53 protein-coding genes (2 of these 53 only partly in view) are annotated in these 57,671 nt (G+C 39.9%); 30 read left to right on the top strand and 23 right to left on the bottom strand.

Translation table 11 applies throughout. From position 1 onward, the window contains the following. Positions 1-2,870, top strand: partial view of a molybdopterin-dependent oxidoreductase gene (locus tag CH377_RS02270; RefSeq protein WP_423789902.1) — the 3' portion only. It extends 583 nt beyond the left edge of the window; 2,870 of the gene's 3,453 nt are visible here — the last part of the coding sequence; its start codon lies beyond the left edge, outside the window; its stop codon occupies positions 2,868-2,870. Positions 2,871-2,900: 30 nt separating this feature from the next. On the opposite strand, the gene CH377_RS19635 is transcribed toward CH377_RS02270, so the two are convergent. The 6 genes from CH377_RS19635 to CH377_RS02240 all read right to left on the bottom strand — a co-directional run bounded on the left by CH377_RS19635 (position 2,901) and on the right by CH377_RS02240 (position 8,314). Continuing rightward, on the bottom strand, positions 2,901-3,077 hold the full coding sequence (locus CH377_RS19635) for a hypothetical protein (protein WP_165780444.1): 177 nt from the start codon (positions 3,075-3,077) through the stop codon (positions 2,901-2,903). 242 nt (positions 3,078-3,319) lie between these two features. Then, complete coding sequence (locus CH377_RS02260; protein WP_008593886.1) at positions 3,320-3,733, bottom strand: nucleoside-diphosphate kinase; 414 nt, start codon at positions 3,731-3,733, stop codon at positions 3,320-3,322. 13 nt (positions 3,734-3,746) lie between these two features. Next, positions 3,747-4,232 (bottom strand): pantetheine-phosphate adenylyltransferase, encoded by a 486-nt coding sequence (gene coaD / locus CH377_RS02255; RefSeq protein ID WP_100722203.1) that lies wholly within the window; start codon positions 4,230-4,232, stop codon positions 3,747-3,749. Next, complete coding sequence (locus CH377_RS02250) at positions 4,229-5,440, bottom strand: argininosuccinate synthase (RefSeq protein ID WP_100722202.1); 1,212 nt, start codon at positions 5,438-5,440, stop codon at positions 4,229-4,231. Before CH377_RS02250 ends, coaD begins: the two co-directional genes overlap by 4 nt. An 87-nt stretch (positions 5,441-5,527) precedes the next feature. Continuing rightward, a complete protein-coding gene (locus tag CH377_RS02245; protein ID WP_100722201.1) occupies positions 5,528-7,108 on the bottom strand; it encodes a DUF2779 domain-containing protein in 1,581 nt (526 codons plus the stop codon). Positions 7,109-7,156: 48 nt separating this feature from the next. After that, positions 7,157-8,314 carry an ACP S-malonyltransferase gene (locus tag CH377_RS02240; RefSeq protein ID WP_100722200.1) on the bottom strand — a complete coding sequence of 386 codons (1,158 nt, stop codon included), beginning with the start codon at positions 8,312-8,314 and terminating at the stop codon, positions 7,157-7,159. A 275-nt stretch (positions 8,315-8,589) separates the two neighbouring features. Between CH377_RS02240 and CH377_RS02235 the strand changes: the two genes are divergently transcribed. Genes CH377_RS02235 through CH377_RS02200 form a run of 8 tightly spaced genes read left to right on the top strand, consistent with a single transcriptional unit; the run spans position 8,590 to position 16,765 of the window. Further along, on the top strand, positions 8,590-9,522 hold the full coding sequence (locus tag CH377_RS02235; protein WP_100722199.1) for an ABC transporter ATP-binding protein: 933 nt from the start codon (positions 8,590-8,592) through the stop codon (positions 9,520-9,522). 3 nt (positions 9,523-9,525) lie between these two features. Continuing rightward, positions 9,526-10,254, top strand: coding sequence for an ABC transporter permease (locus CH377_RS02230; RefSeq protein ID WP_100722198.1), 729 nt, complete (start codon positions 9,526-9,528; stop codon positions 10,252-10,254). Beyond that, positions 10,251-12,188, top strand: coding sequence for a motility-associated ABC transporter substrate-binding family protein (locus CH377_RS02225; RefSeq protein ID WP_100722197.1), 1,938 nt, complete (start codon positions 10,251-10,253; stop codon positions 12,186-12,188). Before CH377_RS02230 ends, CH377_RS02225 begins: the two co-directional genes overlap by 4 nt. Continuing rightward, entirely contained in the window at positions 12,178-13,290 is a 1,113-nt protein-coding gene (locus tag CH377_RS02220; RefSeq protein ID WP_100722196.1) for a DUF4340 domain-containing protein, read from the top strand. The genes CH377_RS02225 and CH377_RS02220 overlap by 11 nt, the downstream gene beginning before the upstream one ends. Further along, positions 13,290-13,919 (top strand): hypothetical protein, encoded by a 630-nt coding sequence (locus tag CH377_RS02215; protein ID WP_100722195.1) that lies wholly within the window; start codon positions 13,290-13,292, stop codon positions 13,917-13,919. Before CH377_RS02220 ends, CH377_RS02215 begins: the two co-directional genes overlap by 1 nt. After that, complete coding sequence (locus CH377_RS02210) at positions 13,916-15,316, top strand: UDP-N-acetylmuramate--L-alanine ligase (protein WP_100722194.1); 1,401 nt, start codon at positions 13,916-13,918, stop codon at positions 15,314-15,316. Before CH377_RS02215 ends, CH377_RS02210 begins: the two co-directional genes overlap by 4 nt. Then, positions 15,313-16,338 (top strand): phenylalanine--tRNA ligase subunit alpha, encoded by a 1,026-nt coding sequence (gene pheS / locus CH377_RS02205; RefSeq protein WP_100722193.1) that lies wholly within the window; start codon positions 15,313-15,315, stop codon positions 16,336-16,338. Before CH377_RS02210 ends, pheS begins: the two co-directional genes overlap by 4 nt. Before the next feature lies 1 nt (position 16,339). Further along, positions 16,340-16,765, top strand: coding sequence for an acyl-CoA thioesterase (locus CH377_RS02200; RefSeq protein ID WP_100722192.1), 426 nt, complete (start codon positions 16,340-16,342; stop codon positions 16,763-16,765). A 37-nt stretch (positions 16,766-16,802) separates the two neighbouring features. Here CH377_RS02200 and CH377_RS02195 read toward each other — a convergent pair whose 3' ends face one another. Further along, positions 16,803-17,264, bottom strand: coding sequence for an SRPBCC domain-containing protein (locus CH377_RS02195; protein ID WP_243401934.1), 462 nt, complete (start codon positions 17,262-17,264; stop codon positions 16,803-16,805). Positions 17,265-17,399: 135 nt separating this feature from the next. Here CH377_RS02195 and CH377_RS02190 point away from each other — a divergent pair, with 135 nt between their 5' ends. Beyond that, positions 17,400-18,197 (top strand): helix-turn-helix domain-containing protein, encoded by a 798-nt coding sequence (locus tag CH377_RS02190; RefSeq protein ID WP_100722191.1) that lies wholly within the window; start codon positions 17,400-17,402, stop codon positions 18,195-18,197. Positions 18,198-18,300: 103 nt separating this feature from the next. Continuing rightward, positions 18,301-19,650, top strand: a complete 1,350-nt coding sequence (locus CH377_RS02185) for a hypothetical protein (RefSeq protein ID WP_100722190.1) — start codon at positions 18,301-18,303, stop codon at positions 19,648-19,650. Positions 19,651-19,688: 38 nt separating this feature from the next. Here the strand turns inward: CH377_RS02185 and CH377_RS02180 are convergent, their stop codons facing one another. From CH377_RS02180 to CH377_RS02155, 6 genes are all read right to left on the bottom strand, one after another. After that, positions 19,689-20,627 carry a fumarylacetoacetate hydrolase family protein gene (locus CH377_RS02180; RefSeq protein ID WP_100722189.1) on the bottom strand — a complete coding sequence of 313 codons (939 nt, stop codon included), beginning with the start codon at positions 20,625-20,627 and terminating at the stop codon, positions 19,689-19,691. Between the two features lie 3 nt (positions 20,628-20,630). Beyond that, the gene (locus CH377_RS02175) at positions 20,631-22,973 is read right to left on the bottom strand and encodes an ankyrin repeat domain-containing protein (RefSeq protein ID WP_243401933.1); all 2,343 of its coding nucleotides are present in this window, start codon (positions 22,971-22,973) and stop codon (positions 20,631-20,633) included. A gap of 4 nt (positions 22,974-22,977) precedes the next feature. Continuing rightward, positions 22,978-23,490, bottom strand: a complete 513-nt coding sequence (locus CH377_RS02170) for a TlpA family protein disulfide reductase (RefSeq protein WP_100722188.1) — start codon at positions 23,488-23,490, stop codon at positions 22,978-22,980. Between the two features lie 116 nt (positions 23,491-23,606). Next, a complete protein-coding gene (locus tag CH377_RS02165) occupies positions 23,607-24,041 on the bottom strand; it encodes a hypothetical protein (protein WP_207797578.1) in 435 nt (144 codons plus the stop codon). Positions 24,042-24,096: 55 nt separating this feature from the next. Continuing rightward, entirely contained in the window at positions 24,097-25,362 is a 1,266-nt protein-coding gene (locus CH377_RS02160) for an acetyl-CoA acetyltransferase (protein ID WP_100722186.1), read from the bottom strand. A gap of 18 nt (positions 25,363-25,380) precedes the next feature. Then, positions 25,381-26,691 (bottom strand): 3-hydroxyacyl-CoA dehydrogenase family protein, encoded by a 1,311-nt coding sequence (locus CH377_RS02155; RefSeq protein ID WP_100722185.1) that lies wholly within the window; start codon positions 26,689-26,691, stop codon positions 25,381-25,383. Positions 26,692-27,094: 403 nt separating this feature from the next. On the opposite strand from CH377_RS02155, the gene amt reads away from it, so the two are divergent. The 5 genes from amt to CH377_RS19950 all read left to right on the top strand — a co-directional run bounded on the left by amt (position 27,095) and on the right by CH377_RS19950 (position 34,042). Beyond that, the gene (gene amt / locus CH377_RS02150; RefSeq protein WP_100722184.1) at positions 27,095-29,194 is read left to right on the top strand and encodes an ammonium transporter; all 2,100 of its coding nucleotides are present in this window, start codon (positions 27,095-27,097) and stop codon (positions 29,192-29,194) included. Between the two features lie 147 nt (positions 29,195-29,341). After that, positions 29,342-29,608 (top strand): hypothetical protein, encoded by a 267-nt coding sequence (locus CH377_RS19780; protein ID WP_010513955.1) that lies wholly within the window; start codon positions 29,342-29,344, stop codon positions 29,606-29,608. After that, positions 29,609-30,772 carry an RlpA-like double-psi beta-barrel domain-containing protein gene (locus CH377_RS02140; protein WP_100722182.1) on the top strand — a complete coding sequence of 388 codons (1,164 nt, stop codon included), beginning with the start codon at positions 29,609-29,611 and terminating at the stop codon, positions 30,770-30,772. Positions 30,773-30,886: 114 nt separating this feature from the next. Continuing rightward, positions 30,887-32,644, top strand: coding sequence for a hypothetical protein (locus CH377_RS02135; RefSeq protein ID WP_100722181.1), 1,758 nt, complete (start codon positions 30,887-30,889; stop codon positions 32,642-32,644). 6 nt (positions 32,645-32,650) lie between these two features. Then, entirely contained in the window at positions 32,651-34,042 is a 1,392-nt protein-coding gene (locus CH377_RS19950) for a cytochrome-c peroxidase (RefSeq protein ID WP_100722180.1), read from the top strand. 1 nt (position 34,043) lies between these two features. Here CH377_RS19950 and CH377_RS02125 read toward each other — a convergent pair whose 3' ends face one another. Next, a complete protein-coding gene (locus CH377_RS02125; RefSeq protein WP_165780443.1) occupies positions 34,044-35,153 on the bottom strand; it encodes a molybdopterin-binding protein in 1,110 nt (369 codons plus the stop codon). Positions 35,154-35,438: 285 nt separating this feature from the next. Between CH377_RS02125 and CH377_RS02120 the strand changes: the two genes are divergently transcribed. Together CH377_RS02120 and CH377_RS02115 are read left to right on the top strand one after the other, a co-directional pair. Then, complete coding sequence (locus tag CH377_RS02120; protein ID WP_100722178.1) at positions 35,439-36,236, top strand: TOBE domain-containing protein; 798 nt, start codon at positions 35,439-35,441, stop codon at positions 36,234-36,236. 11 nt (positions 36,237-36,247) lie between these two features. Beyond that, the gene (locus CH377_RS02115) at positions 36,248-36,796 is read left to right on the top strand and encodes a metal-dependent hydrolase (protein WP_100722177.1); all 549 of its coding nucleotides are present in this window, start codon (positions 36,248-36,250) and stop codon (positions 36,794-36,796) included. On the opposite strand, the gene CH377_RS02110 is transcribed toward CH377_RS02115, so the two are convergent. From CH377_RS02110 to CH377_RS02100, 3 genes are all read right to left on the bottom strand, one after another. Beyond that, positions 36,782-38,788, bottom strand: a complete 2,007-nt coding sequence (locus CH377_RS02110; protein ID WP_100722176.1) for a M48 family metallopeptidase — start codon at positions 38,786-38,788, stop codon at positions 36,782-36,784. The two genes, CH377_RS02115 and CH377_RS02110, sit on opposite strands and share 15 nt — an antisense overlap. Positions 38,789-38,904: 116 nt before the next feature. After that, positions 38,905-39,774 carry a heme o synthase gene (gene cyoE / locus CH377_RS02105; RefSeq protein WP_100722175.1) on the bottom strand — a complete coding sequence of 290 codons (870 nt, stop codon included), beginning with the start codon at positions 39,772-39,774 and terminating at the stop codon, positions 38,905-38,907. Positions 39,775-39,779: 5 nt separating this feature from the next. Next, on the bottom strand, positions 39,780-40,718 hold the full coding sequence (locus CH377_RS02100; protein ID WP_100722174.1) for a COX15/CtaA family protein: 939 nt from the start codon (positions 40,716-40,718) through the stop codon (positions 39,780-39,782). A 322-nt stretch (positions 40,719-41,040) separates the two neighbouring features. On the opposite strand from CH377_RS02100, the gene CH377_RS19630 reads away from it, so the two are divergent. The 10 genes from CH377_RS19630 to CH377_RS02055 all read left to right on the top strand — a co-directional run bounded on the left by CH377_RS19630 (position 41,041) and on the right by CH377_RS02055 (position 50,393). Continuing rightward, entirely contained in the window at positions 41,041-41,199 is a 159-nt protein-coding gene (locus CH377_RS19630; protein ID WP_165780220.1) for a hypothetical protein, read from the top strand. A gap of 22 nt (positions 41,200-41,221) precedes the next feature. Beyond that, positions 41,222-42,067, top strand: coding sequence for an SCO family protein (locus tag CH377_RS02095; protein ID WP_100722173.1), 846 nt, complete (start codon positions 41,222-41,224; stop codon positions 42,065-42,067). Between the two features lie 26 nt (positions 42,068-42,093). Next, the gene (coxB, locus tag CH377_RS02090; protein WP_207797570.1) at positions 42,094-43,116 is read left to right on the top strand and encodes a cytochrome c oxidase subunit II; all 1,023 of its coding nucleotides are present in this window, start codon (positions 42,094-42,096) and stop codon (positions 43,114-43,116) included. Positions 43,117-43,127: 11 nt separating this feature from the next. Then, positions 43,128-44,711, top strand: a complete 1,584-nt coding sequence (ctaD, locus tag CH377_RS02085) for a cytochrome c oxidase subunit I (protein ID WP_100722172.1) — start codon at positions 43,128-43,130, stop codon at positions 44,709-44,711. After that, positions 44,698-45,477 (top strand): cytochrome c oxidase subunit 3 family protein, encoded by a 780-nt coding sequence (locus CH377_RS02080; RefSeq protein WP_100722171.1) that lies wholly within the window; start codon positions 44,698-44,700, stop codon positions 45,475-45,477. The genes ctaD and CH377_RS02080 overlap by 14 nt, the downstream gene beginning before the upstream one ends. Positions 45,478-45,640: 163 nt before the next feature. Then, positions 45,641-46,282 carry a hypothetical protein gene (locus CH377_RS02075; protein WP_100722170.1) on the top strand — a complete coding sequence of 214 codons (642 nt, stop codon included), beginning with the start codon at positions 45,641-45,643 and terminating at the stop codon, positions 46,280-46,282. A 112-nt stretch (positions 46,283-46,394) separates the two neighbouring features. Further along, positions 46,395-46,958, top strand: coding sequence for a CarD family transcriptional regulator (locus CH377_RS02070; RefSeq protein ID WP_100722169.1), 564 nt, complete (start codon positions 46,395-46,397; stop codon positions 46,956-46,958). 41 nt (positions 46,959-46,999) lie between these two features. Further along, positions 47,000-48,262 carry a PIN/TRAM domain-containing protein gene (locus CH377_RS02065; RefSeq protein ID WP_100722168.1) on the top strand — a complete coding sequence of 421 codons (1,263 nt, stop codon included), beginning with the start codon at positions 47,000-47,002 and terminating at the stop codon, positions 48,260-48,262. A gap of 123 nt (positions 48,263-48,385) precedes the next feature. After that, entirely contained in the window at positions 48,386-49,981 is a 1,596-nt protein-coding gene (gene pckA / locus CH377_RS02060; protein WP_100722167.1) for a phosphoenolpyruvate carboxykinase (ATP), read from the top strand. Positions 49,982-50,126: 145 nt separating this feature from the next. After that, complete coding sequence (locus tag CH377_RS02055) at positions 50,127-50,393, top strand: phasin-related domain-containing protein (RefSeq protein ID WP_008595105.1); 267 nt, start codon at positions 50,127-50,129, stop codon at positions 50,391-50,393. Between the two features lie 59 nt (positions 50,394-50,452). Here CH377_RS02055 and CH377_RS02050 read toward each other — a convergent pair whose 3' ends face one another. The 4 genes from CH377_RS02050 to CH377_RS02035 form a co-directional block, all read right to left on the bottom strand. Then, positions 50,453-51,169 (bottom strand): hypothetical protein, encoded by a 717-nt coding sequence (locus tag CH377_RS02050; protein ID WP_100722166.1) that lies wholly within the window; start codon positions 51,167-51,169, stop codon positions 50,453-50,455. Continuing rightward, complete coding sequence (locus CH377_RS02045; RefSeq protein WP_100722165.1) at positions 51,170-53,008, bottom strand: CHAT domain-containing protein; 1,839 nt, start codon at positions 53,006-53,008, stop codon at positions 51,170-51,172. It lies immediately after the preceding gene. Between the two features lie 75 nt (positions 53,009-53,083). Then, positions 53,084-53,824: a hypothetical protein gene (locus tag CH377_RS02040; RefSeq protein WP_100722164.1), complete on the bottom strand. Its 741-nt coding sequence runs from the start codon at positions 53,822-53,824 to the stop codon at positions 53,084-53,086. 39 nt (positions 53,825-53,863) lie between these two features. After that, positions 53,864-54,769 carry a sigma-70 family RNA polymerase sigma factor gene (locus CH377_RS02035; RefSeq protein WP_100722163.1) on the bottom strand — a complete coding sequence of 302 codons (906 nt, stop codon included), beginning with the start codon at positions 54,767-54,769 and terminating at the stop codon, positions 53,864-53,866. Between the two features lie 34 nt (positions 54,770-54,803). On the opposite strand from CH377_RS02035, the gene CH377_RS02030 reads away from it, so the two are divergent. Together CH377_RS02030 and CH377_RS02025 are read left to right on the top strand one after the other, a co-directional pair. Continuing rightward, positions 54,804-55,712, top strand: coding sequence for a M23 family metallopeptidase (locus tag CH377_RS02030; protein WP_165780442.1), 909 nt, complete (start codon positions 54,804-54,806; stop codon positions 55,710-55,712). A gap of 68 nt (positions 55,713-55,780) precedes the next feature. Next, positions 55,781-56,845, top strand: a complete 1,065-nt coding sequence (locus CH377_RS02025) for a histidine kinase dimerization/phosphoacceptor domain -containing protein (protein ID WP_100722161.1) — start codon at positions 55,781-55,783, stop codon at positions 56,843-56,845. Positions 56,846-56,848: 3 nt separating this feature from the next. Here CH377_RS02025 and CH377_RS02020 read toward each other — a convergent pair whose 3' ends face one another. Then, positions 56,849-57,391: a GNAT family N-acetyltransferase gene (locus CH377_RS02020; protein ID WP_100722160.1), complete on the bottom strand. Its 543-nt coding sequence runs from the start codon at positions 57,389-57,391 to the stop codon at positions 56,849-56,851. 37 nt (positions 57,392-57,428) lie between these two features. After that, positions 57,429-57,671 carry the end of a DNA polymerase III subunit alpha gene (gene dnaE / locus CH377_RS02015; protein WP_208859766.1) on the bottom strand. Its footprint extends 3,279 nt past the window's final position, so only the last 243 of its 3,522 coding nucleotides appear in the window; its start codon lies off the right edge, out of view — the gene reads right to left on this strand; it ends in the stop codon at positions 57,429-57,431.

The following is a 57,671-nucleotide window of genomic DNA, read 5'->3' as shown; positions in this document are numbered from 1 at the left end:
ACTTACATCTTCAGATCATACCCGGAACCGATATATTATTATTCAATGCAATTGCAAGAAGTCTGATAGAGACAAACTCCTTAGATCCCGATTTTATCAAATCACATACAGAAGGTTTCGAAGAATTAAAAGAAAAAGTATTTTCGATCAGCATGAAAGAATACGCGGACTCTTGTGGAGTTTCAGAGGAGTCGATTCGAGAAGCGGCAAGTTTAATCTCTAATTCAAAAGGATTTTTAACTCTTTGGGCAATGGGCCTTAACCAAAGTGTGGTGGGCGTAAATAAAAATTTAGCATTAATCAATTTGAATTTGATCACAGGTAAGATAGGCAAACCTGGTTCAGGTCCATTCTCCTTAACAGGACAACCTAATGCAATGGGAGGAAGAGAAGTAGGTGGTCTATGTAACCTTCTTCCTGCTCATAGAAATCTTGCAGATGAAAATCATAGAAAGGAAGTAGCAGATTTTTGGGGAGTGGAATCCATTCGGGACAAGCCGGGTTACTCTGCCACTGAGATGTTTGAAAATCTCAAAAACGGAAAGATGAAAGCCATCTGGATTATTTGTACAAATCCAACAGTAAGTCTTCCGGATGCAAGGACCGTGGAGGCTGGACTTAGGAATGCTGAGTTAGTAGTTGTCCAAGATATTTCAAATCGCCATGAGTCGATTCCATTTGCTCATTATGTTCTTCCTGCTGCAGGTTGGACAGAAAAGCAAGGCACCATGACAAACTCAGATAGAAGGATAACATATCTACCTAAAATTTTCAATCCTCCAGGAGACGCAAAGGCAGATACTTGGATACTAACAGAGTTTGCGGAGAAGATGGGATTTGGTCCTTCTTTCAATTATAAAAATGAAGAAGAAGTTTTTTTAGAACATTGTCTTCTTACTAAAGGTACAAATCTAGATATCGGAGGCTTGGATTATTCTATCTTACAAGATAGAAGATCGGTGCAGTGGCCTTTCCCTTCGAGGGATCATGAGGGAACTCCAAGATTATTTTCTGACGGAAGGTTTTATCGTCCTGGTGGAAAAGCAAAAATACATTCAGTGGAGCCGGAAGATAACTCTGAAAAGACAAATGAGAACTTTCCTTTAATTCTTACCACAGGCAGGATCAGAGATCAATGGCATACAATGACTCGGACAGGAAAGGTAAGAAAACTCAAAGAGCATAAGAGAGAACCTTATCTTGAGATCCATCCGATTGATGCGGAAGAAAGAGATATTATAGAATCCCAGATCGTAGAAGTCAAAAACGAAAGAGGAAGTGTTAGAGTCAGAGCAACGATCACAGAAAGTATCCGACAGGGCACCGTATTCTTACCTATGCATTGGGGAAGAAAGAACGGAAACGATGAAGCAAGAGCGAATAATCTTACAAGTTCGAAGTTTGACCCGTTTTCCAAGCAGCCTGGTTTTAAAATTTCAGCAGTAGAAGTTCTTCCTTATAAAAAACCTAAGGAAAAAATACTGATCATAGGCGGAGGCAATGGAACTCTTGCTTTCCTTAGGAAGTTCAGAGCGATCTCTCCCGAGGATGAGATCACTGTATTATGTAAAGAAGAACATCCATTTTATAACCGTATCCTATTGCCGGATCTGATCAGCGGAGAAAAACAGTTCTCCCAATTGTCCGCTGTCAGCAAAGAAGAGATAGAATCCTGGAATATAGAAGTAAAATCATCCATTTCCGTTTCAGAGATACTTCCGGAAGGGAAGAAGGTCCGAGATTCCCAAGGCAATTTATATTCTTATAATAAACTGATTATTGCAACTGGGAGTAGGCCTTCTATCCCCAAATATATTCCAGAGAAGATGTTGGGTGTTTTTAGCCTCCGTTCCAAAAACGATGCAGATCGGATCAAGGGATTTTTTGTTCCGAATACTCATGCGCTGATAGTAGGAGGAGGTTTGCTTGGTTTGGAACTTGCTGCTGCATTAAGATCTTTGCATGTAAATGTAACTGTTCTTGTGAGAACGGATCGATTGATGTCTAAACAGTTGGATGAGATCTCAGGAGAAATTTTAAGAAAAGAAGTAGAAGCCAGAGGAATCCAGATCCTATTCGATACTGAAATCTCAAAAGTATATGGAACTGAAAGACTGGAAAGTATTAAGTTCAGAGATGGCTCTAGCATTCGCCCGGATGGGATTGTATTTGCTGTAGGAACGGTTCCGAATTTGGAATTGGCAAAAGAAGCTGGGATCAATTGTAAGTCTGGAATTTTAGTGAATGACTTCTTGCAATCAAGTGATCCGGATATTTACGCAATTGGAGAAGTAGCCGAACATTCAACTGGAATGTATGGAACGGTTGCCGCTACAGAAGAGCAGGCTGAGTTTGCAGCTTGGCATTTGTATGGATATAAGATCGGTTCTTACTCAGGATCAATGCATTCAAATCTTCTTAAAATTCCAGGTTTAGAATTGGTGTCTTTAAGATTGCCTGATGTTCCGATGGACGAGGCAGGTTCAGAATACGAAGAAATTGTATTCTTTGATAAAAGAAAGGGTCGCTATAAAAAATGTATCATCAAGGGAGATCGTTTAGTAGGAGCGATCTTGGTCGGAGACAAGTCTGAGTTTTCAGAATTTAAGGCGATGATCTCTTCCGGTATCGAGTTAGGAGATAAGAGAGATAGGCTTTTGACCGGATCTTCTCCACTTAAGCCTCCGATAGGTGCACTGGTCTGTTCCTGTAATGGAGTAGGAAAAGGTAATATAGAAGAAGAGATACGAAATGGGGTTTGTGATCTTAAAACTATTTCGGAAAAAACAGGAGCGGGAACAGGTTGTGGAAGTTGTAAACCTGAGATAATGAAAATTTTAAGAGAGTCCGGAGCGGTTGCTCCGGCCTAATAACTTTCAAATGATAGGTGAAGGATTAGATTACTCTATATCCAAATCTATATCGGGTTTTTCCGCTATAAAATCGTCTTGGGAGTAGATCACTTCCAAAACATCGTCCATCCAATCCGGGGAGCCGTCGAACAAAGTATCCTTTGCTCTGTATTTTTCTATGATACGGCTATGCTTGATGATCTGCTCTTTGGTCACTGCGTTCATGTTATTAGCTTCGGTCGAAACGGTGGTTTTATTTCGCCTACGTAGGAAAAATAGAGAAAGATATTTCCAAAAAGTACAAGAAAAATTCGTTATAATCCGGATTTTTTTCTCCGACAAGAACATCGATCAAGAAGGCCTTTATATAGAACGAATGTTAGGTTGTTGTATATTAGAAGATGATAATAAAAAACCCGGTGGTCTTTTCAGGGACACCGGGTCTATAAAAGGAAAGATCCGCTAGCTTAGAACAGTTCGTTTCCTTTGAAGAAGAAGCTGATCTCTAATGCAGCGTTATCATCCGAGTCAGAACCGTGCACCGCGTTTGCTTCTTTGCTTTCTGCAAATAAGGCTCTGATAGTTCCTGCAGCAGCTTCTTTTGGATCGGTTGCTCCGATCACATCTCTCCAATGTTGAACTGCATTGTCTCTTTCTAAAGCAGCTGCAACGATCGGTCCGGAAGACATATAGCTGCAAAGGTCATTATAAAAAGGACGAGCAGAATGCACTTTATAGAATTGTTTTGCATCTTCCAGGGAAAGTTTAAGATATTTAAGTCCTAAAATTTTGAATCCTTCTTTTTCGATTCTTTGTAGGATATCGCCGACATGTTTGTTTTTCACTCCGTCGGGTTTGATCATGATAAATGTTCTAGCCATTTTTATTCCTTAGTTACTTGTGGTATAATTTTTTAAGTAATGCTTTGCTAACGTGATCCGGCACTTGAGCGGATACATCCCTTCCATGTCTTGCCACTTCTTTTACGATTGTGGATGAAACGAAAGAGTAGTCGTTAGAGGACATTAAGAAGATTGTCTCCACATCCGGAGCAAGTTTTCTGTTCATTAGAGAAATCGCATATTCGTAATCAAAATCAGTGACTGCTCTTAGTCCTCTGATGATACTTTTTGCTCCTCTCTTTTTGCAATAGTCCACCGTCAGTCCTTCGAAAGTGTCTATTTCCAGATTGTCCCAACCTTTGGTTGCTTCTCTGATGAATTCTATTCTTTCTTCGATGGAAAAAAGTAGACTCTTATTGGAGTTTACCGCGACACCTATGATCACTTTATCGAATAGACCTACGGACCTATGGAGAATGTCCAAATGCCCTCTAGTTAAAGGATCGAAGGAGCCAGGATAAACAGCAATTCTTGTCATTTTTTTCTCAGCCTTGCAGCTTCTTTTGCAGGTAATCCGTATAGGTTGATAAAACCTTCTGCATCTTTTTGGTTGTATAACTCTTCTTTTTCGAAAGTTGCCATTTCCGGATTATAAAGTGAAACTGAGGATTTTCTTCCTACGATGATGCAGTTTCCTTTATATAGTTTCACTTTTACCGTTCCGGTTACGAATCTTTGAGTTTCAGAAATGAATGCTCTAACTGCAGCCATTCTGGAAGAGAACCAATGTCCATTATAGATCAACTCTGCAAATTCTGCGGATAATTTATCTTTATGATGCTGTGTGTCTCTGTCTATGGTGATGGATTCCAAGTCTCTATGTGCATGGAATAGGATTGTTCCGCCTGGAGTTTCATATACTCCTCTGGATTTGATCCCTACTAGCCTGTTTTCTACTATATCCACCCTTCCGATCCCGTGTTTTCCACCGATCGTATTTAGAGTGTCTACTACTTCGTAAGGATCCATTTTTTTGCCGTTCACCGCAACGCAATTTCCCTCAACAAAGTCGAGTTCTACGTATTCGGGAGAATCCGGCGCCTTCTCCGGAGAAACGGTAAGAAGGAACATATCCTCGTTCGGTTCTCTATAAGGATCTTCTAATATTCCACCTTCATAGGAAATATGCATTAGGTTCCTATCCATGGAATACGGTTTGGAAGCCGTTACAGGTACCGGGATACCTTTTGATTTTGCGTATTCTATTAGGTCTGCTCTTCCTCCGAAGGACCAGGTCCTCCAAGGAGCTATAATTTCTTTTTCCGGGGCTAATGATTTGAATGCCAACTCGAAACGAACTTGGTCGTTTCCTTTTCCTGTCGCACCGTGAGCAAATGCATCCGCTCCTTCTTTTTTGCCAACCTCTGCCATTGCTTTTGCGATCAATGGTCTTGCTAAAGAAGTTCCGAGTAAGTATCTCATTTCGTAGATCGCGTTTCCCTGGATGGCAGGATAGATAAAGTCCCTTGCGAATTCTAAACGAAGATCTTCTATATAAACTTTGGAGGCTCCGGTTTTGATCCCTTTTTCTTCCAAGCCTGTGAGCTCTTCTTTTTGGCCCACGTCAGCGGTAAATGCTACCACTTCACAACCGTAGGTTTCCTTAAGCCAGGTAAGAATTACAGACGTGTCCAATCCGCCGGAATATGCTAATACGATTTTCTTTATGTTCTTTTGAGCCGCCATTCTAAGGATAGGGAAATCGCTGGACCCCTCCCGACAAGTCCGATTTTGGTTGGAATTCCTACGGAAGATTCGATCCGGAAGGATTTATTATAATTTTCCGGTCCAGTTTAACTTCTCCGCTAAAGCCCTAAGTATTAGGATCAAAGCATAGGTATCCATTTTACAATAAGCGATCAGATCGGCCTCAACTCTTCTTCTTTCCTGATCCGAAACGTTCTCAGTTTTGATCCTTAAAAATTCGGAGTTAGCGATATGACCCGCGTTGATTGTAAGTTCTTTGTAATTCGCACCGGTAAGAACAGGAAGAACAACCTTTAAAGAAGTGGTTCCTTCTTGGGCGGGATGATAATAATCGTAATCCCAAAACGGTTTTGCTAGATCCGAGAAATCAGGTTCTATGGATTGGAACCATTCCTTATATTTTGGATAGGCTTGGACTGATTCTTTCAAACAACGTTTTTCGAAACTATCATTGAATGCTAGGATAGTCCCTCCCGGTTTGATCTGGGAAGAAAGTGATTCTAAGATCCCAAGTCTAGGGTCCTTATCGTGGTCGTCTATGTAAGTATATTCTTCCGGTTTTTCTGTCAGATCTTTTCGGATCACATGCAAAGAATATAAAAAAGGCACATGTTGGAATGGATGTGTGTCTTTATAAACAGGAACAGGAGGATTGATCGTTTCAAAATCCAAACAATATAAAGGAAATTTTAACTTATTAAGAAAAGCCAAAAGTGATTCTTTATCTATATATTCCTTTCCGGTTTTTACAGCTTCTACTTGTATTTTTTGCCGATGAGTAAATTCAGAATCAGGTTCTACTTCGGATAGATTTCGGATTCCTTGGTTCCAAAGAGTTAGAGTAAGTTCTTTTCCTTCTCTTAGAGTAAATAGATCTCCCGGGGGTGAATCCGAATAACAGGATTCCGGATGGATACAATTTCTGGGATGATCACAATGTTTGGAAGAGGTGATAGAAGGGATTTTATCTTTTTCTAATACTTCTAGAAGATTATATGCTTTTTCTTTGGTATCTTCCAAGTTTGCCAAAGTCTCCTTGCTACAATCCTTTTTGTGAAATAGTCGATTCGGATCTATTTCGGTTCCGGTATAAGAATATTCCGAATTTACGGTCCATACTTGGGTAGAACTTACCTTATATCCCGCTTCTTCCAAAACCATTCTGATAAAAGAAAGTTCGGAGATATGAGTTCTTTTAGCGGAGGAAGATGCCTTGATAATAATTACCTGCCAACCTTCTTCATTCGGAATTAAAAAGTCCGCTCTTGTATCAAAAAATTTTGTTCTAACGCAAGCACCTTTGACAGGTTGGTTTGAATCTAGATAAGATCTAGTTTTAGAATCTTTGTATCCTGCATGTTTTGCATCCGGGAAAAGATTACCTGCAATATCTTTGAGTAAGGATTTTTGCTTGGGAGAAATGAACTGATTGGAAATATCGAATTCATAATTCGGTTCTTTTAGAAATTTCCAAAATTGTAATTCACAATACTGGCCTGTTTGGAATGCGGATCTTCCTAAAAGAGGAAGTTCTTTTTCTCTATAGGGAGCAAGAACATCGAATAGAAGTTTTCGTCTGAGTGTTTCCGGAAAGAGAAAAGACAACCGCCGAATCGAGGTTCTTAGTAATTTAGGAACCGAATCCATGGCGGAGTCTTTTCTTGTCCGAAGGGAGAATTCCCTAGATCGGAAAGTTTAAGCCAAAAGTACCTTAATGTCTTTCGGGCTGGATGCGCTGTAAATTTTGTTCTCAGAAGTTCCCAAGTTTGCTTGGGTCAGTTTTTGAGAAACAACGCTCGGTCCAAAATCGATACCGACTAACTTAGGAGTTTTAACAAAGCTAGTGATCGCTTTGTCCCAGTAAAGAGCTTTGATCAGAACTTCTTTGAATAGAGGTAAGCTGATATCTGCTTCGTTTTGGTAATTTCTTCCGTCAAAGATAGAATATACCGGGATCTTTAGATCGGAACCTTTATAGCTGAATCCGATTCTTTCCATATCTTTTGGAACGGTCTTTTCAGATTCATCCATAATAGGACAATGGAAAGGTGCAGTAGTTCTTAAGTAGACGAATTTTACTTTTTTCTCATCCATCTCCGCTTTGAACTTTTTGCGGAAAGCAAGAAGAGCTTCCGGATTCCCTGAAACGATATTTGAATCAGGAGTATTAAATAGAGAAACATAAATTGCTTTAGTTCCGCTGAGTCCGAGTTCTGCATTTGTCTTCTGAACTCTTTCGGAAAGTTCAGCAGCGCTATAACCGATGACTGCAACCATTGGAGCAGGTTGTTTGTCGCCGATCTCTTCGTTACCTTTTAAAACTTCTTCAGAAGGATTGAAAATTCCATAAAGTTCCTGAGCTCTATATCCAAGATACAGAACGAATTTCAAAAATTTAGTATATTCTTTGTAGAAGTCAGCGCCTTCTTTTCCTAATGCAATTAATACCGCAGGAATAATCCCTTGGCTATGACCAGTTGCTCCGGAAGCGTTTGCGATAAGTTCGGAAGTGGTGAAACCTTTATTAACTAAAGAGACGTAATTTGCTGTTTGAGTGAGGAAGATACCTACGATAGAAACCGTGGCACTGCAGAGATAGTTTTCATCCGGAGCAGATTCTGGGTTTTTGATCCAGGATTCGAAATCATATCCTTGAGAGATGATATCTTTTCTTAAACTCGGAACTTCTTCTGCGAGAGCCTTGAAAGCTGTATCAAACAATTCTTTTAAAGAAGGATCTGTTTCGTAAAGTTTAGAAAGTTCCTTCAACCAAGGAGAACCCTGGCCCCCAAATTGCAAAAATAGTTTATTGCCTTGAGCTTTTGCTTCGTTCAAAAAGTTTGCTACTGCCATACAATGCCTTGTTATAAGTCGTTAGAAGATGCTTTTCTTTCCAGCCTTGGGTTCGCAATTCTTTTTTAAAGAGCTTTTTCGTCCGTTAGCGTTCGTAAAGAACGACCGTTCCATTAAACAGTCGTTTATTCCCTTGAAATCTCTCAAAACCTTATGGTTCGGTCTTTATCCGGGAAAATGATTGACCTAGTCGGGTCCGCATGAGGTTATTCTTTCCAAAACCCTTCTAATTAGAAATATCTTCTAATCTCCGGTAGGACCGGACAGAAAACAATATGATTAAAGTAAGGAACCTTTCCAAATTTTACGGAGAGAAATTAGCCATTGATCGCCTGAATTTCGAACTCAAAGAGGGAGAAATTGTAGGCTTACTTGGCCTTAATGGTGCAGGAAAAACAACTACGATCCGGATACTCACCGGTTACCTAATGGCAACCGATGGATTATGCGAGTTCAACGGACTTAACACATTCGAACATCCCATCGATGTAAAGAAGAAGATCGGTTATCTTCCGGAAACTCCTCCTCTTTATCCTGAATTGACTGTAAGTGAGTATCTTACTTTCGCTGCTAGGATCAAACAGATCTCTGAAGAAGATATTTCTTCCGAACTGAATCGAGTTCTAGGTCTTACGGATCTTACTCAAGTAAAGGAGAAGGTGATCGAAACTCTTTCTTTAGGATTTAGAAAAAGAGTAGGGATCGCCCAGGCTATTTTAGGAAATCCTGAAATTATCATCATGGACGAACCTATCTCAGGCTTGGACCCGAAACAAATAGTAGAAATTCGTAATCTAATTCACGGTTTGAAAGAAAAACATACCATTCTTCTTTCCAGCCATATCCTTCCTGAAGTTTACAAGACATGTAATCGATTCCTTTTCTTACATAAAGGAAGATTGGTGTACCAATGTAACCGCCAGGAATTAGAAAGAGAGATGGAAAATCTTTCCGGTCTTGAAGTAACCTTATCAGGAAAATCTAGATCTGAAACTGAGATCTATCTGAATGGGATCGCGAGCAAGTCCGGCGCAACATTCAAATTCGTGGGAGAAGATTCAGTAGGTTCTACTTTTCTGATCAATACTTCCTCCGAAAGGAAGTTTAAAGAAGAATTATATTCTGGAATTTCTTCTTCCGGTATCCTGCCTGAATTTATTCGCAAGCAGGATGTGACCTTAGAACAAATCTTTATGAACAAGGTTTAATTCATGTTTCGAAATATTAAATGGATCTTCTGGAAAGAAGTCAGGGTATTTTTTGGTACCTATTTGGCCCCTCTGGTTTTAGGCGGAACTGCGTTCTTAAATTCATTATTCGTATTGATCCTGAATTTTAACTCGGGAACGAATTACACTGAAACCACAATTATTACTTTTATCTCCTTCATGAGCACAATGTTGATCGCGATGTTGATCGTTGCGATGGGTTCGATCACGGAAGAAAAAAATAGAGGAACGTTGGAGTTCCTATTTACTGCTCCTATTTCGGATATGGAAATAGTAGTAGGTAAGTTTTTATTCGGAACATTTGTATGTGCGATTATCTCTATCGCAGTAGATGGGCTCTTTCCTTTGTTCCTTTATTTCTTTTGGAAGGCTCCTTTATACATAGTTGCTTCCGGAACTATCGGAGTATTCTTACTCGGGCTATTCACTTTTGCGGTAGGATTGTTCGGATCCAGTTTGGGAAAAAACCAAATGATCTCTCTTTTGATTTCGATCGCGGTCTTGTTGACTCTTTGGGTGATCGGATACTTCTCCCATTTATTCGATGCTGCAACAAGAAGTGTCTTGTTCCACTTACATATATTCACTCACTTTATCAGTTTTTCGAAAGGAGTGCTCCCTTTGAGCAGTACCGTTTTCTTTATCAGCGGAACGATCTTCTTTTTGTATCTCACCGTAAAAGTTTTGGAATCTAGGAGATGGAGAGGATGAAATCAAATCTAATTTCCAGAATTCTTTCCTGGGCATCGATCGTATTATTATTACTCTTCTTCCCGATTTATGAATCTTTTTCAAGTGCGGGACTAAGATGGGCGACCTCGATCATCGTGTTATCTGTCATTGCTGGATCAGGATTTTTATCTTATATAGGTTCCAAAAAAGAAGATAAAGAGATCAACTTGCTCATCTCTTCCGGACTTGGGATTATTTCTTTAGGGATTTATTTCCTAAGAGTTTATTTAGAAGATCTTTCTTTGCAAAAAGGAGGAACTGCTCCTGTTTGGATCGCAAACTTGCGAGAATTCCTTTTGGTCTTCTTGGTGCTCTTCGTATTAGGAAGCGTATTCTTAGGAATATTAAGAGAATGGGAAAGAAGTTCTTTTGAGAACCAATCTAGTCTCAAAGGAAGAAAACAAAGCCTGGTTAGGGACTTTTTCCTGGGGACAGGTATACTTCTTCTTATCTTGATATTGGCAAATTATATTTCCGTAATGAGAAATCATAATTTCGATCTAAGCTCGAAAGGAGTTCATTCTTTCTCTATCGAAGCCAAAAAGATCTTAAAAGAAATTCCGGAAGGGGCAGAAGTGGACGTAATCGCTTTTTATCCTCGCCCTCTGGATAGTACTGCCAGAAATGCGGACGGAAGTTCTTCTCTGGCTCTAAAAAGAATTCGCCCTGATCTGGAAATTTTACTTAGCCAATTGGTTTCTGTTCATCCTGGATTCAAAGTAAAGTTTATCAACGCTGATGTTGAATTGGATGAGATCGCTGAATTCGGACAAGTTTCTAATGGGAATGTTTTGATACGCTATCGTAAAGCTGGCGCAACAGCAGGGCCGTATCCTGAACAAAAGGTCGGAGTTAAAGATAAGTCTGAACTAGAGGATTTGGAAAGAAGATTGGTCCAGGCATTCATGAATGTTACCACTAAAGAAAGAAAGGTATACTTCACGGAAGCGAATGGAGAAAGATATTCTCAGACTTTCCAAAATCTTCCGAACGAAAAATTAGTTCGTTTCACGGATGCATTATCCTTTTTGAATTTTAAATCCACAGGGATCGGTTTCCAAAATAATTGGCCATCTAAGATACCGGATGACGCCGAGTTTTTGGTTATCGCAGGACCTACTGTTCCATTCTCTCAGGAAGCAAGGGCTTCTATATTGGATTTTGTTTTTAAGAAGAAGGGAAAACTTTTCATTACGATCGAACAAAGAGGTAACGAAAGTTTCGATTGGCTTTTAGAAGCAGCAGGATATTCTTATACGAAAGGAAATCTTTCCCAAAGTCCAAGTAGGGCCCCCGGTCTGATCTTGACTAAATCATTTAGAGATCATGCGATCGAAGAATCTCTTTCCAAAAAGGATACAGGGATTGTTTTCCCTTATGGAGGATATTTTGAACAAAAACCTCCAAAAGATCCTACAGATGTAAAATTAGATGCTTCTATCCTTTTGGAAACCGGCGGAGATGTTTATTTAGATAAGAATGGAAATGGAAAACAAGAGAAGGAAGAAGAGAAAAAAAATCTTCCGATCGCTTTAGTTTTAAAAACTAAATCTGCGGTTCCGGTAATTCCACCTACAGATCCAAACACACCTCCTACAACCTTGCCTGAAACAAAATCAGAAGACGAAGGAAGGATAGTGATCTATTCCGGAACTTCATGGATCACAAACCAATACATTCCATACGAAGCAAACTACGAACTTGCAGGCGCTTCCGTGACTTGGATGTATCAAGACGTTAGTCTTCCTGCGATCGCTCCTAAAAAAGAAGAGATTGAGACCGTTTCCTTAACAGAAGGACAGAAAAGAGCAGTTTGGATCTTGGGAATGTTCTTATTCCCTGGACTCATTGCGGGTCTTGGCTCCATCTATGTGATTAAACGCAAAAAGGCCGGGCAGAAAGATGCGAAATAAACTCTATCTACTCGGCTTAGTTGTCGTTTTACTATTTCTGGCCTTCTTCCTTTTGGAAAAAACAAAAGAAGATGCGACTGAAATAGAATATTGGAAACTTTCTTTAGATCGGATAGAATACTACCCTCCTAGCGAACAATGGGTAGAAAGAACCGGAGACAAATTTTATTCTAAACCTTTTACTATCTCAGTGAAAGAAGGGATCAAGAAGGGAGAGAAATTTTTCGCAGTATTAAACAAAGATACTGAAACCGGGAAAGATATAGAATACGAAGGCGGTTATAATTCTGAAAATACCGTCAGGGATTTCGGGACTTACCGAGTTAAAGGAACAGAAGAGATCCTAGAAGGGATCCAAATCAAAGAATCTTTACAACTTGGAGAAGATTCTCCTAAATTAGTTTTTTATTCCGGAAATATTTCTAAAACTTTAAGGATAGGAAAAAAACATTCTTTAGGTTCAACTCGAGTGATCCTACATGAAGGGCCGATCCGTAATATTCTAACTTCTTCTTCTTATCTATTTGATAGATTCCAAAAAGGTCCTCAGGATTTCCGTCAAAAAAGTATTTTGACATTGAATAAGGAATATGTGAAAGAAATTTCTTATATAGATGAGAATGGGACTTCTATACGTATAGATAATACTCCATATGAATCCAACAGCGTTAAAAAGAATTTTTGGCGAAGGCTTTCCGGAGAGATTATATTACTCGAACCAAAGCTGGGAGAAGATCTGTATCGATTCATGACCGGTCTGAAGGTAGAAACTTTTCCGGATGATGAGAATGGTGCAGGTTTTGGTATAGGAAATATCCTGGCTCCTAATGCGGAGAGGTCTGAATTTTCTTTAGCGAGCGTGAAGGTTTTGATTTCCGACGGAAACGAGATCGTATATCGTTTTCATAAGGAAACTACCATAGGAGATAAAAAACTAACTCCTGTGATCCGAATTATAAATTCTAATTTTAAAGAACCTCCGGTTTATGTAATAGCAAACGCGTTTACGCAGATCCAAGCTGCCGCTAAGGCAATTAAGGAAGCGAAAGCGATTGTAAAGCCCGATAAATCGAAATTAGGAAACACTTCTCGGAAAAAATAATGTTTTTGATTACACCGAACTCAGAACTTACTGAAGCAGAAAAATCCAAACTTTCACTTTTAGAGAAAATTTTTAAGGCCCCTACGGAAGCTTTTGATCTGTATCTTAGAAATGTTTCTCTAGGTAGAAAAGAATTATTAAGATTACATTATGCGCTTTGGGTTCTTGCTCCTATTTCCAAGATCGCAGGCAATCTGATCAAAATTATTTTGGATCTTGTTTTCGGGAATGAAGTGGATTTTAATCCGTTCTCCGGAGTGATCACTTCTCTTATCATCTATCCTGTTTTACTTTTGGTAGTTTCTCAGTATGATGTTGTTCGGGTGTTTTATAGAAAAGTGGATCGTACAAAAGGGGAGAATTATCCTGCTGCGGACGTTTTGACTCTTGCATTTTTGGCATTTTCTTCCTCTTCCGTGTTTTGGATCTTACCAAGTCCGATCAACTTAGGATTGATTGGAATTTCCTTTTTGTATTCGGTTTATCTTTCCTATATAGGGATGAAACGAGTCAGCGGAGTAGATTCTAAAGAAATTCTAATATTCTTCCTTTTTGGAACTGCTTATCTTTTAAGTATTTCTTTAGTATTTGTATTTATCTATAATATCATTAGGACATTATTAAATTGAAAATCCATCTGATAGGGATAGGCGGGATCGCAATGGGAAACCTGGCTTCTATGTTAAGAAGCCTAGGTCATGAAGTTTCCGGCTCTGATGCTGGAGTATATCCTCCAATGTCTGATAAATTAAAAGAGTGGGGAATTCCTTACTCCGAAGGTTTTGATGCAGAGAGAGTTAAGGGTAAAGATCTAATTGTAGTCGGAAACGCAATCTCCAGAGGAAATGTAGAAGTAGAAGAAGTCCTAAACTCAGGCTTGGAATATATTTCCATGTCTGCCGCTTTAGAAAGATATATTCTTGCGGGAAAAAAAGTAGTGGTGGTCGCTGGGACACACGGAAAAACCACGACTACTTTTTTAATCCATCATTTGTTGAAAGAAACAGGATTGAATCCTGGATTATTCGTTGGTGGAATCCGTAAGGATGGATTTCCAGGATTTGAATTCACAAACGGAAACTATTTTGTGATCGAAGGCGACGAGTATGATACGGCATTCTTCGATAAGGCATCTAAATTTCTACATTATAGACCTACCTATGCAGTGCTAAATGCATTAGATTTTGATCATGCAGATATCTTCAAAGATATCGGAGAGATTGAAACGATGTTTTCCAGATTGCTTAGACTTGTTCCTGGGAATGGAAAAGTGTATTACTGGGCAGGAGCTGCAAATCTAAAAAGGATTTGTGGAGAAGCTTCCAAATTTGTGAAGTCGGAAGCCTTCGAATTTAATAAAAAAGATTCAATTCTCAGTTGGAAGAAGGGAGAATTATATTCCGGGCAAAGACTTCTTCGCCCAGGATTTTTCGGAAATCATAATTATAGAAACGCGGAAGTTGCTCTCAGGGTCTGCGAAGAGATATTAAAAAAAGAAAATATTCCTAAGGCAAAAGAAAAGTTACTAGATGCGTTGGAATCCTTCCCTGGTGTAAAACGTAGACAAGAGATCTTATTCGATTCTGCCAGAAGTATTCTGATCGAGGATTTTGCACATCATCCTGTGGCAGTTGAAGAAACGATCCGATCTGTTAAGCAAAGATTTCCAGGTTTTAAAATTATCAGTTTGTTTGAACCTAGAAGTGCTACTTCTCACCGAAACGTTTTCCAGAAAGAATATTCTTTTGCGTTTAAGGGCTCCGCGGTGACCATGATTACCGAAATTTATAATCTCAAGAAAGTCTCCAAGGATAGCCGTTTGGACGTCAAAAAGCTGATCTTGAAACTTCCAAAACATTCAGGCACCCTTCCATTTTATTGCAAGGACCCCAAGGATCTGGTCCAGAAAGTTCGGAAAATTCTTCCCCAATTTGAGAAGGATAAAATCCTGATCCTAGCCATGTCCAATGGGGCTTTCGGCGGAATTTATCCTTCTTTGAAGGAATTGGTCGGATCTAGAAAATGAATCTATCGGAAGAATTAGACAAAATTTTTGAAGAAGCGAATCGTTTGATCGGATCTTCCGTCGACGAAGCGGATCTGGACAAAAACAAAAATGAGTATCTAGGTAAAAAAGGCAAACTTACCTCTGTACTTAAAAATCTTGCTTCTTTATCTATCGAAGAAAAGAAAACCGTAGGCCAAAAGGCAAACGACTTGTCTAAAAGTTTAGAAGAGATCGTTTCGAAAACCAGGGAAAATCTAAAGACCAAAGGTTTTAGAGAACAATCCGAAAAGGAATGGTTCGATGTTCTTCGTCCTTTGGGTGAGACCGAGCCAGGCACACTACATCCTATTACAAAAATTCAATATGAGATCGAGGACATTTTCACCTCGATGGGTTTCGAGATCTGGGATGGACCGGAAGTAGAAACAGATTTCAATAATTTTGGGGCCCTGAACTTTACGGATGATCACCCTGCAAGAGATATGCAGGATACCTTCTATTTGGAAAACGGGAATCTTCTCCGTACTCATACTTCTGCGATCCAAGTCCGTGCATTAAGAAAATTGAAACCTCCCTTTAAGATCATAGGACCTGGGCGAGTATTTCGTTATGAAGAAGTGGATGCTTCTCACGAAACATCCTTTTATCAGATAGAGGGAATGGTAGTAGGAAAGGATATCTCTGCGGGCAATATGCTCTATACGATGGAAGTCCTACTTTCTAAAGTTTTTGAGAAGGAAGTAAAGACCAGACTTAGACCTGGATTTTTTCCTTTCGTAGAACCTGCATTTGAATTAGATATTAACTGCCAAGTCTGCGGAGGAAGTGGTTGCTCCGTTTGTAAACAATCAGGTTGGTTGGAGTTAATGCCTTGCGGTTTGGTTCACCCGAACGTTTTCAAACTGAACGGTTTAGATCCTAAAGAATGGACAGGATTTGCATTCGGGCTCGGACTTGATAGATTGGTCATGATGAAATACGGGATCCATGATATTCGCTATCTGCATTCAGGGAATCTAAGGTTCTTAAAACAATTCTAATATGATTATTACTCCGATCCAAACCAGATGGAACGATTTGGATCCCTTCGCTCATGTAAATAATGCGAGATACATGTCCTATTTTGAAATAGGAAGAGTGGATTATTGTTCTAAGAAGTTCAATACGAGAGATATCTATGATGTTCCGTTTTTGCTCGCAAGAATGGAAGTGGACATGCTTAAGGCTGTTGAACTATTTCATTCAATAGAAGTTTGGACCTGTGTTTCTAAAATAGGGAATAAATCTTGGGATTTTACTTCCTTGATACGACATACTGAAACCAAGGAAATTTTTACTAAGGCAAAAACAGTCCAAGTATCTTACGATCATAGAAACAAAACTTCGATTCCGATTCCTGATTGGATCCGCAAAATTTTGGAAGAAGATTTGGAGAAATTCAAAACTACTTTTGAAAAAGTGGATTGAATTCCCCATTTTTATAATCCTGTCCAAACCTAGTTCATTAATCTTCTCCCATTGGAAGTTCTAAAGGTTTTCCAGTTTCCGCTAAACTTTTGATAGAAGATAAAACTCTCGCCCATCCTCCATCTGCAGAGCGTTCATAAGAAGGATCACCTTCTTTGATTTGATCATTCACTAGCTTCAATCTGGTTAATTTACCAAAAGGTTCCAAAGTATAAACCGTTCTGGACTCAAAGTTTTTATAATGTTCTCCATATACTGAGCCCACCAAAAGAGTCATGGATAGAATTTTGTTTGGAATAATTTCCAGAATTTTTCCTTCTACATGAACTGTTTTGTCCCCGGAAGGTCCCGGGCCTATGTATGCGTAATTACTTCCCGTTTTGAAATCGGATTCGATCCCACATCCATGAAAAATTTTGCTACTTTCTTCTTTTGAAACTAGAATATTCCAAACAAGTTCCGGTTTGGCCGCTATATAAATTTCATATTTGATTTCCATATTGTCTCCTAAGTTTGATCCGATCGATCTTCCTTTCGTTTTTGTAATTAGAACAATAGCAGAGCACTAAACAAAAAGATTGTAAAAACGCGACAAATGCGGAGAATTTGGAAGAAATAAATCCAGGGTTCGATTTTGAAAACAGACTTAAACAAACCTAAAGGTATCATCAAATCCGTAACTGGGGAGAATTGGAGTTTAACTAGAACTGCTCCTTCTAAGGGTTTAAGTTTTTTTGTGGAACATTATTGGTCGGTTCGATGGGACATGAGAGAAGCAGGACCTATGGTCCAAGAAAATCTTCCTCATCCTTCTGTTCATTTGGTTTTTGAAATGAATAACACCAAAATTTTCGGAGTGGTTAGCGGCAGATTTGCGCAAAGATTAGAAGGAGAAGGTAGAGTATTCGGGATCAAGTTTAAACCTGGTGCATTCTACCCATTTTATAAAAGATCATTATCAGAAATCACCGATAAGACAATTCGAATTGAAGAAGTGTTTGGAATTCCAACAGAACCGTTAGAAAGAGAAGTATTTGAATTAGATTCAGAATCCGAACTTGTACAATTTGCGGAAAACTTTTTATATGAAAGACTTCCTGAAGAAGATGAAACAATCACATGGATCAATGAACTGACCGAAAAAGTTTCCAATGATAGATCTATCTTGAAAGTAGAGGATATGGTCCAATATTCCGGGATGAATAAACGATCTTTACAAAGGATATTCAATCAATATGTGGGAGTCGGTCCTAAATGGGTAATCAATCGATTCAGAATGTTCGAGATCTTAGATCGAATTACCAAAGACACAGACTGGGTTGAGCTAGCATTGGAGTTGGGATATTTTGACCAGGCGCATTTTATAAAAGATTTCAAAAGAATGGTGGGTAAAAGTCCGGAAGAGTATTCTAAAAGTATTCCGGAATCTTGAATAGATATATAACCTGGGGGATATCTAGGAATTCCTGCAGAGGCAATAAATTCTTTACAAAATCTGAAAATTCTCTATCTTTTGCTTCCTCTTGGATGGCCCGATGAAACGACATTTCTTCTTAATGATTTTATTATCCTTCTTCTCTTTTCCTATCTGGTCTCAAACTGCAAACCTTTGGCAGACGATTGTGGGAGGAGAACAATTCAGCGGCATGGTAGCTAAAGATTGTCCTGAAGATCTGCCGGGACATTTCGTGATGCTCAAAGATGGAAGTTCCGTTATCATTGGATCTGCAAATGATTGCAGCAGGCTTGATACCAATTCTCTCGCAGAGAATAGAAAATATTCTAATGCTTGGGCAACTAAAATTGATGGAAACGGAAGCCCTGTTTGGTGGAGATATTTGTTCACCACTAAACCAATCGACTTAGGTGGATACACTCAATTCGTTTTGAACCATGAAAGTGTACTTTCTAAACTTACTCGCGAAACTTCCGACGGTGGATTTGTAACGATAGGAACTATGGGTTCCGTTGAGAAGAAACAACTCATATTTATGAAATACGATTCAGACGGTAAGCTAGTTTGGGACAAATATATCTTACCAAAAGATTTTTGTGATTCATTCTGTGGAGAAACAGATGTAGGGATCTATCATCTACACGAATTATCCAATGGAAAATGGACTGCTATTGTTTCCGTTCAATCTCGTATCGAAAAAGAAACGAAAGTAGGGAATACTACTTCAATCTCTAGCACTATAGAGACAGCATATTTATTCGTTCGATTCTCCAAAGATGGGGACTTAAAGTTTGCAAAACAGCTTAAAGATATCAAAAACTTTCCCGAAACTAGTTTAGGATTTTCTGATGGAGGGGTTTTACTTTCCGAAAATACAAGCATTCAATCGGGGAAGGAATCTCAAAAAGATGTGATCCTACATAGGATCGATGAGGATGGTAAACCCGTTTGGAAAAAGTTGTATGGCAAATCAGGGATAGAAGAATGGGCGTCCAGGATCATTCCACTTTCCGATGGGAATCTACTTCTTGCTGGGGCAGTAACTCCAAGTCCAAGAAACACTCAGACTTGGCTTATGAAGCTAAATCAGAATGGAGATGTAATCTGGGAAACCGTCCAGAAAATAGAAGGACTTGGGTTCTTAACTGATATTATAGAAACTCCTGACAAAGATTTTATGGCACTTTCTGCAGATGGAGAAGGCCCTTTACGATTGGTGAAATTCTCCACCGAAGGAAAAAAGATTTGGGAGAAAAAACAAACCAAAAGGCTTTATTTGGCACATCGTATCTTAAATGTCCCGGATGGATTTATCATAGTAGCTTATACAAAAGGAAAGCCTGCAATCTATATCGATGCACTATTGATCAGGACGGATAAGGAAGGAAATCTTTCTAAGGATGCGGTTCGAAAAAATTTTCCGAATTAGGAAATGAAAAGAATCAATGAAAGTAATTTTAGCGAAGATTAATTCTCTTCTTTGACTTTTAATTTCATCTTCCCTAAATCCAAACTTCCATCTTCCGTTTTAAGTTCTGCTTCGATCCTATCTCCTACCTTAAGATACTTAGGGCTCGAGAGTTGTTTTCTAACAAAAATTTCCATAAGTTTCTTTTCTGAAAAAAGGAAGGAAGCGATCCTTTTTATGAATCCACCAGGAGCATTCAATGCAACTCCGGAAGGAGTCCCGGTAAGGATGATATCTCCCGGAAAAAGATCCATGATCTCCGAAAGCTCCGTTAAAGTTTCTTCCGGAGGAAAGATCATTTTATCTAAAGTGGAATTTTGTCGTAACTCTCCATTCACATTTAAGGAAATCCTTAATTTCGGGATTTTAGTTACATCTTCTTTTCCCACAAGTTGAACAAAGGGGCCGATAGGGCAGAAGGTTCGGTAACTTTTTCCTTTAAACCATTGGCCTTGAGGAATTTGTATATCTCTTGCAGATACGTCGTTTGCTAGAGTGATTGCCCCTACATACTCGTGAAGATTCTCTTTCGTGATTATCGTTTTTTTGAGGATTTCCTTTTTCAATACCAAGACCATCTCAGCTTCGTAATCCAGAAGTTTTACGAAAGAAGGTTTTATAATATCTCCTATAGCACTTGTCAAACTTGAGGAAGCCTTGGTGAAAAAAAGGTTATAATCCTTATCCTTAGGATTCATTCCGGTTTCTATGATATGTTGCGCGTAATTTTTTCCCTGACAGATGATATTACAAGGAGAAGTAATCGGAGAAAGAATTTCAACTTTTGAGATTTCGATCGGATTTCCGTTAGTTTCTGGAGACTTTCCTCCTAAATTTAAGAAATCTATAATATGATTTCCCTGGATCGGAACGAGATGATCGTTTCGGACGATTCCCCAAAGGATTTTATTTTCGAAACGAAATCTACAAATACGCATATTCTACTCCACGCAGTTAACCTGGCATTCCGCTCCTGCTTTTTTCAGGATCTTCACTATATTCGGGTTTTCATACCGATTTTTTTGGACTGCCCAGTCCATAGGAGTCCAACCAATATTATCTTTTTCGTTTACTTTTGCACCTGCTTGGATCAAAAGTTTTAAAGACTCGGGATCTCCGCTTTCCGCTGCTTTATGAACGGGAGTCCAGCCCTCGTCATTCTTTAAGTTCAGATCGGACCCTCTTTGCAAAAGTAATCTTGTAATATCAGGAAATTGAACAGCTAAATGTAAAGGAGTCATTCCGTCATTTCGAGTTACATTTGGGTCAGCTCCGGATCTTAAAAACAAAACACATAGTTCGTAAAATCCATGTAGAACCGCTCTATGCAGAGGAGTTTCCCCTTCTCCATTTTTGGAATTTAGTTCTGCTCCAATCTGTAAAAGAAATGAAGATACTTCGTAATAGCCAAAACCAGCGGACTTATGCAAAGGGGTATTGTCTAAATAATCTTTTGTATTTGGGTCTGATCCTTTTAATACAAATCGATTGATATCATCTATTTTTCTTTGGCGAACTGATTCGAAAAAGTCCGAATCTAAACTTGAATTGGTTTTGATGGAATTTCTTAAAATTTTCAAAGAGTCGGGACTGATTAGGATAGTATCACTTTCCGCTAATCTTTGTGCCGCGTTTTTACCCGAATCAGAATTTATAGAATTCGGATTTGCTCCTAACTTAATACAGGTATCCACCTGTGTTTTGGATTTTTTATCAATCCCTTCATGCAGAAGAAGGTTTGCAGTTTCTTGATCGAATAGGTTTTTACCCACCTGGGGTGCCGCCTTGGTCCGGAAATGATTGAAATATTTGATCTGTTCTTCTGAGACAAATTCGGATCTTGCTAAAATTTCAAGGATCTGTTTGAAACCTTCTCCTATCTTTTCTATATAATTTTTTTGACGATCCGGATCCGATTCTAATGCTTCAGCAAGAAAGGATTTTTCCAAATTTTGATACAACCCGGCAAGTTTGCTTTGTAAATAAGATCTTCCTGTAGTTTCGGAAGTTAAGATCTTTCTTTCTACTCTTGATTTGAATGCGGAAGATTCTGGTCCGGATTTTAATTTGATGAGTTCACTTCTAACGGATCTATAATTTAAGATAGCGCCTGTAAAATCAAAATCAGCATAAAGTCTGTCTCCTTCTTTTTCTTGGAGTCCGAAGATCAGAAAATTCAGTTTTTCGATTCGATCATCCAACGCTTTTTCAAATTCAGATATTCTAAAGGAAGAAGGTGTTTTGGTGGTATATTCTTTCTTTAGATCCTTATATTGTTCATTTAATTTTTTCAAAAAGGAAATCTCCCCTCCTTTCTGAGCAGATAAGTCTATTTCGGAAAACTTATCCTTATATATTAGAAAATAAGAATTAGATATTTTGCCTCGGATATTCTTTAGATAGTCCGACATTTCCGTTTTGGATCTATCTGAAAGCCTTTGCTCCAAAGCGTTTAAAGTATCCACATATTCTGGGATGGATTTTTCATAGAGCTTTTCTTTTACTAGATCATCCGCTTTGGAAAGTTTCGGCCGGATAGTTTCGATAAAACTTTTAGCACCTTGGTCTTCTATTTTGAAATTTAGAACATTGATCTCTCCAGTTTTATCGTTTTGGACCTTAAAACTGGGAAATTCTACCTTCTCCACAGCTCCTGGAAACGCGGCTGCAAAATTGATCGCATATCTTGGATCGATTAGTTTGCGTCCTGCCTCCGAAGAATAATAATCGATTTGATATTCCGGAAATTCGAGATCGAAAGAAGTTTTGATCGTATAAGTTAATGCAACCGAATCTCTTTTTTGAGATCTTAAGTTGATCTTATAACCTTTGCTCGAAGGGAAGATTGTACCGGAAATTAACTCATCTGCGTCTATCGCGTCTGCGATCTGTTTCATACAGATCTCGTCGCTGCAGTTTAACTTTTGATTTAGTTCTACTTGTTTTAAAAGAGCCGCCAATGAATCATCATCGGCGATATTGAATTTTCCTTCAAAGTTTTTTAATATAGAATTAATGATCCCGTTCCTAAATCTGCTTTCTAAATATTTTGGGACTCCGTTTTCTAATTTGATCTTATGAATATAGATTTTCTGGACTGAGTTTTCTTTAGAGAAAAGTTCCTGTTTAGCTCCTGATAAAAAAAGAAGAAGGAAAAAGACTGAAATGACTTTTAAAAATATGTAACTGCTTGTAGGAGTTCCGACAACCCGATATTGCCTAGTGACATTCTCGTTATAGTCAACCTTTATATTGGTCCGCGGCATTACAGAAATCTTTTCCAAAAGATTATCTCCTATTTTCCAGAACGGAAATTAGTTTGGACCAGTTTTCTTTGGTGTATCCATATTCTTTGAATAGGATCTTTTTCTTTTGGACCACCATGGTTGTAGGAGTCCCAGGGAATTCTAAAATTCTCATGCTGGTTTGCAGACTATCGAAGTATAAAGAAGTTTGTTTTTTGATGCCTAATTCGTTCGCTAATTTAGAAACGGAACTCGGATCATCTCCCACAAAAACGATCCAAAGATGTAGTTTTATTTTTGGATGAGAACCGTTCCATTTTTTAGAATATTCTAATAGATTTGGGACTTCTTCTTTGCAAGGAGGGCAGTCTGAACTCGTGAAATTCAGAATGACCAGATCTTCGTCAGGGATTTGGCTAAGTTCTTGGTATAATGTTTTTCTTTCTAGATCTAAGGAATATAGGGGAATATTTTGAATTTCGTTTTGATCTTTTGGACCCGCGGAAAGGTTTACAAAAATAAACAATGAGATTAGAGCCCAAAGGATCGTTTTCATACAAAAACCGAAAAGGTTTCCCTTTTGGAAATTGGACCCGGGTTAGACCCAATTTACTCCCAGTGTTTTTGGATTTGGGCAAAGTTCTGGAAATTCAGAACTGATTTTTGGATCAGTTAATCTTCTTCGCTTGTGAATGTGAAAACGAAAGAAGCTAATATACTTAGAACGGATTGGTAGAATACCCAAAGCCAAATCAATTTTACGGGAAAGGCTCCTGTAAACTGAGAGATTGCTAAAGCGGGCGCTACAAAAGCAGCGATTGAAAAACAAATCCCAGTAAGTAACCCACCTAAAAGTCCGTAAGGTAATGCAGGTCTAACAAGAGATGCTAATATTCCAATGAAGAATACTTCCAAAATATCCGCAACGATAGGTCCGATCCAAAACACTTGGGACATTGGAACGAAGAAGTTCTTTAAATTTGGATCAAAATAAAAAGTGGAGAATAATAAAGTTCGAAGGGAAACAGAGGCTACTTCCCAAATTCCAAGAGCTACGAAGAACCTAAGTAAGAATTGATTCCAATCTTTTGCCGTGCGTAAACCCATATAAACGAAAAGCCCGGGGATACCGGGCTTTTCCATTCTTTTTTGTAGAAAGAATTTATTTTCCGACTACGAACACGTAATTGGTGGTTGCTGATCCGCCAATATTGAGCATCAGTCCGTTTTTAGCGCCTTCTACTTGGTAATCACCAGCAGTTCCGGTAACTTGTTTGTAGATGTCTAACATCATTCTCACACCGGAAGCTCCTACTGGGTGTCCCGCTCCGATAAGTCCACCGGATGGGTTGATCGGTTTTTTACCGTGGAAGTCGATTACTCCGTCTTCGATTGCTTCGTGTTCCTTACCTGGTTGAGTTATCCCGAAAGCGGAGATCGCTGCATACTCGGAAGAAGTGAAACAGTCATGAGTTTCGAATACATCGATGTCCTTAGTGTTCAGACCGGAACGATCGAATGCATCTTTAACGGTTTGGCGAGTCCAAGGAAGAACCCATTTGTCACCTTTAGATTCAGCAACTTTTGCTTCGAAAGTGATCGGAGCAACTCTGTGTCCCCATCCTTTGATCTTAGGATAAGCAGAAAGTTTAGTTCCTTTTTTCTTAGCGAACTCTTCTGCGTAATTCTTATTAGCAAGAACTACTAACGCAGCACCGTCAGTTACTTGAGAACAGTCGGTGATTGCAAGGCGTCCACCCACTGCCATATTGAACTCTCCACCTCTTGAATTTGCATGTTCATTGTTCATGAACCAAGAGCGAGTTTGAGCTTTAGGGTTACGTTTAGCGTTTGCGTAATTAATCCTGGAAATTTCCGCAAGAGCTCCCATATAACGTTTTTCATCTAACTTATAACGCTCTAAAAGAACGTCTGCGAGTTTTCCGAAAAGTTTAGGGAATGGGAATTGAACTCCCTTAGCTTCTTTGTCGTAATAAGCTGCTGTTCCTAGGAAGTCTCCTCCAACAGAAGAAGAAACTGTCTTCATGATTTCCATACCAACAACAATCGCTACATCATAATCTTTAGAGCGAAGTTTGGTTTGAGCTGCATCAAGAGCAACAGATCCGGAAGCACAAGCCGCTTCATAACGAGCGCCTGGAACTCCGAAGAAACAAGGATCAACTTCAGTTAAGAAAGCTCCCAAGTGTCCTTGGACTGCATATTGTTCCGCGTCAAAGTTTCCTACGAAAACTCCGATACGATTTTGTTTGTTTAACTTTTTGATTTCGTCAGGAGTAAGACCGACTTTTTCTAGTCCGTCTTGAACGGCTTCCCTGAACAAGGACATGAAGGTTTTTCCTTCTTTAGTCCAGTTACGTTGGAAGTCTGTTTGCTCTCCGCCGAGTACGTAAACTGCATCTTTCATGTAATCTTTCCTCCCTTATTATCCTTTAAAAAGAGAACGAGCGTCTAAAATATCTTTCAATTGATAGAAAGGTTTTCCCGCTTTCGCTTTTGCCAATACTTCCGGAACAGGAAGTTTTGCTTTAGTGATTAGACTGATTGTTTCCTTAGGTCCGCCTAAGAAGTCTACGAATGCAGATGCAGGAGCCCAGTTAAATCCGGTTCCCATCGCAAGGTCAGTCATCTCTTTAGTATCTACAACTTCTCCTACGAGAGAGAGAGAGTAGCTTACATAACGAGCGATGAAGTAACGAGCGATGTCCGCTTCCAAACCTTTCGCTTCTTTTACGATATTCATTGCACCGATATAATCAGCTTCGCCGATCCTGCGGTTCGCTTCTTTGATAAAAGGAATATCAAATTTAGGGACCGGAACATACAGGTCACCTTTTACATCGTAATATAATTTTTCTTTCTTACCGTCAGGAGTTTTGGTCATTTTGTAAAGACCTTGTCCGGACTTTCTTCCTAAATCTCCGCGATCGATTAACTTTTGGAAATAACCAGGAAGTTTGAATGTAGAATGTGCAGCATCTTTAGTCATCTCATAGAGGTTGTCTACGATTGCTTTGTGAACATCTAAACCGACAAAGTCAGCAGTATCCAAAGGAGCCATTGCTCTTCCGGTGTACCCGCTCATGATTGCGTCGATAAGTGCGATACCACCTTTGTCTGAATATTCTTCCGCTTTGATAGCAGCTTCGTTGATCAACTGGAATCCGATCCTGTTACCTGCGAATGCTGGAGTATCATTCGTATAAACTACAGCGCGTCCTAGAGTTTTATCCAGATATTCACCTAGTTTTTTAGTAACTTTCTTATCGTTTCCTGCATGAGTTACTAATTCACAAAGGATCATTTTATACGGAGGGTTGAAGAAGTGAGTTCCGTAATAATGTTTTTTACCGTCTTCGTCGAAAGCATCTGCTAGACGAGCGATAGAGAGACCGGAAGAAACAGTGGATACGATTGTGCCCGGTTTACGAGCTTTCGCGATCCTTTTATTGATCGGTTCTTTTACTTCATAACTTTCTGCAACAAGCTCGAAAACCCAATCGGATTCAGAGACTGCTTTTTCCAGGTCTTGGTCATAAGAACCAGGAATTAATCTAGGACGGATAGTGTCCGTTTTGATGGAAGAAATTGCTTTTTCGATCCCTTCTTTAGCCTTGTTTACGTCACGAGCCAACATATGGACTTTCGCTTTGCCGAAGGCTGCTACGATAGCTGCGGATCCGGCGCCCATTGTCCCATTTGCGCCAAGAACGGTTACGGTTTTGATTTCCCTCATGGAATTATACCAACATCTCGGTTTTTTAGAGTTAAGTCCTTGTTTAAAACAGGCTTTTTAGAGGGAAAGGCTTTTTTCTCCTTCGAAGCGCCTGCTTTAGCCGTTATCTATAAGACTTTGTAGAACGGTCGTTACGTTCGAAATAAACACCGTTCTTCAAAAAAATCGAATTTTCTCTCAAATCATAGGAAGTTTAGGGGTCTGGAGAAGTAGCCGGAATCCCTTTAGTGATTAGAACCCACTCAAGCAGGTGATGGTCTTTTAGGGCATTTATCATTCTTCTTTGTTACAATATTATAAGGTTTCCCGCTTGCCTCTTGTTAGATTAGAATAGAATTATTCCGATAATTTACATTAATAAGCGAAACATATTTAGCAGGAATCATTCGGGGGAACCTTTTCTATGATCTTAGAAAAGAGCTTATTAGATATACTTTGGGTCTTGGTTTGTTCAGGACTAGTACTCATCATGCAGGGTGGTTTCCTTGTATTAGAATCCGGACTTACCAGAGCCAAGAACTCCATTAACGTTGCCATAAAGAATGTGGCGGACTTCGGAGTAGCCACTCTTCTTTTTTATACATTCGGATTCGGACTCATGTTCGGTGTCACATGGAATGGTATAGCAGGAACTTCTTTATTTGTCCCTGTGTTTCCGGAAGGTAAGGCTTGGCCTCCGACCTTCTTCTTATTCCAATTGGTTTTCTGCGGAACTTCTGCAACAATCGTCTCTGGAGCAGTTGCAGAAAGATTAAAGTTCCATTCTTACTTGTTCGCTACTGCATTGATCTCAGGTGTGATCTATCCGATCGCAGGCCATTGGTGTTGGGGAGGAAGTTTAACTGACGAGAATCATGGCTGGCTGGCAGCAAGAGGATTTCATGATTTTGCAGGCTCCACTTTAGTCCACAGTGTGGGTGGTTGGGTATCACTTTCACTTCTTCTTGTCGTAGGGGCAAGGATAGGAAGATTTCCTGAGAACGAACCGCCTAAAACTGTGACCGGAAGTAATTTGCCTATGGCGATGTTAGGCGGAATTCTTCTTTGGTTCGGATGGATGGGATTCAACGGAGGAAGTACTCTGGGCTTTAATGAAAAAGTTCCCGGTATTATTCTAAACACGATCATTTCCTCCGGGTTCTCTCTCATGGTTGCGATGTTGGCTGCATGGTTGATCAAAGGTTTTCCGGAAGCAACTGCACCTTTGAACGGATCTTTAGCGGGACTAGTAGCCATCACTGCAGGAGCAGATTGTTTTACTCCAGTCCAATCTGCAATCATCGGTAGTATCGCGGGCTTATTCGTTCTTCCTGCGGAAAAACTTTTAGAAAAACTGAAGATTGACGATGCAGTTGGAGCAATTCCGGTCCATTTGATCGGAGGAATTTGGGGAACGATCGCAGTCGGAATTTTCGGAGATCTGAATTTGATCGGTCATAATGTTACTAGATCTTCTCTTCTTCTCACCCAAATTATCGGAATATTGGCCGTAGGAGGATTTGCGTTCGGACTTTCTTTACTGATCTTCTATATGATTAATAAATTTTTCCCTCTCCGGGTAGATGGAGACGAAGAAAGAATGGGCTTAAATATCTCGGAGCATAAGGCAACTACTGAGCTGATCGACCTATTCTTAGCGATGGATTACCAGAGGAAGACTGGGGACCTGGCGGTAGATGTTCCAGTGGAACCATTCACCGAAGTGGGTCAAATTGCAGAACGTTACAATTTGGTTCTTGGAACAGTTCGTTCTACACTTGCAGACAATGAAAAAGCAAGGGCTGAAATTGCAGATGCGTACGAAAAGGTGCGTGTTGAGCAGGATAAGGCGGAAAAATTACTTCTGAACATTCTACCGGACTCTATTGCTCAAGAATTGAAGTCGAATACCGGGCTCATTGCAGATAGTTATCCGAATGTTTCTATTCTTTTTGCGGATATAGTCGGATTTACCAGAATTTCGGCAGCGATGAAGCCTGAGTCCGTAGTACGCATCTTAAACGAAGTATTCTCTCATTTCGATATTTTAGCCGAAAAGTACGGTCTGGAGAAAATAAAGACCATAGGGGATTCATATATGGCAGTAGGAGGCCTTCCTTTACCGAATGAGGCACATCCTTTGCTTGTAGCTCATATGGCATGGGACATGAAGGAGCTTCTTTCCAAATTCAAACTTAAAAAAATGGGTACTAAACTGCGTATGAGAATAGGGATTAATACTGGTCCGGTAGTCGCAGGAGTCATTGGAACAAAAAAATTCATCTACGATATCTGGGGAGATGCGGTAAATCTTGCTAGTCGTATGGAATCTCATGGTGTTCCGGGAGAAATTCAGGTCACAGAATCCACTGCAGAACTAATTAAAACCGATTTTGCATTAACAGAAAGAGGAGAGATCAAGGTGAAAGGAAAAGGTTTAGTCAAAACCTTCTTAATTAGCCATCGACTACGTTCTCCTGAAGAGAGTTTTACCGATCTAGGATACTCATTCAGCGCAACTTAAGATAGAAATGAAACATTATGAAATGTTTTACATTGCTTTCATGAAAGAAAATGAAAAAAGGTTTTACTCTTTTTGCTCTAAGTCTTACGAGTGGAAATTTACTCTAGGAATAACGGAAAGATTCCCCAGATACAAGGAGTATCTACCATGGTAGCTAAGAAGAAAGCAAAGAAAAAAGCCGCACCTAAGAAGAAAGCGGCAAAGAAGAAAGTAGCGAAAAAAAAGGTCGTTAAAGCCACTAAGAAGAAAGCAGTTAAGAAGAAGTCTGCGCCTAAAAAGAAAGTAGTTAAGAAAAAAGCTGCTCCAAAGAAACCGGCGCCTCGTCCTGCTGCTCCAGTTGCGACCCCAGAACCTACGCCTGCACCAAGCCTGTTCCCAACTGGCGGTTCCAGCGAAGGAGAGAGCAACATCTAATTGCTCTTTTTTCTGAGAAAACTGGTCCCGCTCCCTTTTGGGAGCGGGATATTACTCTACCTTCTACTCTTCTCCACCTCCCTATTTAGCCAAAGCTCTCCTGCGGTTTATGCAAAAGTACTCTGCATTAACTCTCCGGAAGGTTGTGAATGTAAGTTTCCTGAAAAGGAACATGGCATCCGTGTATTTCACGGAGAAGCTGTCATTTTAGAAGATCCATATAATAAGTCCGAAACTTCTAAGATACGTCGTTCTAAAGAGTCCTGCACCTATCCAAGGATCAATTTGAAACCTTTGGCATACCAACATACGTTTCGACCCATGCAGACGTCTCTAGATCATTCTCCTAAGCCTTTAGAAAGATTCCTCTCCCAAGATGACCTGGAACGTTTGTCGGAATTCCAACCATCGAGTTTAGGAGTCTATTATCCTACTTATTATCATTTAGCATTGGAAGAAGCATTTCCAGGAACGGAAGTGGCCGCATATTCTCCTTCCGGAAAAGAAATCGGCAGAGCATCCGCTACATTCTTAGAACAAGTACGTTGGGAAGGTTCTGGAATTGCAAAGGATGGGAAGAAGTATCATTTTGCAGGAGAAGGAAAATACGAACTCTATGATCTGGAATGGGGTTGGGGTGCTGGATATAATTACCAAGTGTTTCCATATCGCACCTTGGCTGTGAGTTTTAAGGATTTATGTGAGAAGATTGGGTCTAGAATTTCTTCCTGCAATAAATCCAAGGTAATTGGTACTTTAGCTTTTATCTCCAAGATCAAAGAGAAGAAGATCAAAATGCAAAATGGAAAGTACCATGACGGGTACTTTTGCCTAAACGATACGGGATCACCTTTGTACATCCGAGACGATCGAGTGGATATGTTCGTAGGCGTTCACGGAGGAGGAAGCCCCTACCAACCTCATGAGCTTTCCAGGAACTTGTTTTTAGATGCAGGGATCCATCCTCTCTATCCCTCCGATTGGAAATTGTACAGCTCCGAAAAAGAAAGATTCTGGTGCCCTAAGGAAAAACTTCCCCGAAATCCTTTCTCCCCTTCTGAATCCGAATGCAAATTGGATTATCATGCCCAGGCTCCAGAAAAGGGAATGGAGATGAAGATCTTCTTCCGCAAGGATGGAAGTTTGGTTCGTTGCAGGACTTGATCCTAAATCTCTAATCTAACAAGCATATTCAATATTATAAAATCCAGCTCATTCGTTTAACAAAACGTTCTATCTTGAATTGACAGTCGCTATATAGATAATTATATAGCGAATATGAGTTCTCTAAAATTGGGTGTATCTCCAAAAGTTTATCTTTGGCTGATCATCTTTTTGAGCTCTTATTCGATCTGGTCCTTCGATATAGTCACCGAAGATAAAAAGTTATCAGTTCCTTCTAAGTTTACAGTGAATGGAACTCTATGGGTTTCCTATGGGCTGAATGATAAAAAGCCTAATGGTGCACCCGACTATTCCGGACCAAATAGCCAGAGCACAGGTTTTAGAGTAGCGAGAGCCTTGGTAAATATCCAAGGAGATATTGAAGAAGGAGAATATAAGGGTTACGGATTTAGGATCACGCCTGATGTTTATTCTACTTATTCTCAAGAAGCAAATGGTTGTACGAATTTTGACGGAAGCCAAGTCTGTCAGGGATTTAACGACTACGCCTTTAGCTTAAGATTCGCTTATTTTAATATGCCTTTGTTCGATCGATTCCTTACCTTAAGGGTCGGACAACAACCTGCTGCAGTTACAATTAGTCCAGTATTCAATCTCACTGAGATGATGGCTCACCGTTATATTGATGGAGATCCAACTGGAAGAATGGGAGCATCTGCTGCATTCCAAAACTTCGGATTTTCCACAGGTGTAGAAAGAGGGATCAGTGTTTTTCATAAAGATGAATATTATGGATTTCATTTTATGCTTGGGAATGAATCCACTCATCGTAGAAATAATGCACAAGATTTAGAGATACTCACTGTCACAGGTTCCAGTGATAAATTAAATTCATTAGCAAACGGTTCCGGAGATTCATATGGACTGGATCTACAAGGTATCTTGAATTTTTTACCAACTGGAGACTCCAAAAAGTTTCTAGCAGGTTTAAGTTCTCCTTTCATTTTCAAAAATATAACAGGCATCGATCGAGACGAAGTAGAATATAATTCTGCGAATTTTGTATGCACTGCTGATTGCCAAAACCATCCAAGAGTCCGGATGTTTAGAGGAGAAAAAAGAGCAAAGCAGGATATATACTTTGGATTGCAGACAGATATAGCATATAACGAGGATAACTTCTCCTTTGCGATGGGAGGTGGGCCTTATTATTTTTTAGATAGGAGAGGAAAGTCTTCTCTTATCAACGAGCAGATCCTATTTCCGGAAGATTTTTTCAATCAAGGTTTGGATACCACAGTTGCTTCCAACGAATTTCGCAAATTGTATGCTACCAATACTAGAGACGAAAGGGATTCCTTGGCAAAAGGTCTCTATTTTTATACTCATGTGAGATATAAAAAATTCGGTGCATTCTTGATGTACACAACCGGAACAGGAAACGGCATGGGAAGAGCTCAGGATCCTGTAACAGGTGTGATGTCTGCTCCTTCTAATGTTCCTTGGATGGATCAAGTCGTTCGATACGATCTACAAACGGATGGAGTATTAGGTAACGTTAATATTCGAGATATATTCGATCTTAGGAATCATGTGGATCATGGTAAGGCAAGATTTTATAAAACTGTAGCTTCCCTGAATTATTTCCCGATGGAAAGACTAAAAATTTCATTAGCCGTGATCCAAATTGTATCCGTTGATCAAACGGGAAGACCTACCAGAGTAAATTCCTTGGAACGGATCAGAGGAGATGAAAGAACAACGGGGATAGAATCTCAAAATGTATCTGATCAATTTTCTCAAGTGGTTCTGACCTCACTTGGATTTCCAAATGGTGTGACTGTAAACGATCTGATAGGTAGACCTTTGGTAGAAACCCAAACTTTAATCGCTACCGAATATATATTTTAAAAGAACATGAAACGTTTGGGAAATTCCAGGAATTATATCTTATTCTTCTTAATTACTTTTTGTACGGCTTGCAGCCCTAAACTTGCCGGCTCTTCCGATGGATTGGCTGTATTTGCATTTTTGGATATAGAAACAGAAGATGATCGTTTGAGAAGGATTCTTATATCAAACCAAGTCGGCCCATTGGACAAACATACTTCTCCATCTCCTCCAATCTTAAAATTGGGAGAAGCATTATTTTTTGATAAAATACTTTCAGGGAATAAAAACATTTCCTGTGCTACTTGTCATAATCCAGGACTTGTTTCAGGAGACACACTTGCATTATCTATCGGAGAAGGCGGGGAAGGATCCGGACAAACTAGGAGTCTGAATACTGGAGTGTTCATCCATCGAAATTCTATGGAATTACATAACCGTTCTTCGCTGGAGTGGAAAAGTTTTTTCTGGGACGGAAGAATATCCATAGATGAAAATTCAAATTTCGTTTCTCCGTCTGGAATTACTTTACCCTCTGGGCTCAAAAGTTTATTGGCAGCTCAGGCAATGATCCCAGTTCTTTCTAGAACAGAAATGCTTGGCCAAAGCGGAAGCAATTCTATCGCTAATATTCCAGATACAAACCCTCAAGCGATATGGAACAGTCTTTTGCAAAGATTATTGGATATTCCTGAATATGTAAGCTTATCCCAAGAGGCATATCCAGAGTTAGATGTATCTGAATTAGGTTTTGAAAATGTAGCGAATGCATTAGGAGATTTTACAGGCCATCTTTGGGATACTACTGATTCGAGTAATTGGGACCTTTCTCCTTGGAATCGATATTTAGATGGTGATAATAGTGCTTTAAATAGTAAGGCAAAATCCGGAGCATTTTTATTTTATGGAAAGGCAGGATGCTCAAGATGCCATTCGGGATCCTTGATGACGGATCAAAAATTTCATAATCTAGCCATTCCACAATTTGGTCCGGGCTTCGGCGCAGACTCTCCTTTAGATAAAGGGCGATTTGGTGTGAGTGGAAATACAAATGATAGTTTTGCATTTAGGACACCTTCTTTAAGAGAAGTTTCTTATACTTCTCCTTATTTTCATAACGGCGCCTATACTTCTTTAAGAGATGTGATCCGACATCATTTAAGGCCCAGAGATTCTTTACTAAATTACGATCCGAATAATATTCCAGTGGCTCTGAGAAGTTCTTATTTATCTAGTTTTGCGATAAAGAACGAAATTTTAGCGACTTTAGATCCATTATTAAATGTGAATATAGTAGTATCAGAGAATGAAATGGATCAGCTGCTGGAATTTCTGAGTTCATTATCTTCTCCCACTACTTTGAGTTTGGGGAATAAAATTCCAGCTACTGTTCCAAGTGGACTCTCAGTTAGCGATTAAGTTATTCTGCTTTTTTGAGAATAATCGTATTCAGCCAACTCATCTTACGAGGTCCTAAGTTGATCCCGCCAGCTACATCTCCTCCATAAGGAGCAGTATCTTCACTTGAAATGGTAGCAATATAATCTGTATCACAAACATTACCTGTACCTGAACAAGAAGTATAATCCGTTAAAGAAGCTGGAGGAGTGTAATAATTCCCTCCCAAACCTTTTTTGAATTCTGTAATCACTACTACACCTGGAGAAGGTAAAGATCCGCTTCCTGAACCTATAATCGTATTAGAAAGTTCCGCGTACGAATGTGTGATCCTATATTTGTCAGTAGCTTCTAAAATAACATAATAACTTTGGAAATCGTTCGGGCTTCTTAAAGTAGATTTGGAAAGGACTTCTAAAAGAGAGACACCTTTTCCTAAAATATAATGTTTACTATTTGATATGGGACCAATCGCACTAAAATTGATAGACGTAAAGTTTGAAGTATTCTGCAGATCAGAAATAGAATAATTGAGAGGAGTAATCACATCTCCTGCGACACTGAAGGAGGCGGTTGTCCCGGTCCCACTTTGAGTTAACCATTCATTGATCACAGTGATCTTAGTTAAAAATTTAACGTAGCGAGTACCTTGGTTTATATCGCCTTTAGAAACGAATGCCATACTTCCTGAATTGGAATCCAATAGGCCGCCATTCTTTTCATAAGCGATGATCATCTCAGCGCCTAAAGAAGTTCTCATTAGCTCTGTATAAGATACTACAGCTTTATAACCGTCCTTTCCCTCTAACACTACCACTGTGGCTCTGCCGTCTTTACCCTTATCCAAAGGTTTGAACTTACCGCCAATATTAATCAGATCTCGTAAAAGAACTCCGTTAAAACTGCTTACCGTTTCGATCAGATTTCCGCTTTTATCTTTGATCGAGATATTATTAAGGATCACCTTCTGAGGAAATTTAGAATCATCTTGCAGAGAAGCCACAGTATATAACCCGGATTCGAAATAAGGAGCAACTGTTAGATCGGTATTTCCGTTATTATCGGGACCGATCAAAGAGAATGAATTACTATAGAATGTATTATCCGAAGAACGTAAGGCAAAAGCAGCCAAACCCGATCCGTCCGTCCCAGAATTCGGCGAACAAAAAACAATAAGCGAATACGTAACATAAAAGAAGGTTAATTTAGAGAAAATAGATGGGAACCTACTTTGCGGGAAAATCATATAAATCAGCATCCTTAATATTGGTAAGGACTCACTAATTCGCTATATAGTCAACTATATAGCGAATGGATAAACCCACATAGTTGCAAAAAACGGGACTCACAGTTTTTTTTGAGGAAATTTTTGATACTCCTAAGAGAAGGTTTTTTGTAACTTAGAGCTGGAGAAACGATGAAGGATAAGTTGCAGATTGATGGGGCACTTTGGCTAAAGTCCAATAAAGAAAATAAGCTGGGCCGGGAGAAGATAGAGTTGCTCCGAGCGATCGAAAAATGCGGCTCCATATCCAAGGCAGCAAAGGAAGTCGGGATTAGTTATAAAACAGCATGGGACTCCATCGATTTACTGAATAATTTATACAAAGAAATTCTAGTCGAAAAAAGTGTAGGAGGGACCAGTGGCGGAGGAGCAAAACTCACCGATAAAGCCAAGGAAATGATCCAGCTCTATCAGATTGTAGAAGATGAGCACAGAAAATTTCTGACCAGAATAAGTGAAAGAATGGACAATCCATTCGAACTCTTGAATTTTCTAAATCGTATCTCGATGAAAACCAGTGCCAGAAATCAATTTTATGGAAAGATCAAAAATATCCAAAAGGGAGCGGTAAATTCAGAGATCATTATTTCTCTAAAAGGGGAACAAGAGATTACTGCAGTTATTACAAACCAAAGTGTGATCAATCTAGGTTTGAAAGTTGGTAAAGACATATACGCATTGATCAAGGCTTCTTTCATTTTTCTTTCTAAGGATACAGATCCTACTATCAGTTCCGAAAATAAATTGAACGGAAAAATTTTCTCTATCGTAAAAGGTAGCGTAAACGACGAAATCATAATAGAATTGAATGGTGGAAACAAGCTCACATCAATAATCACAAGCCAAGCCACAGAACAGCTCAAGCTAAAGGAAGGAGAAGAGATCTGCGCATTCTTCAATGCTTCTTCCGTAATTTTAGCAGCAGAGTGACTAATTAAAAAATGGCTACAATATTCTCGCATCCGGCAGTTCCAATCTCTCTCTTCTTCTTTTTCGGGAAAAAGAAAATCCCTGTATTACTTGCAGTTTTTGGAATATTCTTCTCTATACTTCCGGATTTTGACGTAGTGGCTTTCAAATTTGGAATCCCGTACGAAAGCGATTGGGGTCATAGAGGATTTACTCATTCTATCTTATTTGCTTTGATAATGTCCTGTATTGTGGCATTCTTCCGGACAAAACTTAAAGCTAGTTGGCTTATTATCTTTTTATTTCTTTTTGTATCTGCGATCTCTCATGGAGTGTTGGATGCGATGACCACAGGTGGTTTAGGAGTTGGATTCTTTATCCCTTGGAGTTCTGAAAGGATCTTTTTTGAATATAGACCGATCAGAGTTTCTCCTATCGGTCCTAAAAACTTTTTTACGGAAAGAGGTTGGGTTGTGATCCAATCAGAACTTTTGAATGTTTGGGCCCCGGCTATTTTTGTTTCCGGGACCGGTATTTTAGCTAGAAGATTTTTCTTTAAGGATAGTTCACTGAACCACTAAAAGATCTATCTTTCCGTGTTTATTATATTTCACGAAAGCTTTTCCTTTTTCGTAGTAGTCGTGATACTCGCCTTGCTTTCTAAATTTAGAACCTAAAAGTTTCTCAGCAGCCGGTTTGGAAGACCCAACTGTGATCCCTTGTCCTAAACCTGGGCTATTATCTCCGACTACATTCACTTGAACTACAGTTCCCATATCTAAGATGAACGCAGTCTCTTTGTTATCGTATTCGAAATATTCCAAACCGCTTTTTTTATCCGTTTTGATGCGAGTAGGTTTTCCCCAGTTTTTCAAAAGGTCCTCTAGTTTATCTCCAGGACCAACTCCACCAACTTTAAATGCATTCACTTCGTTTGCTGGAGTAGGAGCGGTCAATTCAATCGAATGGATCTTTGCTAGAACTTTTGCCCAGCCCGAAGTAGAATCGTAATTAGTTAAATAATAACTTGCGAGCCCTTTTGATTTTGGATCTACTGCGGAATAAGATTCAACCAATGCGATGTTTAAGATAGGAGTGAAATTCTCATAAATATAATCAGGATCCACTTGTTGTTTTTGAGCGGTAGATTGGCCGATCGTTTTTAGATACTGAGCGATCTGAGGATTGTTTCCACTTTGATTCGCAAGAGTTCTGATTTTCTGATCGATCGATAGAGCAAGACGATTGAAAAGTTCTTTCGCTTCTTCTTTTTTATCGGTCCAGAATAGAACTACACCTAAGTTGTTTGCCAAAGCGACGGTTCCTTCTGCTTGGAAAGCTTGGTTAGCTACATTAACCGCTACATCTAGATCTTTTTCGTCTGCAGAATAAGAAAGTAGTACTGCATAATTAGAAAGAAAGTAAGGATCATCCGTTTTTACGATCACTTCTCTGTACGCTTTAAGTGCACGATTATATGCCGCTTCGTTTCCGGGAACGATCCGCATGACAGCACGTTTACTTTTATCCGGAGGAAACACCATTGTGTCCCTGAAAGAAGGCATATCTAAAACCGGTTTTAATTTTAATTCTTCGTTGGATGCGGTTGCCATCCAGATCTTGTGCATACAAACTGCAAGAGCTTTGCTTAAGTAAGTATTCTCGGGAAATTTTTTGATCCCGTCTTCTAAGTTGGATCTTGCTTCATCTAAATTTCTACCTAGTTGAATATCATCAAAAGTTTTTTCCATCTTAGCTAAGAAGCTATAAAGTTCCTGCTTATCCGTCTTAAGTCTGGATAATCTTTCATTTGGAGAAGGATGGCTGGAGAAATAATGAGAGCCTATTAGCTCAGGTCTGGTTTTATCCGCTTTAGAAGAAGCTAATGCTTCCTTATAAGATTGCTCAACCTCGTTTAAAGTTTGGAGAGTGATGAGCATGAAGTCACCACCGTAACCTGCTTTGTCCAATAAGAACAACCCGGTTTGATCTGCATCCAGCTCTTGCTCTTGGGAAAATTTGCTATTTTCCAAAAATGCTTTTCCGGACGGTTCATCTTTGAGTGCGTAAAACTTTTTAACACTATTGAAAACATGTCTGTTATAAAAATGAGCTAACTCGTGAGATAATACTCCCGCAATGTATCTTTCTCGATGGAAGTCCAACTTTTGAGCCGCATCTGCTTCTTTTTGTTTGATGATCTCATCTAAAGAATCTAAAGCTCCTGAATGAATACAAAACTGTCCGCCCGCCATTGCGAATGCGTTGAAGCTAGCTTCCTTTACGATTTTATAAACTAGAGGGAAGGGAGGGTTTCCGGAATTTTTGGAAAGTTTACCAAATGCTTTGTCTATTGGCTTCTTCCAGCCTTTATGATCAGCAAGCACAGTCTTTGACTTGATCAGATTTGTGAACTGTACATTACTTTGTCTCACTAACTGCGCATACAATTCCGAGTCGAATTCTCCCGGTTTGTTTTGAGAAAAAATCGGAGAGCCAGAGAATGATATTAAGCCTAAAACCACCAATAATTTCAGGACATAAGGGCGAACCGAATTCGAAAGATCGATCATGAGAAAACCTCTTGAGGAGAGAAAACTATCCACTATTAAGCGAATGTCAACTCTGAAAGGTTTAAAAAGTGAAATGAAATTTTTTGATCGAAAAAACCGGATCGGTGAACTTTTAGTCAGGCAGCGATGGAATGATCGATTAGAATTAAAATATTGATTAAAAACAAGTGAAGAATGCTAAAGAAGAAAAATCCTCTGGCGAACTTAGGCTCGGGATTTTGGAATAATTTTACAGAAAGATAAAGTATAGATATACTCAATACTACGGAAGAGATCATATACAACCAACCCATGGAAGGTTCTGCCCAATAGAACGCGATCACAGATCCCACATAAAGAATTGTATAAAACAAAATCGAACGTCCGGTTTCCTTTACACCTTTTACGACTGGAAGCATTGGGAAATTCGCGTCGCTATAATCTTCTTTCAAGAAGATTGCAAGCGCCCAGAAGTGAGCCGGGGTCCAGAGAAAGATCATCAGGAATAATATCCAAGCAGGCAAAGGTAAGGAATTACTTACAGCCGCATAACCGATCAAAGGTCCAACGCAGCCCGCCACTCCACCTATTACGATATTCTGATGCGTTCTTGGTTTTAATAGAATTGTATAAAGAAAAACATAAGCAAGTAGTGCAGCAAAAGCGCATAATGCAGTTAGCAAATTCGCAAAATAGTATAAGACCCCAAATGCTGCGAAAGTCATCGCAAATCCAACGATCCAAGCCTGGGCAATGCTGATCCTTCCTGCAGGAAGCGGACGATTTGCGGTCCGTTTCATTTTAGAATCTCTATCTATTTCTATAATCTGGTTGAAGATAAAAGATGCGGAAGACATTAAAAAAGTCCCAAGCATAGTCATAAAAACCAGAAGTGTACTAGGTGCAACCGGGCCACCAAGATATAAACCAGGCACAGCAGTAGCTAAAACAAGGGAACTTACCCTTGGTTTGATCATTTGGTTCCAGTCGGAAAGAAAACTATTCATTCTATTTAAGAAACCTTACTCTTAGAAAGTTCAGAAGCCCTCTGTATCCAAACTGCATACATGGACAAGAAAAGAAGAATAGCTACTCCGGTATGAGCAGCAGTAACTAATTTTGGAAGTTTCATATATACGTTCACAACTCCTAATCCTATCTGTATGAGAAGAAGGATAATAGCAGCTCTTACGTATTTTTTGGTTTCCTGGGAGAATCCTTTGAATATTCCATAAAGGTTTATTAGAAGAATATAAAATGCCACTAAATAGGCGCCCAATCTATGCTGCACCTGGATCTGTATCTTAGGCTCAGGAACAGAAGGAATCCATTCTCCGTTACAAGTCGGGAATTCCAAACAAGCAAGTCCTGCGTAATTGGAACTTACCCTTCCTCCTAAAATAATTTGGAAGAAGATCAACAATACTCCGATCAAGAGAGGGATCTGGTCCTTCTGCAATAAACTTTGTTTTGTTAAAAACTCATTTGAATTTGTAGAATTTGCAAGATTGCGCGCTTTGAAAGTCGCTGTAACTATACAAAGTAAAAACAAAATAGCATTTAATAAGTGAAGATTAACAGTAGCAGGATCTAAAGACAGAAGAACAGTTAAACCTCCCAAAGTAACTTGAGAAGCTATAAGTAATATTCCTAAAATAAAATAACCTAAGAAAGGTTTTCTTAATTCTGGAACGATTGCTGTCCAAACAGTGCCTGCGATCAGAACAATTCCTAAAAATCCGGAATAATATCTATGTCCTACTTCCATAAAAATATTAAAATCGAAGTCTGGAAAAATTTTACCGAAACAAAAAGGCCAATCAGGACAAGCGAGTCCGGAGTCAGTGGCTCGGACAAGTGGTCCATATAATAAATTTAGAAAAATTAAAACTGAATAGAGGACCAGAAAGAGAGAAAACTTTCTGAAATGAGAATAAGTAGAAGCGATCATTCTGTTTTTTCGGAGAATCCGAGCTCTTCTTTACCATACTTGAGCGAGATTGATTTGGGGCAAGAGATTTGATGTTCGAAAATCGAAAGCTTACATTTTGATCTGAGACTTATTCTCATGGAAAAAACATTTTAAGATTCTAAAGAACGAACGTTCTAGTGCCCGACCTAAGGATAGAAGCTTTTTATGTCGGTTCTAAACGTATGAAAACAATGAAAAGCAAAAACGCTTTCAAAAAAAAGACAGGTCTCCAAAACTGGCTGGTATCTTTCGCTTTTTACAAAAGTGAAACGTTTTTTTCTGATACTTTAGGAGTCATTCCATGAGCCAAAACGGAGACCATTACAACAAGGCAGGTTTTTGGACATTCGTGGTCGTGTTGACCGCTAACATTCTTTATTTCGTTTATCTTTCTGCATTCCACAAAGGTGTTAAAGATTATAATGAAGTAGTTCCTTCCCACACTTCGGCAGCGAAGTAAGGAAAGAACCGGGGATAGAACGTTGTTCTCCTCCAATCATCCGTGGCGATTTTCTAAAATAGCTGCGGCTCTTATTATTTTTCTGCCATTCTTATCAGTTCTATCCTTCGATACCGAAAGAGAACTACCTGCTCACGCAGTTCCTCCAGAACTTGAGGGTGTAGGTCTGGAAGAAAAATTAGGAAATCATATAGATATCAATTTATCTTTCATAGATGAGCAAGGTAAACAAGTTCGCATAGGCGACTATCTGAAAGACGGAAAACCGCTTCTTCTTACCTTAGTGTATTATAGATGCCCCACACTTTGCAGTCTTTATCTGAATGAGATCTCAACCGCACTCAAAGAATTGAATTTAGAAGTAGGAAAAGAATTCAATTACGTTGCGGTAAGCTTTGATCCGAAAGAAAAACCTGATCTAGCAAAGGCAAAAAAAGAAGTATATGTGAAAGATTATGGAAGGGGAGACGGGTCCGGCTGGAGTTTTTTAACCGGAAATGATCCTGAAATAAAGGCATTGTCTTCCAGCTTGGGCTTTTCCTACAAATGGAATCCTTATAATGATCAATGGGTACATGTTTCCGTAGCTTATGTGATTACCCCAGAAGGACAAATTTCCAGGTATTTAAAAGGAATACCGATGGATGAAAGGACCCTGAGATTATCTCTTGTAGAGGCTGGAAACGGTAAAATCGGCGATTTGACTGACAGTGTTGCCCTTTTTTGCTTCCAATTTGATCCATCCAAAAATAGGTATACATTATACGCGTTCAATATCATGCGAATCGGTGGTTTTCTCACCGTCGTTATCCTTGCAGCGTTCTTATTCCGCTTTTGGAAGAAACAAAACTCGTCTAGTACAGTATAAATAAAGGAAGGAGTGATTTCGATCCGATGAACTGGTTCTCTCTTATTACGGCGACAAGCTTCATGCCGGTTCCAGCGACTAAAGAATCGGGAGATGTAGATAGCCTCTATATCTTTCTTCTTGTTTCGGGCCTTATCTCTTTTATCATTCTCATTGGGGGAATGGTAATATTCATATTCAAGTATAGAAGAAAAACTGAAGACCAGAAAAGTGCGTATATCACGCACAATACTCTTGCTGAGTTCCTTTGGTCCTTCATACCTTTCGTGATCATGATGATCATCTTCGCTTGGGGATGGAGTGTATTTCATGATCTTCGCAGAGTCGGAGAGAAAGGTGATGTTGAAGTTCACGTAACTGCTCGTCAGTGGGCTTGGACTTTCAAATACGCGAATGATATCGAGATCAATAGCCCTACCGACAAAAAGTTGTTGGACGATCCGGACTCTACTCTTCTCAAGCCTGAGATCGTAGTAGTTCCTGTTGGCAAAACCATTCGTTTCATTCTTACATCTGATGACGTTCTACATAGCTTCTATGTTCCTGCATTCAGGAACAAAATGGATGCGGTTCCTGGCAGAAGAACAACTTTCACTTTCACGCCGATTGAGAAAGGGGACTTCACAGTATTCTGTACTGAGTATTGCGGAACTAAACACTCCAATATGATGGCTACGATTCGTGTGGTGGACGGAGAACAATTTGCTGCTTGGCAGGCTGAAAAAATCGCTGCTAACGCGGGCGCTAGCAACAAAGGACCTGCAGAAAGAGGTGAAGCTCTTTTCAAAGGAAGCCTTGGATGTAGCGGGTGTCACTCCATCGACGGATCCAGGATTGTTGGACCAAGCTTCAAAGGTCTTTATGGTAATAAGAGAGATTTCGCAGACGGATCTTCTGTAACTGCGGATGATGCTTATATCAAACAATCTATCCTTGTTCCTACAGCTAAAATCGTAGCTGGATTCCCTCCTGCAATGTCTTCCTTCCAAGGAAGAATCAAAGAGGACGAGATCAAGGACATCATCGAATTCATTAAGACGCTTAAATAGGATTACGGACAATGGCCCACGAGCAACATAATTACCTGAATCACCAAAAGGGGATTTGGTCCTGGCTTACTACCTTAGATCATAAGCGTATCGGGATCATGTACTTTGTCGCGATCATGAGCTTCTTCTTTTTAGGAGGAGTTTTCGCTCTATTAGTTCGCGCAGAATTATTCACACCGGGAAAAACCCTTTTTTCCGCAGACGTTTATAACAGAATGATGACCTATCATGGAGCCATTATGGTGTTCATGGTGATCGTTCCTGGTATCCCTGCAATTTTCGGAAACTTTGTTCTTCCGATCATGATAGGGGCAAAAGACGTAGCTTTCCCAAGATTGAACTTAATGAGCTGGTACATGCTGATGATCGGTGCTACGATCACTGGTTCCACTCTATTCTTGGAAAACGTAGACACTGGTTGGACCTTCTACACTCCGTATTCTTCCATTAAAACTGGATTGGGAGTGATCCCGATGGTTCTTGGAGTATTCATCATCGGATTCTCCTCCATTCTAACTGGATTGAACTTCATCGTTACCACTCATAAACTGAGAGCACCTGGAATGACCATGAACAGAATTCCTCTGATGGTTTGGGCGCTTTACTCAACTGCGATCCTGCAAGTATTGGCAACTCCAGTTCTTGCGATCACTCTGCTTCTTCTTATTGCAGAGAAAACTCTCGGAGTGGGGATTTTTGATCCTCAATTGGGAGGAGATCCGGTCCTATTCCAGCACTTCTTCTGGTTCTATTCTCACCCTGCGGTTTATATCATGATCCTTCCGGCAATGGGAGTGATCTCCGAGTTGGTTGCTACTTACTCTCGTAAAGTAATCTTCGGATATACTGCAATCGCTTACTCTTCGTTAGCGATCGCTGGGGTTTCCTTCTTAGTATGGGGACACCACATGTTCGTTTCCGGACAATCTGAGTTTGCGGGGGTTTTGTTCTCCTTCATCACAATGCTTGTAGGAGTTCCTACAGCGATCAAATTGTTCAACTGGATCGCAACCATGTATAAAGGAAGTATCCGTCTGGATGCTCCGATGTTATTTGCGATCGGGTTCATGTTCTTATTCACCATCGGTGGTTTGACTGGAGTGTATCTGGCTTCTACCGGTATGGACATTCACTTCCACGATACTTACTTCGTGGTAGCTCACTTCCATTACGTGATGGTTGGTGGAACTTTGATGGCTCTTATGGGAGCGTTGATCTATTGGTTCCCTAAAGTTACCGGTAAGATCTATAGCGATCTAGCAGGAAGGATTTCCTGGGTATTCATCTTCACAGGATTTAACGTTACCTTCTTCCCTCAGTTCATCTTAGGGAATATGGGAATGCCTCGTAGATACTACGACTATCTTCCTACATTCACCGAATTAAACCAAATGTCCACTTTCGGATCTTGGTTGATTGGAACTGGATTCTTGATTGGACTTTACGGAGTGATCTATGCACTTCTGAAAGGAAAAGAAGCAGGAAACAATCCATTCGGAGGAAAAACTTTGGAGTGGACTATTCCTTCTCCTCCTCCACACGAAAACTTTGAAAAGACCCCAGTACTAACCGGAGGGCCATATGAGTACCGCTAATCACACAGGTGGTTTTCATCACGCACATCATTTCGATAGCGCAGAGCATCAATACGAATCTTCTAAACAAGGGATCTGGTTATTCCTTGTTACAGAAATTCTAATGTTCGGTGGATTATTCGTAGGATATTCGATCTACCATTCTCTATACCCTCAAGTTTTCCATGCGGGGAGTAAGCAACTTTCCGTTGTCCTGGGAGCTTTGAACACAGTGGTTCTTTTATTCAGCTCCTTCACTATGGCGCTTGGAATTAACTATGTGCAAAGAGGTATGAGAAATAAAGCGATCATCGCTCTTGCAGTGACTATCGCTTGTGCTGCGATCTTCATGGTCGTTAAGTTTTTCGAATATACTCACAAGTTCCATGTAGGTACTGTTCCCGGAAAATACGCTTACACTGAAGAGTTAAGCGCTTCCGGTGAGAAGGTAACCAAAGTGGGTGCTCTACTTGCAGAAGCTAATAAACTTAGCGTAGTAGAAAGAGAACACAAACTTCACCTAGACGAAACCGAATACGAGCATCTGACTCTTTTGGAAAAAACCAAAAATTGGCCTTTGTTCTTTGGATTCTATTTCGTAATGTCAGGTATTCACGGTTTACACGTTCTTGCGGGTGCGTTTCTTATCTTCTGGGTACTTTTGAAAGTGATCAAAAACCAAGTTGGTCCTGAATATTACACTCCTGTAGAAGGTGTGGGTTTATTCTGGCACGTGGTAGACTTGATCTGGATTTACCTTTTCCCTCTTCTTTATTTGGTGGGATAAGTCCGTATCACAAGCAAGCGACCGAAAGGTTTGTTTGAGAAAAAGCCGGGGGTTTTTACTCCGGCTTTTTTATTTTCTGCCTGAATGCTGCGGGTAAAAAAACTGCGAAGAAACGGCGAATCCTGCCGATATTTGAAGAGAGACAAGTTTTCCCGGACGCAATATGCAAAATATAGATTATTCCAGAAGACTGAGACAATCCGGAACTAGAGGTCCGGCTCCACGTCAGGGAGAGTCTTTTCCAACCGTGCAAACAATCCAGCATGTGAGGGGAGGAAATTCTCCAATCCGTTCTTTCCCAAGTTCCAGATCTATCTTTCTGGTTTTGGTAGGAGCCATTTCCCTTTTTACAGGTGGCGTTGTCGTCGGTCTTAGATTGGATCAGAAAGAGCAGGCATTTGCTCAGAATGAAACCCAGTCTTTTTATAATGCGGGAAAAAATGTAAGAACGGAACAATCTGTAGAAGAAAGAGAAAATTCTTCTTCTGAATCAGTAAGTTCTGCTGAAACTTCTTCTTCCTCTAATTCCAATAAGAATCCTGGACTTAAATTCCCGGCAAGATCGGATAAGGAAAATTATTTCCTATCAATTCCGACCGAAGATTCGGTTGAAGCGATGGAAATTGGAAAAAAATTGCTAAGAGCAAAACCTGAGTTCCAAGGAAGATTTTTCCGATCCAAAGACGGAGAATTATTCCTAGGATATTTTTACGGAAAAGAAGAAGCTACCAAGGCTTTAGAATCAATTCGTCCTCTGAACGATCCGATTTTTCACAAAACTTCCATTCACAAACTTCAATTTTGATCTGAATTTTCGAACTAAGTTCAGTCTAGAACGATTCCTCATTTTTTCCTTGACTTTGCCTCAAAATTTGCTATATTTTTGGGCAGAGTTTTAACGGAAGTCTTAATACTAATTGGCTGGCAAAAAGAAACAATCTGGCTACGATCATGGCGTAGGTGACTACGTCGTATATCCGATCCACGGGGTAGGTGAAATCACCGAAATCGCTAAAAAGGTTATCCTGGGAAAGAAAAAAGAGTGCTACGTAATGGAAATCCAGGGTAGCAAGATGAAGGTGATGATCCCGGTCGAAAAAGCAAAGCAGGTCGGAATTCGACCGATTATCGACAAGAAGGATATCAAAAAAGTTATCAATCTACTCAAGAAAGACGAGGTCGATACTGAAGAGGACTGGAAGATCAGGTATCAAAACAACCTGAACAAAATAAAGTCCGGATCGATCTTCGAAGTGGCGGATGTGTGCAGGAATTTATTCCGCAGGGCAAACGGTAAAGAACTGTCCATCATGGAACGTAAATTGTACGAAAGTGCGTACAATCTAGTGAAGATGGAAGTCGCCCTAAGCAAAGGAGTTTCCCAAGAAGAAGCTGGGAACCTTGTGTCAGATGTTTTAGCTAGTACATTTGCTCCGGGAGAAAGAGTTCCCGTAGCTGCAGTCGACATAGACGAAGAATAGTTTCCGATAAAACTCGAATCTTATTTAAAAGGATTTGAGTTATGGCGTATTTTTATAAAGGTCTAACGGCCGTCCTACTCTCCTTAGTGTCGTTCTTTGTAACGCAAAAACAAACTCAAGAGTTTGTATTTTCAGGCTCTAGTGCAGGGCTTGTACTCGTAATTTCTCTCGTACTTTTGTTCGGTGAAACTAAACTATTCCCAAAACTTCGCGGAGACGTTATTTTTTGTGTAGGCGTGGGTGCGTTATTAGGATTCGCCCTGGCATGGTTTATCGGAACGATTATCCGTTTTGAGGAATTGAATCTTGCATTGTACCTGATCCTAGGTCTTTTCGGAGCTAGAGCAGGTAAATCATTCGCAAAAGAACCTGGCCTTTCCGTATTCGGAGGCGGCGGTGGAGGACCTACTTCTCTAGTCGATCCATTCGGCGTTGCTTCTATCGGTAAAGATGAAGTCAGAGATAAAATTCTAGATACTTCTGTTGTTATCGACGGAAGAATATTAGATATTGCTGACACACATTTTATCGATGGCCCTCTTATTCTACCTAACTTCGTGTTAAGAGAGATCCAGCTTATTAGTGATTCTTCTGACCCGATCAAAAGAGCAAGAGGACGCCGAGGTTTGGAGATGTTGAACAAACTCCAAAGAAAAGGTTCCATCGAAGTTAAGATCACTTACAAAGATTATTCTGACACTAGGGAAGTTGACGCTAAGTTGATCAAACTTGCTCGCGACACCGGTGGAAAGATCGTAACTAACGACTTCAACTTGAACAAAGTTGCGGAACTCCAAGGGGTAAAAGTTCTTAACCTGAACACCTTGGCAAACGCACTAAAACCTGTAGTTCTTCCTGGTGAAGAATTGGCTATCCAAGTCATCAAAGAAGGAAAAGACGAAAACCAAGGTATCGGCTATCTAGAAGATGGAACCATGGTAGTGATAGAGAACGGCGGACATTTAGTCGGTAAAGAAGTGAAAGTTACTGTTACTTCTATCATCCAAACTGCTGCCGGAAAAATGATATTCACCAAAGCTAACGGAAACAGTGGTTTTGATAAAGGTGAACGCGCCCCTGAAAAAGAAAACAGAGGTGGTAAGGGCGGAGAACGCGGAGAAGATCGTGGAAATAGATACGATCGTGGTGACCGAGGAAACGAGGAAAGAGGCAATCGTAAAGATTACCAAAACAAAAACCAGAACCGTGGCAATTACCAGGACAGAGGCGACAAAAACGAGAATAAGGGTGATGATTTCGGAAATCGCAAAGACTTCCAAGATCAGCAGCAACAACAACAATAACCCCCTCTAAAGAGACAGAATACGGGTCGGATAAGGAATTGCCTTCAAATTCGACCCGGTTCCGAATTGACGGTATCCTAACCCGAAAAAAAATTGAAATACGATCTCAATAAGGAGAGCCAAATGCAGGCCCAAGCGCAAGTGAAGGGACTGAAGGAGCTCGGTATAGAGCCCTCCGAAGTCTTCCATAACCTTTCATACGACGAAATTTTCGAACACGAAAAGAATAACGGGGAAACCGTTCTTTCTTCTAACGGAACCATGATGGTGGATACCGGTATCTTTACCGGACGTTCTCCAAAAGATAAATACTTCGTAGACGAACCTTCTTCTAATAAGAATATCTGGTGGTCTCATATTAACTTTAAAGCTTCCGAAGCAGTTTTCGAAGAGCTTTATCAAAAATGTGTAAACTATCTTAGCGGAAAAAAACTCTACGTATTCGACGGATACGCAGGAGCAAACCCTGAGACCAGAATTGGTCTTCGTGTAGTTTCCGAAAAAGCATGGCAGCACCATTTCTGCACCAACATGTTCCTTCGCCCTAGCAAGGAAGAGTTGGCCAACCTTCTTCCTGAATTCACTATCATCAACGCTTGCGGAGTGAAGAACGAAAAATACAAAGAGCATGGCCTGAACTCAGAAGTATTCGTGATCTTCAACCTTGCAAAAAAACTCTGCATTATCGGTGGAACCGAATACGGCGGAGAAATGAAGAAGGGTATTTTCTCCGTAATGAACTACAAGTTACCATTACAGGGAATCGTTTCTATGCACTGTTCCGCAAATATCGGGAACAAAGACGGAGACACTGCACTTTTCTTCGGACTTTCTGGAACAGGTAAGACAACTCTTTCCACTGACCCGAACAGAAAACTTATCGGAGACGATGAGCACGGTTGGGATGATAACGGAATTTTCAATATCGAGGGCGGTTGTTACGCGAAAGTGATCAACCTAGATCCTAAAACGGAGCCTGAAATTTTCGAAGCAATTAAAAGAGACGCTCTTTTAGAGAACGTAGTTTATGACGAAAAAACGAAAGTTGTAGATTATACTTCCGCTGCTAAAACCGAAAACACCAGAGTTTCCTACCCGATCTACCATATCAAAAACATCCAAGTTCCTTCCAAAGGTGGCCACCCTAAAGTGATCATCTTCTTGACTTACGATGCATTCGGAGTTCTTCCTCCAGTGTCTCGTCTGTCTATCGAACAAGCGATGTATCACTTCCTTTCTGGTTATACTGCGAAAGTTGCGGGAACTGAAAGAGGTGTTAAAGAACCTACCGCTACATTCTCCGCTTGTTTCGGAGCTGCGTTCATGACACTTCACCCAACTGTTTATGCTCAGTTATTAGGTGAGAAGATGCGTAAACATAATGTTCGCGCATACATGATGAACACAGGACTTGTTGGTGGAGCTTACGGAACTGGTAAGAGGATGAATCTTCCTTCTACTCGTAAAATTATCGACGAGATCATGAACGGAAACATCGACAAAGCTGAATTTACTAAGCATCCGATCTTCCAAGTAGAATATCCTAAAACCGTAGAAGGTGTGGATAGCTCTATCCTGGATCCTCGCGAGGCTTGGACTGATAAGGCTGCTTATGATGAGTCTTCTAAAAAGCTTGCCGGCATGTTTATTGAGAACTTCAAAAAATATGTAGAAGGTTCTAAAGACTTCGACTTCACAGCGTTCGGACCTCAGATATAGGCTGATCTCTAAAAAGTCGGATCATCTCCGAAGGAGTAAGCGGGATTTCCCCTTGCTCCTTTTTTATGCCCTTGTGGTTTCGGTAAGTTGTTGACAATCCGTTGTGCGGCGCATAATCATCATACAATACATAGGGATCAAAAGTATGGAAAAGGAAATCAAAGAAGCACTGAATTTCGCGATCGGAGCGGCAAAAACCCTGAGGGAACAAGCGGACAGTATTCTTTTAAAAGTGGAAAAAGAATTTAAAGAGCTCTCCGCAAAAGGTTCTCAAGACCAAAGCGAAGTTGCAAATAATCTGAGAAAGTATATCGAAGACGCATTACGTTCTGTGGAAGGCCTTGCAGGCCAAGTTAATTCCAAAGTAGAAGAAGCTAAAAAAGAATTCGGTAAAAAAAACTCTAACGACTGAGATCTTTTATCTTCTCGTTTATCCTTCCCCACTAATCCAAATCGATTTTCAAAATTAACTCAAAGCCTGGGATCATCCGATTCCAGGCCCAACCATTTCGCCAATCTTTCTTTCCACGAGATAGGAGGTGGGCTTTCCATATCTAGTTCGAAAGAAGTATTCCATAAGGAGATATTCTGTTCGAATTTGATTTTTAGAATTTGAAGAATCGTTTCTCTTGAGCCGGTAAACCAATCGGTAGAAGGAATCCCTTTTTCCGTCAGATAACCTTCTAACAAATCTATACTTCTATAATCAGAAGAAAGAGAAGAATAAGAAAAAGAATCATCTGCAAATTCTGAAAATACATTCTCCCATTCATCCGCAAAATTTCTTTCTTTGTTCCTACAATCGTAAGCTTGGCAGATGGATGCCCCGTAAAAGGAATAATTCTGGCTACGAGGATCTCCTGTGTAAACAGGATGGATCATACATCCAATTCTACTCCTGACTTTGGTCTCCGAAGATATTCCACTTACTTCTTCGGTAAGCATTCCTAAGAAGGGGCAATTATAGGTGAGTGAATCTTTCTTAACGTAATTTTTTTCTGCTTCTTCTCTTACCTTTCTGAATTCAGCCATCGTATAAGGTTTGGAGAAGTCTACGGACTTTTTGAAAGTTTCCGTTCTATCTTTTAATAGAGTTCTGAATTGATCCGGTTTTAATTCTAGATTGAATAATCCGCAGCAGGCTCCGCAAGAAAACGGAACATCTGCAGAAGGTTGGCAAAGACCCACTTATAAACCGCCGTGAGGCAGATTCCCAGGCTTAGAAGGAAGAAATCCCAAGAACGCGAGTTCTAATTCCTTGGTTTCAGGATTTTCTACTATATTACAGTTTAAAGGGAAGATCTGCATTCTATCTTCGTGGAAAACGATTACCTTTCCTCTATACTTCTCGATTTGCTCTCCTATAAAATCCTGTTTGATCATTGGAGCAGCAACTAAAGAAGATTCGGATTTTATTCCACGGAAGAATAGATGATTATTAGAGTTTGTAGAAACTAAGAAGATACTGATCCTCTCTAATTCTTCTAACTCAGTCAGAAGATTTTCAAAATAATACTGGAATGTGATCAGATATCCGTCAGCGGATTCCGGTTGGATCTGACCTTTTGAATACAGATCGATCCAATTGATCATCTTGGAAATCGTATCTTTGTTCGCGAAAAGTATTTCAGGTAGATCCGTAACAACTGGAGTGATCTCTAATTTTCTGAAATCATGAAGGCACTGGAACATCAGTTCCCACCATCTTTCCGTATTATATGCATCGTCTGGATTATTTGGGATATATTTTCCTAAAGAGTGATTCTGGTGATCGCTGAATAAGATTCCACCTATCACTTTTGAAAATTCCTCGAAAGCAAAAATCAAATGTTCCATCAATTGATAGGAAGTAAGTGATTCTTCTTTTTGCTTTTCAGTGAACTTATAATAAGATGCTGCGATTGGGTTCGGATAAAATTTGAATATTAAAGAAGGATTAATGATCTTATGGACCGGTTTACCTTTTGTAGGATCGGAAACTACTCTAATGACCGGTTGTCCATGTAAACTATAGTTAGTCCAAGTAAGATCGCTTGGATCGTAATTCCTTCTGGCATGTTCCTTTGCAAGATACAAGGATTCGCCAATACTTCTATCCGCGAATAAGTTCGTATAAAACTGGATCGTAAAATCGATCGTATTCTGATTGTCTGCGATTTCCCAATTGGTGCCGATAAAACTTTTGATACCGGACATCAAAAATGATCCTGCAAAATTGTTCATCAGATCAGCATTCAGATTTCTAGTAGCACTCTTGTTGGATTGGCAAGAGTTGGAGAACACCATGTCGGTGTTAAATCCGGAGTTTTTGATCTCTCTTGCTTTTAAGATCTTTCCTTCCGAGATCAACCATCCATTTTCTAAAGGATCATCGGAGAAGTAAAGATGTCCTGAGTAATGGATAATATTCTTTCCTTTGATAAGAGAAAGAAGTTTTAATTTAGTAACTTGGCGTCCGCCTATGAATTCGATCTCTAATCTGGAACTTGGTACCTTCTCACTTAGTACACGGAAGATCTGCTCTCCCTCTTTTTGAGCCCATTCTAGATCCTCGGTTGGATCCGCGATAATGAGCATTCGTAATTTCTCCTTCTCTTTGAAGGCACCGCTACTGGATTCTCCTCTTACAGTTTTTCCTATATAGAATTTGTCTGAGAGAAAACAAGTGCCGTCATGTAGGAGCTCCCACGGGATCACTCCTAACTTAGGATCTATATTAAAATGAAGGTATTTTTCAGTAGTAAGTCTGAGTTTTTCTTGGATGGCGGCAGGAAAGAACTGATCATAAAAAGTTTCTCCCAGGATCTTTAGATCATGAAGTATATCGGTTTCTAAAGTTGGGGTTTGTGCTGATTTTTGGTGGATTGCGACGGAAACCCGAACTAAGTTTTCGATTTCCTTAATGTACTCTAGAATTAGATCTTCGTCCATAGTGGACTGAAGATGTGATTCTGATCCGCTGCCGGAACTATCCAGAATATTGAATACGTTTACGGCACCGACTCTGTCTATGATTAGGTTCAGCATTGGATCTACAAACTGCGCCTAAGAAGTTTCCTTGCCGTGACATAAGAGTCAGGAAGGAAACTGGTTACAACGCTCTTAATCCAAAAGGATAAAGAGATCTATGGATTTAGACAAGTCTTTTCCCTGAAACTCTACTGTGTACTTTCCTTCTCTCAATCCGGAGAAATTAGTGATCCCCTCGGAGTTGAATTGATTGGAAAGTATGAATCTTCCGTCCTTAGAAAGATTTACTCTTTGGAAATCTTCCGGTCTTGGACATTCGATTTTGACACTTAAGTAAGCAGTTTCGTCGGTTTCTTGTACGACTTGGTAAGTGAACTTGCAGTCCTTATCCATTTTTTCTTCAAATACGATGAACTCGGAAGAAGAAGGCGATTTTGCTACTGCAGAACGCATAGCAGGCGCATAATCCACACGAGTGTTGATTTGAAGAGTTTCAATCAGGCTTCCGAAAAGTTGTGCTCCGGATTTTCCTAATTTAACTACGATGGATTCTTTTCCTTGTGCCTTACGGGCTAATTCCATTTCCACATATCTTTTTAGATATTCTGGAAAAGGTTTAACCTGCCAGCCTTCGTTTAGTTCGGCCTTATTCAGATCCAAATCCTCTTGGAAGGTTTGGAAAGAATGTGTACGTGAAGCTGAATCGAAGTAGGACTCACCGGCAGCTTTTAGACTAGCCTGGAGAGCTTCTTCCATTCTAATGAGTTCGTTTTGTAGTTCGGTGTCTTTTTCTAGTTTAGTCAGAACTTCAGGTTTCCCTTCAAATAGTGACTGGATTATTTCTGGCACCGAGTTTTCGCGGTTGGATTCCATTTGAGTAAGATTCTCCAATAGGTTTTAAGACGATTGTTTCTACTCAGACAATTCGGAAAATTTGAGTTTTTTTTGTATTTTTTCGATCAATCTGAGTAATGTAACGCTAACATTTCCCTCGGTTATCCCTAAAAGGTCAGCAACCTCTCTGTAGGGAGTCCTCGCCAGGAAATGGCCTTTTTTGCGCTTTTCTAAGAGTTTTTTCCGTTGTTCGTATTTCTTCTTTAATGCTTGGGAAGTTTTATCTATTTCTTGAGGGAGTAAGGGGGCTTTCTTAACAGTTACGGTCTGCTTTTCTTTCAGCTCTAGAATATTTAAATATAGAGACGTAATCTTGTCTTCCATACGGATATTCTCTTCTTCCCGCTTGGAAAGTTCGGATCGAAGGCCCAAAATTTTCTTTTTAATTTCGTCTACGCTCAGATTTGTTTTTTCGATCAGGAATTGGATCTCTTCCTCGTCTAGGTTGAGATAGTATATATAAGAAAGTTTGAAAATTACTCTCTTCTCTACACCTATTTCTCCTAATACTTGGTGGAAATGTTTGGTTAGCTCTTGTGCCTCTTCCACTAAGTCAGGACGAAGGTCCGGCTCGTCTTCAATCGTTGCGTATTCTTTTCCTTCCTTGTTGATCTTTCCAAGGTTGGTCATCTTCAGCTCTCGCTTGGTTCTTTGCCAATCGATAAGCATATTACGTAGAACGGAGTAGAACCATGTTCTAAAACTTGATTTACCTTTGAAGCTAGAGAATCTTGCTCCGGTTTTCAGTCTTTCGAACGCGTATAAGAAGAAGTCTCCGGCATCATCTTCACTAAGGTGAAAGATTTTCATCGGAAAATTGTAAATATCTTCGGAATAGGATTCGAAGAATAACTTGAGAGCCGCCTCGTCTCCTTCCCCGCAACGGGTAACTAGGTCGAGGGTTTTATCCTTTGACAAATTCATTCTTTATGTAACCTTGCACCTGAGAGCCAACGATATGAGACGTAGTATATCCCTCGGAATTATCTTGGCCGCGTTCCATCTAAGCACCTTTGCGCAAAACGATAAAGTAATAAATTTTCTTTTCCCTGTGAAAACCGACGGAATCGAGAATAAGGTTACATCCGTGTTCGGAGAATCCAGGGGGGACCATTTTCATAACGGAATGGACATCGCTTCCACTGGAGAACCGGTTTTGGCGATGGCAGAGGGAAAGATCCTTTATTCACGGTTTGGCGAAGATGATCCTTTTGGAGAAGAATTCGGAACCGGGAATTCTGTTTGGCTGGATCACGGAAATGGGACGTATTCTTCCTATTACCATTTGAAAGATGGTCGCCTCCCTGGGCTTTTAGAAGAACGTCTAGTCGCCGGTGGAGAAAAAATCGCTTACACAGGAAACACAGGCCACTCCAGTGGAGCCCACCTCCATTTCGTCTTACTTAAAGATTTCGGAAAGACCATCCAGGATCCGATGAAGGTTTTGCCTATCGTGGAAGATGAAAGTCCTCCGGTGATCGGAAATTTACTTATTCATCAGGATGAATATAAATACAGCCAGGTAAATGACGGAGACAATATTAATATTTCTAGAGCTTTTCCGGTTACTGTCGGGATCCAAGATGCGGGGAAAAAATCGGGCCAGAGAAGAGGTGTTTCTCAGATCCAAGTTTCCTTGAACGGACAATTATTGAAGAAAGCTAGTTTCTCCAATCTACATTACGAAAAAGGAGAATGGAAAAACTCGGAAGGTTTCCCATTTTCAGATCTCTATTTTAAGGACCAATATTTGGTAGGTAATTTGGATTTTCGTAATGGAGAGAATGTGATCAAGGTATTGGCCTGGGACTTTCGTCAAAATCTTACCGAAAAAACATTTACTTTCTATGTAAACCGCATTCGTTAGTTGCGGATTAAAAGCTTAATACGTCCAATAGGTCATCCTTCCGGTCTTTCGGAAATTAGGGTGCTATTATGTTTGAAGTCTTAGATATCCCGGGCGTGCCTCGTAAAAAATATCTTTTCGGGATTGCGATAGTGGTCGGCTTAATGTCTGCAGGGATCTTGAGCTTTGAATATCTAACAGGTAATCATACATTCAGACCTGGATATACGGTTGCTGGGATCACTTCTATCCTTTGTTGTTTTTTATTATATAAATCTAAATATAAAGAAGCTGTTTATCTTTCTTGCTTTTTGTTCGCTTTAGCTTTGGGGCTTGGAGTTATATATGGTCCGGGTGTTAAGAATGCAGCGGTTTGGTTCCCGGTTTTGGTTTTTTTCCAACTCTACTTTTTCAACCGTAAGATGGCAGTCGTAGCTATGTTCTATTGTTTGGGTCTTCTGCTTTGGAGGACTGGGATTCCAATCGGATCAACCGGTAATGAAATTTATACTGATTCAATTGCATCTCTCTGTGTCCTTACGTTATTCGCAGTTTTAATCGGTGCGAATATGGACAAATTGATCCTGGATAAGGATGTTCTTTTAAAAGAACTTTCTCATAGGGTCAGAAATAATATGCAAGTCATCTTGGAGATGGTTTCTTTTCTGAAAGATTCCGAAAATTCCATGGAGACTCGAAATGTTTTGCAGATTTTAGAAAGAAGAATATTGGCCCTTGCTTCTGTCCATACTGTCTCCCAAGATGCGGAACATGTGCAAAGTGTTTCTATTGGAGAAGTAATAGAGAATTATCTGAATCGTATTGTTTCCAAATACAAGGCTCTTCCGAATTTGGATCCGGTTTCAAAACATTATCAACTAGACGTGAAAGAAGCGAATCTTCTTCTTTTAGTTTTAGGAGAGATAGTTTCCGCAACTTCAGAATCTGTTACGAATCACGTAGAAGATCTAAAGATCAGTTTTAGGAATCCTACGATCAAAACTTTAGAACTTCAAGTAGAAGGTGCAAGTTTGGTAGAGGGGGATTGGAGTCGCTTTTCTAGGGATCTTCTCAGTCATTCGGGTGGGGATTTAAAAGTGGATCCAAGTGGTAGCGGAAAAGTTTCGGCTAGTTTAGTAACATTGAAAAGATAGACTTTAAATTCTTTTTTTCCAATCTTCTGAGTTGATCCTGTAAAGAACATGTGTTCTTAGTGAAGATCCTAACTTGACTCTTGGATGTTCAAATTCTCCTGAGTAATGTAATCCTATACTATTCATTACTCCTCTTGAAGCATGATTGATTCTGGAAGTGAAAGAAACAATTTCTCTTGAAAGAGAATTTTCAAATCCGAATTTTAATGCTGCGATTGCAGCTTCTTTAGCATATCCTTTCGCCCAAAAGTTTTGGTCCAATCTCCAGCCTATTTCTAAAGCAGGTGTGAAGAACGAATTAAAATTAGCGTACATTAGCCCGGTGAATCCAAAAAATTTTCCGGAAGATCTTTCTTCTAAGGCAAATAATCCGAATCCGAATTTTTCCCAATGTTCATTTATCCTCAGAATGAGTTTTTCTGTTTCGGATTTATTGAGTAATTTAGGGAAAAATCTCATCACGCTTGGATGAGAATTCATTCTGGAAAAAGGTTCCAGATCTTCCGGTTTCCATTTTCTTAATACTAGGCGGGAAGTTTCCAGCATTGTTGTTTGGGAATATACGAATGAGGGGCGAGAAGAATTAAATCTTAACCGCTTGTTTGGTTCCGTTTGTTCCGTAGAGTCTTACATTATCTCCGAAACTTTCAAAAACCGTATCTTCTCCGAGTAAGGTAACCAATCGATTCATCAATTCCGGATTTGGTTGTACGGAGTAATGATTATGAGCTCGGATTACCTTCTTCTCTTCGTCTCCAGAGATTAGATGGAAATATACTTGGGAATTTCCTTGGTAAGCAGCGAGTAAAGTATGCAGTTGGCCAAT

It is taken from the genome of Leptospira haakeii (genome assembly GCF_002812045.1).
Classification (GTDB): Bacteria; Spirochaetota; Leptospiria; order Leptospirales; family Leptospiraceae; genus Leptospira_B; species Leptospira_B haakeii.
The sequence above is the reverse complement of the archived record's forward strand: the minus strand, read 5'-3'. Positions and strand labels throughout refer to the sequence as shown.

Bases quoted from the DNA above. Each gene is read 5' to 3' on its own strand.
- cyoE (WP_100722175.1), bottom strand. From the start codon at position 39,774: ATGAATAGTTTTCTTTCCGACTGGAACCAAATGATCAAACCAAGGGTA.
- CH377_RS02240 (WP_100722200.1), bottom strand. From the start codon at position 8,314: ATGGCAGTAGCAAACTTTTTGAACGAAGCAAAAGCTCAAGGCAATAAA.
- CH377_RS02065 (WP_100722168.1), top strand. From the start codon at position 47,000: ATGGCGTATTTTTATAAAGGTCTAACGGCCGTCCTACTCTCCTTAGTG.
- CH377_RS02195 (WP_243401934.1), bottom strand. From the start codon at position 17,264: ATGGAAATCAAATATGAAATTTATATAGCGGCCAAACCGGAACTTGTT.
- coxB (WP_207797570.1), top strand. From the start codon at position 42,094: ATGAACTGGTTCTCTCTTATTACGGCGACAAGCTTCATGCCGGTTCCA.
- CH377_RS02020 (WP_100722160.1), bottom strand. From the start codon at position 57,391: ATGCTGGAAACTTCCCGCCTAGTATTAAGAAAATGGAAACCGGAAGAT.
- CH377_RS19630 (WP_165780220.1), top strand. From the start codon at position 41,041: ATGAGCCAAAACGGAGACCATTACAACAAGGCAGGTTTTTGGACATTC.
- CH377_RS02155 (WP_100722185.1), bottom strand. From the start codon at position 26,691: ATGAGGGAAATCAAAACCGTAACCGTTCTTGGCGCAAATGGGACAATG.
- pckA (WP_100722167.1), top strand. From the start codon at position 48,386: ATGCAGGCCCAAGCGCAAGTGAAGGGACTGAAGGAGCTCGGTATAGAG.
- CH377_RS02235 (WP_100722199.1), top strand. From the start codon at position 8,590: ATGATTAAAGTAAGGAACCTTTCCAAATTTTACGGAGAGAAATTAGCC.
- CH377_RS02170 (WP_100722188.1), bottom strand. From the start codon at position 23,490: ATGAAAACGATCCTTTGGGCTCTAATCTCATTGTTTATTTTTGTAAAC.
- coaD (WP_100722203.1), bottom strand. From the start codon at position 4,232: ATGACAAGAATTGCTGTTTATCCTGGCTCCTTCGATCCTTTAACTAGA.
- CH377_RS02250 (WP_100722202.1), bottom strand. From the start codon at position 5,440: ATGGCGGCTCAAAAGAACATAAAGAAAATCGTATTAGCATATTCCGGC.
- CH377_RS02185 (WP_100722190.1), top strand. From the start codon at position 18,301: ATGAAACGACATTTCTTCTTAATGATTTTATTATCCTTCTTCTCTTTT.
- CH377_RS02075 (WP_100722170.1), top strand. From the start codon at position 45,641: ATGCAAAATATAGATTATTCCAGAAGACTGAGACAATCCGGAACTAGA.
- CH377_RS02035 (WP_100722163.1), bottom strand. From the start codon at position 54,769: ATGAATTTGTCAAAGGATAAAACCCTCGACCTAGTTACCCGTTGCGGG.
- CH377_RS19635 (WP_165780444.1), bottom strand. From the start codon at position 3,077: ATGAACGCAGTGACCAAAGAGCAGATCATCAAGCATAGCCGTATCATA.
- CH377_RS02030 (WP_165780442.1), top strand. From the start codon at position 54,804: ATGAGACGTAGTATATCCCTCGGAATTATCTTGGCCGCGTTCCATCTA.
- CH377_RS02160 (WP_100722186.1), bottom strand. From the start codon at position 25,362: ATGAAAGATGCAGTTTACGTACTCGGCGGAGAGCAAACAGACTTCCAA.
- CH377_RS02225 (WP_100722197.1), top strand. From the start codon at position 10,251: ATGAAATCAAATCTAATTTCCAGAATTCTTTCCTGGGCATCGATCGTA.
- CH377_RS02135 (WP_100722181.1), top strand. From the start codon at position 30,887: ATGAGTTCTCTAAAATTGGGTGTATCTCCAAAAGTTTATCTTTGGCTG.
- CH377_RS02215 (WP_100722195.1), top strand. From the start codon at position 13,290: ATGTTTTTGATTACACCGAACTCAGAACTTACTGAAGCAGAAAAATCC.
- CH377_RS19950 (WP_100722180.1), top strand. From the start codon at position 32,651: ATGAAACGTTTGGGAAATTCCAGGAATTATATCTTATTCTTCTTAATT.
- CH377_RS02080 (WP_100722171.1), top strand. From the start codon at position 44,698: ATGAGTACCGCTAATCACACAGGTGGTTTTCATCACGCACATCATTTC.
- CH377_RS02025 (WP_100722161.1), top strand. From the start codon at position 55,781: ATGTTTGAAGTCTTAGATATCCCGGGCGTGCCTCGTAAAAAATATCTT.
- CH377_RS02230 (WP_100722198.1), top strand. From the start codon at position 9,526: ATGTTTCGAAATATTAAATGGATCTTCTGGAAAGAAGTCAGGGTATTT.
- CH377_RS02165 (WP_207797578.1), bottom strand. From the start codon at position 24,041: ATGGGTTTACGCACGGCAAAAGATTGGAATCAATTCTTACTTAGGTTC.
- pheS (WP_100722193.1), top strand. From the start codon at position 15,313: ATGAATCTATCGGAAGAATTAGACAAAATTTTTGAAGAAGCGAATCGT.
- CH377_RS02200 (WP_100722192.1), top strand. From the start codon at position 16,340: ATGATTATTACTCCGATCCAAACCAGATGGAACGATTTGGATCCCTTC.
- CH377_RS02245 (WP_100722201.1), bottom strand. From the start codon at position 7,108: ATGGATTCGGTTCCTAAATTACTAAGAACCTCGATTCGGCGGTTGTCT.
- CH377_RS02110 (WP_100722176.1), bottom strand. From the start codon at position 38,788: ATGATCGATCTTTCGAATTCGGTTCGCCCTTATGTCCTGAAATTATTG.
- CH377_RS02045 (WP_100722165.1), bottom strand. From the start codon at position 53,008: ATGCTGAACCTAATCATAGACAGAGTCGGTGCCGTAAACGTATTCAAT.
- CH377_RS02220 (WP_100722196.1), top strand. From the start codon at position 12,178: ATGCGAAATAAACTCTATCTACTCGGCTTAGTTGTCGTTTTACTATTT.
- CH377_RS02040 (WP_100722164.1), bottom strand. From the start codon at position 53,824: ATGGAATCCAACCGCGAAAACTCGGTGCCAGAAATAATCCAGTCACTA.
- ctaD (WP_100722172.1), top strand. From the start codon at position 43,128: ATGGCCCACGAGCAACATAATTACCTGAATCACCAAAAGGGGATTTGG.
- CH377_RS02115 (WP_100722177.1), top strand. From the start codon at position 36,248: ATGGCTACAATATTCTCGCATCCGGCAGTTCCAATCTCTCTCTTCTTC.
- CH377_RS02100 (WP_100722174.1), bottom strand. From the start codon at position 40,718: ATGATCGCTTCTACTTATTCTCATTTCAGAAAGTTTTCTCTCTTTCTG.
- CH377_RS02120 (WP_100722178.1), top strand. From the start codon at position 35,439: ATGAAGGATAAGTTGCAGATTGATGGGGCACTTTGGCTAAAGTCCAAT.
- CH377_RS02260 (WP_008593886.1), bottom strand. From the start codon at position 3,733: ATGGCTAGAACATTTATCATGATCAAACCCGACGGAGTGAAAAACAAA.
- CH377_RS02180 (WP_100722189.1), bottom strand. From the start codon at position 20,627: ATGCGTATTTGTAGATTTCGTTTCGAAAATAAAATCCTTTGGGGAATC.
- CH377_RS19780 (WP_010513955.1), top strand. From the start codon at position 29,342: ATGGTAGCTAAGAAGAAAGCAAAGAAAAAAGCCGCACCTAAGAAGAAA.
- amt (WP_100722184.1), top strand. From the start codon at position 27,095: ATGATCTTAGAAAAGAGCTTATTAGATATACTTTGGGTCTTGGTTTGT.
- CH377_RS02055 (WP_008595105.1), top strand. From the start codon at position 50,127: ATGGAAAAGGAAATCAAAGAAGCACTGAATTTCGCGATCGGAGCGGCA.